This is a genomic window from Avibacterium sp. 20-126 (genome assembly GCF_044358625.1).
Classification (GTDB): Bacteria; Pseudomonadota; Gammaproteobacteria; order Enterobacterales; family Pasteurellaceae; genus Avibacterium.
Map to the genome: position 1 here is coordinate 842,399 of NZ_CP091457.1, position 57,671 is coordinate 900,069.

38 protein-coding genes, 2 pseudogenes and 1 riboswitch (2 of these 41 running past the window's edge) are annotated in these 57,671 nt (G+C 38.8%); of the genes and pseudogenes, 16 read left to right on the forward strand and 24 right to left on the reverse strand.

Features of this window, described 5'->3' with window-relative positions; genetic code table 11:
* On the reverse strand, nt 1-450 hold the 5' portion of the coding sequence (xthA, locus tag L4F91_RS03945; protein ID WP_250350514.1) for an exodeoxyribonuclease III. It extends 354 nt beyond the left edge of the window; the window shows 450 of its 804 coding nt (coding positions 1-450); its start codon is at nt 448-450; its stop codon lies beyond the left edge, outside the window.
* Nucleotides 451-638: 188 nt separating this feature from the next.
* Here xthA and L4F91_RS03950 point away from each other — a divergent pair, with 188 nt between their 5' ends.
* The 3 genes from L4F91_RS03950 (at nt 639) to torA (ending at nt 6,406) form a co-directional block, all read left to right on the forward strand.
* Nucleotides 639-2,339, forward strand: coding sequence for a LuxR C-terminal-related transcriptional regulator (locus L4F91_RS03950; RefSeq protein WP_250363183.1), 1,701 nt, complete (start codon nt 639-641; stop codon nt 2,337-2,339).
* Nucleotides 2,340-2,483: 144 nt separating this feature from the next.
* Nucleotides 2,484-3,608, forward strand: coding sequence for a NapC/NirT family cytochrome c (locus L4F91_RS03955; RefSeq protein WP_250363182.1), 1,125 nt, complete (start codon nt 2,484-2,486; stop codon nt 3,606-3,608).
* A gap of 105 nt (nt 3,609-3,713) precedes the next feature.
* Nucleotides 3,714-3,846, forward strand: a riboswitch (molybdenum cofactor riboswitch).
* Nucleotides 3,847-3,931: 85 nt separating this feature from the next.
* Nucleotides 3,932-6,406, forward strand: coding sequence for a trimethylamine-N-oxide reductase TorA (gene torA, locus L4F91_RS03960; protein ID WP_395897411.1), 2,475 nt, complete (start codon nt 3,932-3,934; stop codon nt 6,404-6,406).
* A 301-nt stretch (nt 6,407-6,707) separates the two neighbouring features.
* On the opposite strand, the gene L4F91_RS03965 is transcribed toward torA, so the two are convergent.
* Together L4F91_RS03965 and L4F91_RS03970 are read right to left on the reverse strand one after the other, a co-directional pair.
* A complete protein-coding gene (locus L4F91_RS03965; protein ID WP_250350510.1) occupies nt 6,708-6,983 on the reverse strand; it encodes a YcgL domain-containing protein in 276 nt (91 codons plus the stop codon).
* A 9-nt stretch (nt 6,984-6,992) separates the two neighbouring features.
* On the reverse strand, nt 6,993-7,604 hold the full coding sequence (locus L4F91_RS03970) for a DedA family protein (RefSeq protein ID WP_395897413.1): 612 nt from the start codon (nt 7,602-7,604) through the stop codon (nt 6,993-6,995).
* A 232-nt stretch (nt 7,605-7,836) separates the two neighbouring features.
* Between L4F91_RS03970 and rplY the strand changes: the two genes are divergently transcribed.
* A complete protein-coding gene (gene rplY, locus L4F91_RS03975) occupies nt 7,837-8,124 on the forward strand; it encodes a 50S ribosomal protein L25 (RefSeq protein WP_250363180.1) in 288 nt (95 codons plus the stop codon).
* A 55-nt stretch (nt 8,125-8,179) separates the two neighbouring features.
* Here the strand turns inward: rplY and L4F91_RS03980 are convergent, their stop codons facing one another.
* The 3 genes from L4F91_RS03980 to L4F91_RS03990 form a co-directional block, all read right to left on the reverse strand.
* Entirely contained in the window at nt 8,180-10,357 is a 2,178-nt protein-coding gene (locus L4F91_RS03980) for a TonB-dependent siderophore receptor (RefSeq protein WP_250350507.1), read from the reverse strand.
* A gap of 128 nt (nt 10,358-10,485) precedes the next feature.
* Nucleotides 10,486-11,532, reverse strand: a complete 1,047-nt coding sequence (locus L4F91_RS03985) for a Gfo/Idh/MocA family oxidoreductase (RefSeq protein WP_395897415.1) — start codon at nt 11,530-11,532, stop codon at nt 10,486-10,488.
* Between the two features lie 9 nt (nt 11,533-11,541).
* Complete coding sequence (locus tag L4F91_RS03990) at nt 11,542-12,936, reverse strand: MATE family efflux transporter (protein ID WP_395897417.1); 1,395 nt, start codon at nt 12,934-12,936, stop codon at nt 11,542-11,544.
* Nucleotides 12,937-13,016: 80 nt separating this feature from the next.
* Here L4F91_RS03990 and L4F91_RS03995 point away from each other — a divergent pair, with 80 nt between their 5' ends.
* Both L4F91_RS03995 and L4F91_RS04000 read left to right on the forward strand, forming a co-directional pair.
* Entirely contained in the window at nt 13,017-13,631 is a 615-nt protein-coding gene (locus L4F91_RS03995) for a riboflavin synthase subunit alpha (RefSeq protein ID WP_265778070.1), read from the forward strand.
* Between the two features lie 114 nt (nt 13,632-13,745).
* Nucleotides 13,746-14,705, forward strand: coding sequence for an AEC family transporter (locus L4F91_RS04000; protein ID WP_265778403.1), 960 nt, complete (start codon nt 13,746-13,748; stop codon nt 14,703-14,705).
* A gap of 82 nt (nt 14,706-14,787) precedes the next feature.
* Here the strand turns inward: L4F91_RS04000 and L4F91_RS04005 are convergent, their stop codons facing one another.
* From L4F91_RS04005 to L4F91_RS04045, 9 genes are all read right to left on the reverse strand, one after another.
* Nucleotides 14,788-15,606 (reverse strand): D-hexose-6-phosphate mutarotase, encoded by an 819-nt coding sequence (locus L4F91_RS04005; protein ID WP_395897420.1) that lies wholly within the window; start codon nt 15,604-15,606, stop codon nt 14,788-14,790.
* Between the two features lie 23 nt (nt 15,607-15,629).
* Nucleotides 15,630-16,298, reverse strand: coding sequence for an ABC transporter ATP-binding protein (locus L4F91_RS04010; RefSeq protein ID WP_395897422.1), 669 nt, complete (start codon nt 16,296-16,298; stop codon nt 15,630-15,632).
* Between the two features lies 1 nt (nt 16,299).
* Nucleotides 16,300-17,451, reverse strand: a complete 1,152-nt coding sequence (locus tag L4F91_RS04015) for an ABC transporter permease (protein WP_395897424.1) — start codon at nt 17,449-17,451, stop codon at nt 16,300-16,302.
* Nucleotides 17,438-18,760, reverse strand: coding sequence for an ABC transporter permease (locus L4F91_RS04020; protein ID WP_265778072.1), 1,323 nt, complete (start codon nt 18,758-18,760; stop codon nt 17,438-17,440). Before L4F91_RS04020 ends, L4F91_RS04015 begins: the two co-directional genes overlap by 14 nt.
* The gene (locus L4F91_RS04025; protein ID WP_395897431.1) at nt 18,760-20,157 is read right to left on the reverse strand and encodes a Fe-S-containing protein; all 1,398 of its coding nucleotides are present in this window, start codon (nt 20,155-20,157) and stop codon (nt 18,760-18,762) included. The genes L4F91_RS04020 and L4F91_RS04025 overlap by 1 nt, the downstream gene beginning before the upstream one ends.
* Before the next feature lie 42 nt (nt 20,158-20,199).
* Nucleotides 20,200-20,850 (reverse strand): IS1595 family transposase, encoded by a 651-nt coding sequence (locus L4F91_RS04030; protein WP_395895521.1) that lies wholly within the window; start codon nt 20,848-20,850, stop codon nt 20,200-20,202.
* 390 nt (nt 20,851-21,240) lie between these two features.
* Nucleotides 21,241-21,738, reverse strand: a complete 498-nt coding sequence (locus L4F91_RS04035; protein WP_250350498.1) for an REP-associated tyrosine transposase — start codon at nt 21,736-21,738, stop codon at nt 21,241-21,243.
* A gap of 359 nt (nt 21,739-22,097) precedes the next feature.
* Nucleotides 22,098-22,619, reverse strand: coding sequence for an iron transporter (locus L4F91_RS04040; RefSeq protein WP_017805905.1), 522 nt, complete (start codon nt 22,617-22,619; stop codon nt 22,098-22,100).
* A gap of 35 nt (nt 22,620-22,654) precedes the next feature.
* Nucleotides 22,655-24,565, reverse strand: a complete 1,911-nt coding sequence (locus tag L4F91_RS04045) for an FTR1 family protein (protein ID WP_395897434.1) — start codon at nt 24,563-24,565, stop codon at nt 22,655-22,657.
* Between the two features lie 344 nt (nt 24,566-24,909).
* Here L4F91_RS04045 and L4F91_RS04050 point away from each other — a divergent pair, with 344 nt between their 5' ends.
* A complete protein-coding gene (locus tag L4F91_RS04050; RefSeq protein ID WP_395897436.1) occupies nt 24,910-36,303 on the forward strand; it encodes a YadA-like family protein in 11,394 nt (3,797 codons plus the stop codon).
* A 958-nt stretch (nt 36,304-37,261) separates the two neighbouring features.
* Here the strand turns inward: L4F91_RS04050 and L4F91_RS04055 are convergent.
* The 3 genes from L4F91_RS04055 to L4F91_RS04065 all read right to left on the reverse strand — a co-directional run bounded on the left by L4F91_RS04055 (nt 37,262) and on the right by L4F91_RS04065 (nt 39,461).
* Nucleotides 37,262-37,993, reverse strand: coding sequence for a hypothetical protein (locus L4F91_RS04055; protein WP_395897438.1), 732 nt, complete (start codon nt 37,991-37,993; stop codon nt 37,262-37,264).
* 64 nt (nt 37,994-38,057) lie between these two features.
* Nucleotides 38,058-38,279: a hypothetical protein gene (locus L4F91_RS04060; protein WP_250350494.1), complete on the reverse strand. Its 222-nt coding sequence runs from the start codon at nt 38,277-38,279 to the stop codon at nt 38,058-38,060.
* A 318-nt stretch (nt 38,280-38,597) separates the two neighbouring features.
* Nucleotides 38,598-39,461: a fructosamine kinase family protein gene (locus L4F91_RS04065; protein ID WP_395897440.1), complete on the reverse strand. Its 864-nt coding sequence runs from the start codon at nt 39,459-39,461 to the stop codon at nt 38,598-38,600.
* Between the two features lie 151 nt (nt 39,462-39,612).
* Between L4F91_RS04065 and grxB the strand changes: the two genes are divergently transcribed.
* The gene (gene grxB, locus L4F91_RS04070; protein WP_395897442.1) at nt 39,613-40,263 is read left to right on the forward strand and encodes a glutaredoxin 2; all 651 of its coding nucleotides are present in this window, start codon (nt 39,613-39,615) and stop codon (nt 40,261-40,263) included.
* Between the two features lie 228 nt (nt 40,264-40,491).
* Complete coding sequence (gene thrS / locus L4F91_RS04075; RefSeq protein ID WP_250350491.1) at nt 40,492-42,426, forward strand: threonine--tRNA ligase; 1,935 nt, start codon at nt 40,492-40,494, stop codon at nt 42,424-42,426.
* A gap of 78 nt (nt 42,427-42,504) precedes the next feature.
* Here the strand turns inward: thrS and L4F91_RS04080 are convergent, their stop codons facing one another.
* The gene (locus tag L4F91_RS04080; RefSeq protein WP_395897444.1) at nt 42,505-42,843 is read right to left on the reverse strand and encodes a winged helix-turn-helix transcriptional regulator; all 339 of its coding nucleotides are present in this window, start codon (nt 42,841-42,843) and stop codon (nt 42,505-42,507) included.
* A gap of 150 nt (nt 42,844-42,993) precedes the next feature.
* Here L4F91_RS04080 and L4F91_RS04085 point away from each other — a divergent pair, with 150 nt between their 5' ends.
* A complete protein-coding gene (locus tag L4F91_RS04085; protein ID WP_395897446.1) occupies nt 42,994-43,620 on the forward strand; it encodes an SDR family oxidoreductase in 627 nt (208 codons plus the stop codon).
* Between the two features lie 208 nt (nt 43,621-43,828).
* Here the strand turns inward: L4F91_RS04085 and L4F91_RS04090 are convergent, their stop codons facing one another.
* Nucleotides 43,829-46,063 carry a nitric-oxide reductase large subunit gene (locus tag L4F91_RS04090; RefSeq protein WP_395897811.1) on the reverse strand — a complete coding sequence of 745 codons (2,235 nt, stop codon included), beginning with the start codon at nt 46,061-46,063 and terminating at the stop codon, nt 43,829-43,831.
* Nucleotides 46,064-46,426: 363 nt separating this feature from the next.
* Here L4F91_RS04090 and L4F91_RS04095 point away from each other — a divergent pair, with 363 nt between their 5' ends.
* Entirely contained in the window at nt 46,427-46,648 is a 222-nt protein-coding gene (locus L4F91_RS04095; protein WP_250350488.1) for a hypothetical protein, read from the forward strand.
* A gap of 325 nt (nt 46,649-46,973) precedes the next feature.
* Complete coding sequence (gene aqpZ / locus L4F91_RS04100; protein ID WP_250363162.1) at nt 46,974-47,663, forward strand: aquaporin Z; 690 nt, start codon at nt 46,974-46,976, stop codon at nt 47,661-47,663.
* An 86-nt stretch (nt 47,664-47,749) separates the two neighbouring features.
* On the opposite strand, the gene L4F91_RS04105 is transcribed toward aqpZ, so the two are convergent.
* The 3 genes from L4F91_RS04105 to L4F91_RS04115 form a co-directional block, all read right to left on the reverse strand.
* Complete coding sequence (locus L4F91_RS04105) at nt 47,750-49,408, reverse strand: bifunctional UDP-sugar hydrolase/5'-nucleotidase (RefSeq protein WP_250363161.1); 1,659 nt, start codon at nt 49,406-49,408, stop codon at nt 47,750-47,752.
* Nucleotides 49,409-49,596: 188 nt separating this feature from the next.
* Nucleotides 49,597-50,808, reverse strand: coding sequence for an aromatic amino acid transport family protein (locus L4F91_RS04110; protein WP_250350485.1), 1,212 nt, complete (start codon nt 50,806-50,808; stop codon nt 49,597-49,599).
* A gap of 287 nt (nt 50,809-51,095) precedes the next feature.
* A complete protein-coding gene (locus L4F91_RS04115; RefSeq protein ID WP_250350484.1) occupies nt 51,096-51,899 on the reverse strand; it encodes a gluconate 5-dehydrogenase in 804 nt (267 codons plus the stop codon).
* 275 nt (nt 51,900-52,174) lie between these two features.
* Between L4F91_RS04115 and L4F91_RS04120 the strand changes: the two are divergent.
* A pseudogene (locus L4F91_RS04120) lies at nt 52,175-53,156 on the forward strand (IS30 family transposase).
* A 65-nt stretch (nt 53,157-53,221) separates the two neighbouring features.
* Nucleotides 53,222-54,112 carry a hypothetical protein gene (locus tag L4F91_RS04125; RefSeq protein ID WP_395897450.1) on the forward strand — a complete coding sequence of 297 codons (891 nt, stop codon included), beginning with the start codon at nt 53,222-53,224 and terminating at the stop codon, nt 54,110-54,112.
* Between the two features lie 167 nt (nt 54,113-54,279).
* On the opposite strand, the pseudogene L4F91_RS04130 reads toward L4F91_RS04125, so the two are convergent.
* Nucleotides 54,280-55,220, reverse strand: a pseudogene (locus tag L4F91_RS04130) (IS30 family transposase).
* Nucleotides 55,221-55,593: 373 nt separating this feature from the next.
* Between L4F91_RS04130 and L4F91_RS04135 the strand changes: the two are divergent.
* Together L4F91_RS04135 and L4F91_RS04140 are read left to right on the forward strand one after the other, a co-directional pair.
* Nucleotides 55,594-57,036 carry an alanine/glycine:cation symporter family protein gene (locus L4F91_RS04135; RefSeq protein WP_395897452.1) on the forward strand — a complete coding sequence of 481 codons (1,443 nt, stop codon included), beginning with the start codon at nt 55,594-55,596 and terminating at the stop codon, nt 57,034-57,036.
* Nucleotides 57,037-57,060: 24 nt separating this feature from the next.
* Nucleotides 57,061-57,671, forward strand: the 5' portion of a protein-coding gene (locus L4F91_RS04140) for a protein kinase family protein (protein WP_395897454.1). The gene runs 118 nt beyond the window's last position; only the first 611 of its 729 coding nucleotides appear in the window; the start codon lies at nt 57,061-57,063; the stop codon falls past the right edge of the window.

Genomic DNA, 57,671 nt, shown 5'->3' on the forward strand with positions numbered 1-57,671 from the left:
TCCCATAATAATAATTGGATTTTCTTTATTATGATCTTGTTCTAAATAACGTTGTAAATCCGCATAGAATTTTTCTTTCGCGGGGAATTTTGTTTCGTGATTACGGCTTTCTCCTTGTGGAAAATAGCCATTGATCACGGTGAGCAAGCCAAATTTTGTTTCCATCTCCGCCATAATAATGCGTTTTTGGGCATCTGCTTCATCAGTAGGGAAGCCTTTGTGAATGGCTTTCGGTGCTTGTTTTAATAAAAAAGCCACACCATAATGTCCTTTTTGTCCGTGATGGTAAACGTGATAACCAAGGTGTTCGACTAAGGCATAAGGGAAATCCTCATCCGCCACTTTAATTTCCTGCAGGCCTAAAATATCAGGTTGATACTGTGCTATGATGGCTTCTAATTGGTGTGGTCTTGCACGTAGCCCATTGATATTAAAAGACATTACTTTCATTTCATTTATTCCTAGTTGTACATTTAAAAAATTAAGCTGGCATTATACTAAGGTTTAGCTCATTTAAAAAATGATAATATTTTTTACCGCACTTTACTTTGTTCGGCAATCTGTTGATTTATATCATTAAATATGGCGCGAAATTTCTTTATGATAGACACGTTTATTCGTCAATAACAGGGAAGCAAATGACAGTAGTATGGTCTTGTTTAGTCAATGAACAGAAAGAATTAATTGAATGGGAAAATCACCAAGGAAAGGCATATCTTGAAAATTACCCCCAACTTATTGATTATGCACAGGCGTTGCTGGCTTCCAAACGCGATAACGTGCATTTCTATTATCAAGCTGATCAGCAATGGCTTAATGTCAGTTTACAACGTTATAAGCAAAGGTTTACCTTACTTACTGCGCAACAAATGCCGTTGCCTTTTGAGCTGAGTAAACGAGAACTTGAAATTTTAACCTTGCTCAGTAGTGGGCTAAGCAATGCGGAAATTTCTCAACAGCTTTTTATTAGTGAGCGTACTGTTGCCAAACACGTTGAACATCTTTTTCAAAAAACGCAGATTGACAATCGGACGAGTTTAGCGGTGTTTGCTATCACAGAAAATCTGTGTTGTTTGCCAACCCCGGGGGATTTGCCCCAATCTCTTTTAGCAACCTATGAAATTGAAGAACTCGCTAAGGGTAAAAAACTGTCGAAAAAAACACCGCACTTTATTCATTCCGCCATTTCTCGTCCTATCACCATTGGCGTGCCTTATGTGGAGCAAGGTATTGGGCAATGGGATACGCAGGAATTATGCAACGGTTCACAGTTAGCGGTCGAAATGATCAACCAACAAGGGGGAATTCATGGGCGACAAGTGCGGTTAGAAACTGTCGGATTTCGTGTTGATGATCCCAAAAGTATCCAACAAGCTTACCAAACATTGTTTGATAAAGAAGTGGATGCGATTTCGGCAAGCTATGCTTGCTATTCCCCTGATTTACACGAATGGATTGCAAGCAAGGGAATTCCGTATATTCATCTTGCTACTCATAGTGATTTAGGAAAGTCGCAACATAGGCAAATTAAAAATATTTTTCAAGCCTGTGCAAGTGATATTAATTATGGCGCAGGTGTTGCGCGTTTTATTCAGGCTTATCAATATCATTATCCGCAAGTTGTGAAAAATAAAAGGATTTTAGTGGTTACAGTAACGTGGCAAAAAATTGATATTGGTATTGAAAATCTGATTATTCAACTGCGTAACGCACATTGGTATGTGGAAGTGCTAGCATTAGAAAAATCATCTGATGTTTTCAATGTGTTAATGAAACAGGTTCATCATATTGATCCCACTTTAATTGTGTTTGCCTCTTATTTTGCTGAAGATATTCTCGCTTTTTATCAATGTTTTATACAGAATCCAATTAATGCAATTATTTATAGTATTTATGCCCCCTCTGTATTTTTACCACAAGAAAAGCAATGTGAAGATGTGTTATGGGCAAGTACAACGGGATTAAGTATGAATTATGCGGGACAAAAATTCCGCCAACACTATCAGCAATTATTTCACCACCAACCGAGTTATTCACAAGCCAGCGTGGCTTATGATCAAATTCAAATTCTCGCGAATGTTTGGCGGCATAGCCCTTCCCCAAGAGCCTTTAGAGAAGTCATTAATGGCATTCGATCCTTAGCGTATACTGGGGTAAACGGTACTTATTATTTTGGTGGTGAAGTTCAAGCTGGGCTTACTTATCCTGATAATACAAAAGATCTTTCAATTAGCCAGCCTCATTTATTATTCCAAATTCAGCAAGGAAAAAGTACCGTAATTGCGCCCGATGTTTTTGCTGAATCGGTATTTAGATTGCCTCATTGGTTCCGTATTTAACGGTTCTTTTTTGCGTTATATCAAATTTTACTAATCCTTAAGAGGTAAATACGTAACTTTACGTATTGAGTACTTCGATGCCCACCTTATAATTTCTTTCATTATTCTACCTATTTTGATGTATCAATTTTATGTGGGGGGGCTATGGCAAAATTAAATAAAAAATTTGTATTAGGCAGTTTATTTGGCATATTGCTTGGTGTTGGCGTGTTTGCTGGATCGCAATACGCAATGAAAGCAACCAGTAGCACAGAATTTTGTGTGAGCTGCCATTCAATGGAAATTCCCAAACAAGAATGGGAAGGAAGTGTGCATTTTTCAAACCGCAAAGGCGTAAGAGCGGAATGTGCGAATTGTCATATTCCACAGGATTCCGCATTCCATTATGTAAAAACGAAAGTGATGGCATTAAAAGATGTGTGGAATACCTTTGTGGTGGATAAATTACCAGATCAAGACGCTTATGAAACCCATCGTTTAGCAATGGCAAAATCAGTTTGGGCAGAGATGAAAGCAAGCGATTCGGTTACGTGTAAAAGCTGCCATAATCAAGAGGCAATGGTGTTATCCGAACAATCTGAGGCAGCTCAGAAAATGCATAAAATTGCACAAGAAACCAACCAAACCTGTATTGATTGCCATAAAGGAATCGTTCATTTTATGCCTGAAATGGAAGTGGATAACAATGAAGCAAACAGTGAATTAGCAAAACACAGTGGGCAATTTTCGACTGAAGATAAAACCCTATATAGCTTAGCGATGGCAAATGCAACGTTGCAAGAGGGGGGAACGATTCGTTTAATGCCTTATGCTGAATTAACTGATTGGAATACGGCTGATGAACAAGTTAAAGCCACATTAAGCGGTTGGCAACAAGAAGGGGCAGAAAGTGTCGTATATATGGATTTAGGCAAACGTATTATGGTGGCATTATTAGAAAATGTTGCCCAAGAGAAGATTCAAGTGATTCGTTCTGTTTATGATGAAGTCACCGCAGCGAATTGGAAAGAAATTCGTTTACCTATTGTTGTACCAAAATCAAATTTAACCGCAGATTTAACCGCACTGAATCAGTTTGGTAAAAACTTAAATGAAACCTATTGTAGTGGTTGTCATGCGCCTATTTCTGCCGATCATTACACAGCAAATCAATGGATTGGTGTGGTCAATTCAATGAAAGATCGCACCTCGTTATCTGATGAGGATGTACGCACATTAACAATTTATTTGCAGCGTAATGGTAAAGATATGGCTAACTTATCGCATTAGTATCGTAATAGTGGATTAAAATCAGGCAAGCAAATACCCATTATTGTCGTTTTAATCCACCATAAATAGTTTCCTAATAGGAATAAATACTAACCACTTTTGTTAGTATTAGGCTGACTCCGAGCTTGTGAACCTAAGTCGAAAGATATGGAAGCAATGCCTGCAACCTGTTTGCACAATGGTATAGTTAGAAATGATTATGCCACTCGTTTTAGAAAGGTGTCGTAATTTTAATACCCACTATCTAATTACAAGTGCGGTAGAAATTGAAGTAATTTTTCTGAGTAAATAGATTTGTGGATCGTCATTACTAGGGTTAAAAAATGAAAAAACAAGACAATATTAATGCAAGTCGTCGCGATTTCATTAAACATTCTTCACTTGGCCTTGCAGGAACATCTTTAACGGGCGGTGTTGTTGGCTCTTTAGTTACCTCTCAGCCAGCCCTTGCAGCCGAACAAACAACGGTTGTTACAGCCGCTCACTGGGGGCCATTAGGCGTTGTGTTAGAAGACGGTAAAGTGGTTAAATCTGGGCCAGCCATTCCTTCTCCACTTGTTAATGAATTACAAACTGTTGTTGCGGATCAACTGTATAGTGAAACACGCGTAAAATATCCTATGGTGCGCAAAGGATACCTAGAAGGAAATAAAGATACGACATTACGTGGTAGAGATGAATGGGTACGAATTTCTTGGGATAAGGCATTTGAACTTGTCGCAAATGAAATGAAACGCGTGCGAGATAGTTATGGCCCAACTGGCATTTATGCGGGGTCTTATGGGTGGTATAGCTCTGGTGCGTTGCATGCAGCAAGAACATTATTACACCGTTATTTAAATGTAACGGGTGGCTTTGTTGGTTCAAAAGGGGATTATTCTACTGGGGCAGCACAAGTGATTATGCCACACGTTTTAGGCACGATAGAAGTTTATGAACAGCAAACAAGTTGGGATGTCATTTTAGAAAGTTCTGAAATTGTCGTATTATGGTCGGCAAACCCACTCACCACATTGCGTATTGCTTGGACCTCCACCGATCAGCAAGGTATTGAATACTTTAAGAAATTAAAAGAAAGCGGGAAACGTATTATTTGTATTGATCCTGTAAGAAGTGAAAGTTGTGAATTCTTAGGTGCGGAATGGATCCCAATTAATACCGCAACAGATGTGCCATTAATGTTAGGTATCGCCCATACATTGGTTAGCGAAAATAAACACGATAAAGCCTTTTTACAAAAATATACGGCAGGCTATGATAAATTTGAGGAATATTTGTTAGGCAAAGCCGATGGACAGCCAAAAGATGCCGCTTGGGCAAGCAAATTAACGGGTGTTCCTGTTGACGTCATTAAGCAATTAGCCACTGATTTCTCCACTAAGAGAACAATGCTGATGGGGGGATGGGGAATGCAACGCCAACGTCATGGTGAACAGAGCCATTGGATGATGGTTACCCTTGCCTCTATGCTCGGACAAATTGGCTTACCGGGTGGCGGCTTTGGTTTCAGTTATCATTATGCAAATGGTGGCGCGCCAACGGCAACAGGCGGTATTATTGGTTCGATTACCGCAAATCCATCTGTACAAGCTGGAGAAAAAACGTGGTTAGATGAAACATCAAAAATGTCTTTCCCAGTAGCACGTGTCGCTGATGCCTTATTAAATCCCGGAAAAACAATCCAATATAATGGTACAGAAATTACCTATCCTGATATTAAATTGGTTTATTGGGCAGGTGGAAACCCATTCGTACACCACCAAGATACTAACACATTGGTTAAGGCGTTTTATAAACCGGAAACCTTCATTGTTAATGAAGTCAATTGGACACCAACAGCACGTATGGCGGATATTGTATTGCCTGTTACCACAAGCTATGAGCGTAACGACTTAACAATGTCAGGCGACTATTCAATGATGAATATTTATCCGATGAAACAAGTTGTCCCTCCGCAATTTGAAGCGAAAAATGATTATGATATTTTTGCAGAATTAGCGAAACGTGCCGGTGTAGAAACACAATTTACCGAAAATAAATCGGAAATGGATTGGTTAAAAGGCTTCTACCAAACCGCATTTGATGCGGCACGCAAAAACCGTGTATTAATGCCTAAATTTGAAAAATTCTGGGAAGAAAATAAACCGATTACCTTTAAAGCAAGTGAAAAAGCGAAAAAATGGGTTCGTTATGAAAATTTCCGCAATGATCCCTTACTTAATCCACTTGGCACACCATCAGGTAAAATTGAAATTTATTCTGATGTGATCGCCAAAATGAATTATGATGATTGTAAAGGCCACCCAAGTTGGATGGAGCCAGCCGAATTTGCGGGTAACACCACGCCAGAAGCGCCCCTTGCTTTGGTTACACCACATCCATATTACCGTTTGCATAGCCAGCTTGCTCACACATCATTACGCCAAAAATATGCGGTGAATGATCGCGAACCCGTGCTAATTCATAAAGATGATGCGGCAGCACGCGGTATTGCTGATGGCGATATCGTTCGTATTTATAATCAACGCGGACAAGTGCTTGCTGGTGCTGTTGTTACTGATGGTATCATCAAAGGTACAGTCGCCTTACACGAAGGGGCTTGGTACGATCCAGCGGATCTTGGACAATCGGATAAACCATTATGTAAAAATGGTTGTCCAAATGTACTGACCCGAGATGAAGGCACATCAAAACTGGCACAGGGTAATTCACCAAATACCTGTATTGTACAAGTGGAAAAATTCACTGGTGAAGCCCCTGCGGTTACAGTCTTTAAACAACCAAAACAATCAGCTTAATCGCTAAGCAAAAATGAAAATCAGCCTCTAGGGGCTGATTTTTTTGCCATAATTTATTGCTGTTTAGTGTTGAAATAAGCCCACATTGGCTTGGCTTACTGTATTCTCTGTGTCAAGCCAGCCTATGTTATTGGAATTAAGTAGCTATAAAGTGCGGTCGTTTTTTTGCGAGTTTTACATAAATAGGTTTTAGGTTATGGGAGAATATTTCTCGTGGTTATAGGCTAAAAGCGTATTATTGCCTTTTTTCTCCCAAAGTTTCGCAAAACAAAACTCAGCAATAGGCTGAGTTTTATGGTGATTAATGAAGTGCGGTACTTTTTTTATGAATTTCCAACAAATTTTCTTCTTGCTTAGGCATTTGTAGATAGAAGCCTTGTTGTTGGATTTTTTCGAGAACTTCTTGATTATCTGCGTTGATTAAAGACTTGTCGCCTTTAAGATTAAATAACATCACAAAAATAGGTGTGCCGAAATTATTGCGTAGCGTTTCAGGAATGGCGGAAAACTCATCACGTTTCGCGATGTATAAATACATTCCTGCTTTTTTCTTACTTTTGTAAATCGCACAAATCATAAGTGTTTCCTAGTCTTCGGCTTGTTGTTTGTTTTGGCGGGATTGTTTCCATTTCCAAAAGACAATCAGCGCAACGACGGCAATAATCACATAAATAACAAATTGTCCTTTCTTGATTTGCTCATTGAGCCAATCTAAATTACTTGCCCCAAAATGACCTAAATAGACCCAAATTGGCACAGAAATAATCGCAGCAAAAAAATCAATCAGGACAAAGCGGATAAAACTAACGCGGCGGGTAATACCTGAAACCATATAAATTGGCGCTCTTAATCCGGGCAGAAAACGGGCGGTAAAGAGAACACGGTTGCCGTATTTATCAAATTGGGCGCGCACCATTTGTAAGCGTTTTAAGGTGAGTATTTTGCGAATTGGGCGGAAACGTAGGATTTTTACGCCATAAAGGCGTCCTAGCCAATACATTGTGCTGTCGCCAAGTAGCACACCCAATATACTGACTACCAGCATAATATGTGGATTGGTATAGCCTAAGCCAGAAATCACCCCGCCTGAAACAAGGGTGACGTCTTCAGGAATTGGCACACCAAAACCACAGATAATTAAAACAAACAGTACCGCGAAATAGCCATAGTCAGTAAAAAAGTTGATTAAAAATTCCATATCAAATCCGCATTTAATTTGCCACAATGGTGAAATTCAAGATGCTGATTATTGTAACTTTTTTTGTGAAAATAGCCATTAAAAATGTGGAAATAAGTGGATTTCTATTTGCCTTAAGGGCGGGCATTGATTATAATTTGCGACCTCAAAGATTCCTTTGAGCTTGATTTTATGAAATCGCTGGGTCGCCTGCGATTTTTTCGATTAACTTTTTATTAAAGAGAATACAATTATGTCATTCAAATTTAACGCTGAAGTGCGTACAGCGCAAGGTAAGGGTGCGAGCCGCCGCCTGCGTCATAATGGTCAAATTCCTGCAATCGTTTATGGTGGGAATGCAGAACCTGTTTCAATCATTTTAAGCCACGATGAATTAAACAATGCTCAAGTACACGATACTTTCTATTCAGACGTGATCACCTTAGTGATTGATGGTAAAGAAGTGGCAGTAAAAGTGCAAGCAATGCAACGCCACCCATTCAAACCGAAATTAGTTCATATCGACTTTAAACGCGTTTAATTCCGTATTGAATGAAAAAGCACCTTTTTTAAGGTGCTTTTTTGTTATCCCCGTTTTAGAATGTATATTCAATTTTTGCCCAATAAGTACGAGGCATTCCAAGCACGGCAAAACTGCGGTCATATTTTCCGCGCTGTACTTGCCAATAATGCTTATTGAACAGATTTTCTACTCCAGCTCGAAGGATAACCTCTTGGTTTTGGGACATTTTGAAACGATATTTTGCCCCAAGATCTATGGTGGCATAAGACGGAAATTTATAGGTTTTTGCGTAATCTTGGTAAGATTTTCCATAATATTGCACTGCACTACTTAATAACAGATTTGGTGCGAAACTTGGTTCCCATTCTATGGCTGATTTGGCAATAATGCGTGGGCTTGCCACTTGAACGCCGCTGATGATTTCCCCCGCATAGCTTGAGAAGTCAATGAGATCGCCTTTGTTGTAAGTGATGCCGAAACTTGGTCGTAAGCGACCTTTAAGTAAATTTGCGTAAAGGTTAAATTCAATTCCACGATTACGTTCTTTGCCCTGCTCCTCTCCGGAAGTGCGGTGATATTTTGTGGCAGATTTTGCACTGATGATACCAGGGCGTGTGATTTGGTAAAGGCTAAGGGTGGTGGTGAAGGTGTCCCCCCAGTTTTTTCTTGCTCCCAGCTCAATTTGACGGCTTACGCGTGGATTAGTCATTGTGCCATCTTCATCTACATAACCAGGTTCAAGATCTTCTAAATAATTTCCATAAAGGACAAAATTGGAATTAGGCACCCAAGCAAGGGTAAGCATTGGGCTAAAGCGGTGCGATTTGCCGTCTGTTTTTATGGATTTTTCTCCTGTTATTGTGTTGGTTTGATAGTTGGTTTGTTTAATCCATTGTAAGCGACCGCCTAAGGTTAAACGAATTTGATCGTCAAATAGCCCGAGCGTATCCGCTAAAGCAAGACTGTAAGATTTTAATTTTTGATCCGTATTGCCTTGGGCTAGAGGTTTGAAGTTATCCACTTGAGCAAAGTGAGGGGCGTAGAGATTGCCACCAGAAAATGCTTTAAGCACAGGGCTTTGATCAAAATCTCGTTCGCGTAGTACCGCATCAAAAGCTACATTCCAATTATGGCTTAATGTGCCAGTAAAATGATTCCCTTGTAATTTTAAATTTCCGCTGGTAGTGCGAGTGATAAAATCCATCGCACGCATTTGGCTGATTTTATAATCACCGTTAGGTTGAATATGGGTGGCAAGAATTTGTCCAAAATTGCCGTAATAATTTGATGTCATATGTCCAATGCCGCCAGATAAAGTCATCTCATAAGGTAAGTCATAAGAAGCAGTAAGCATAATGGTTTGATCCCGCGTGGTTTGTCCTGACCAAGTAGGGATTAAATTGATCTGACCATTTGGTGCGGTTGGTAAGGCATAAGTGAGATTTTGAATATCTTGCACCCTTGCGCGCCCACCCTGTGTGGCACGTTTGGCATAGAGATAATCCAAATCAACGCGTAATTTTTCACCACGATAATCGGCGGAAATGGCGAATTCTTTATTGCGTTCATAATAATGATCGCGCGCTGTATCGCCATCACGATAGAGTCCATTAATGCGAATGCCCCATTCTTTATTTGCCCCAAAACGGCGACCAAAATCAAAAGATTCTTGTAAACGGGAATTGCTAAACCAAGTAAAGCCAAGACGATTGATGTTTTTATCAGTAGCGTGTTTGGTTTCAATATTAATTGACGCGCCTGATGAACCTTCAGGATCCATTCCCACAGTGGCAGTAGAGGCACCTTTAATTAGCTGGGCTGAGCTGACAGCAGCGGTTGGGGAATTGTAAGTGGAATATAATCCTGCTAAGCCGTTTAAACTAAATTGACGGGCATCTAATTGTAAACCACGCACATAAACGCCTTGCAAGGTGTTAGTTTCACCACCAAAATTCATTACAGAAGCATCGGTTTTTGCGATTGCATCAACAATATTGCGAGGCTGGCTATCAGCTAGTGCCTGTTCATCATAATTTGCTACGGTGATAGGCGAGGTAAAGGCAAGTTGTTCGCCTAAAAGGCTTAAATTGACTTCTGATTTGAGCTTATTGGTGGCTTTGAATTTTTCTAATTCAGTAACCACATTGATTTCATCTAACGATTGGCTCGTTTCAGCTGAGGCGGAAAAAGAAACCCCAAAGAAAAGTGCGGTGTAAATTGTGCTTAATTTTACAGGAATGGAATATTGCATAAATTTCTCATTGATAATATGTTGGACTTGTAAATGAAAGAAAAAAGTTATTTCTTTGCATTTGCCTATAAAAACAGGGGGGATTATAGAGTAACTATATTGCTCTTATCAATGAGAATTATTCTTGTTTATAGGTGGATAGCCATTCGCATTCCTTTATCCGCACTTTCATAGACCAATGCAATCAATTTCAGTACGTCAATGGCTTGTTGCGCTATAACCTGCAATGGGGCTTGTTCGGTGAGAACGGCGTAAATGTTGTCGTAATAGGCTTGGTAGTTGCCACGTTCGCTCTCTATTGGGCTACGAATAACAATGCCGTTGATTTCGGTATGGAGTAAACCCCAGTTTGTTTCTGGTTCAGCATTCCAATCACCTTGCGGTTTTATGCCTTTGAGTAATAGGGCTTCTTGGTTATCCATTGTGGCTTTGATGTAACTGCCTTTGGTGCCTTGCAACATAATATAAGGTGCGGGTTCGCGTGCGCATTTGGTGGAAGAAAGTACCACTTTTTTATCAGCATAGTAGAAAATAATTTCAAAATTATCTTCAGATTTTGCCCCTGTGCGTTGTGCTTTCATATCCGCATAAAGTGCGGTGGGAATTCCGAATAAATCCACACAATGATCGATTAAATGAACGCCTAAATCATAAACTAATCCAGCGCCAAATTCGCCCGTTTCTTTCCACGCTTTACTATTTGGTTTTTGGCTAAAACGTTCATAACGCATTTCATAATGCACAATGTCACCCAATATTTTCTGGTCGAGTAGTTTTTTCACCGTTAAAGCACCGTTATCCCAACGGCGATTTTGGTAAACGGAAAGCATTACATTATGCTGTTTGGCAAGTTTATCTAGTTCTTCTGCTTGCGCAGGGTAAACCGCAAGGGGCTTTTCTACGATGACATTTTTTCCCGCTAAAATAGCTTGTTTAGCCATTTCATAATGCGTGAGATTAGGCGTGGTGATAATCACCAAGTCAATTTCAGGGCTGAGTAATTGTTCAAATTGATGTACCACTTGAATATAAGGATACGCGTGTTTTGCATTTTCACTGTTACGCTCAAACACTTTACGCACTTGAAAACGTGGATCGAGATCTAAAAAAGGCATATGAAAGGTTTTGGCAGACATTCCAAAGCCTGCAATGGCTACATTAATGATTTTTTCCATTTGATTTTCCTATTGAATTGCTTTTAATTTTTGCAAAATCGCCTGTTCGGGTAAGGCTTGAATTTTACGAATACGTTGAATAAGTAAGAATGCTGCCACGGTTAGGCTTACCACAAAACCTACCCAAAATCCTGCTGCACCGATGCTTGGCATTAGCCAATCGGTTCGCGATAACAGATAGCCCAGCGGCATTCCGATGCCCCAATAACAAAACATTGTGATGTATAAAATAGATTTGGTGTCTTTGTAGCCACGCAATGCCCCTGCGGTGATTACCTGAATGCTGTCGGAAAACTGGTATAACGCAGAAATCAACAATAAATGGCTAGCGATTAAAATCACGTCTTGATCTGAAACGTAAATTTTAGGAATTTGTTGATTAAATAAAACCATAATGAGTGCAGTAAAACAGGCGAGGCTCAGCCCCACAGCAAGCGCTGAATAGAATACTGCTTTTGCTTGTTGCAATAATCCTTCGCCCAAACGTTGCCCCACTAAAATGGTGGTTGCCATACCTAAGGACATTGGCAACATAAAAATAAAGGAACTGGTCGTCAGGGCAATTTGATGGCTAGCCACCACATCTGTTCCAAGGGGGGAGAGCAAAAGGGAAGAAAGGGCAAATAATGCCACTTCACAGAATAACGCAATACCAATAGGGAAGCCTAAGCCTAGCACTTTTTTTAATGTTGTCAGATTGGGTTTTTCGATCAATCCGTTAAACACGTTCAAATCACGCTGGCTTCTTGCGTGGCGAGAATAAGCAATCATCATTATACACATTGCCCAATTGACTATTGTCGTCGCGATCCCACAACCTACCGCACCGAAAGCAGGCACGCCAAATTTACCATAAATAAATAGGTAATTGAGCGGAATATTGAGCAATAACCCAGCAAAAGTAATCACCATTGCTGGTTTTGTTTTTGCAATGCCGTCATTCAGGCAGCGGAAATTTATCATCAGTAAATAGCCGGGTAAGCCCCATAGCATAATATGCAAGTAATCAATCGTGATATGGGCAAGTTTAGGATCCATTCCCATATGGCTGACAACATAATCGCTAAAATAAATGATAAGACCAATAGGAATGCAACTTAATGCCACCACCCATAAGCCTTGATGCACATAATGCGCAATGCGATGACGTTGCCCTGAACCATTAAGATAAGAAATAATTGGCGGTAAAGCGAGCAGTAAACCGTGTCCGAGCAAGACAAGTGGAAACCAAATTGAACCAGCGACAGAAATTGCTGCCATATCTGTGGCACTTACTCGCCCAGCCATAATGGTATCGACAATGCCCATTGAGTTTTGGGCAAATTGTGCCAGTAAAATAGGAAAAGCGATGGCGATTAACTTTTCCATTTCTTGGCGATGACGTTGAATGAAGTTAAATAACATAAAAATATCCGAATTTGTTATATACTATTGCAAGTTTTACCGAATTAGCGGTGATGATTATTAAGATAAGAGAGTTAATTATGTTTACAGGAATCGTGCAGGGTGTTGCCCAAATTCATTCTATTGATGAAAAACCACATTTTAGAACACAGGTGGTGAAAATGCCACAGGAATTAACGGAAAATTTGGAAATTGGTGCGTCTGTGGCAAATAATGGCGTATGCTTAACGGTCACCAAAATCGAAGGCGATTTAGTCAGCTTTGATTTGATGACCGAAACCCTACGCATTACCAATTTAGGCGAATTGCAACAAGGCGATTGGGTGAATATTGAGCGTGCGATGAAAATGGGGGACGAAATTGGCGGTCATATTTTATCTGGCCACGTTTACACCACTGCAAAGGTATCGCAACGCATTGTGTCAGAAAATAATTTACAAATTTGGTTTATGTTGCCTGATCCTAGCTTGATGAAATATATTCTCACCAAAGGATTTATCGCCATAGACGGGATAAGCCTGACGATTGGTGAAGTAAAAGGCGATGAATTTTGTGTGAATCTTATCCCTGAAACACTTCATCGCACCTTGATTGGCAAACGTGAAGTGGGGGATTTCGTGAATATTGAAATTGATCCGCAAACCCAAGCCATTGTAGATACCGTAGAACGCTATTTAGCCAGCCGAGGTGAATAAAACATAACAAACCTAAAGTGCGGTGGAAAATCGTGAAATTTTTCACCGCACTTTGATCGGCGGCATTATATGCTAGGATATGAGCGGCTTGCAGCGGCAATAGATGGGGGCAATATGCAAAACGATTTTTGGCATTCCGCGCTTTTTTCCATAAGCGTGACTTTACCGACACTATTATTGTTAATACTTGGTATCGGATTACGAAAACGCAAAGTCATTGACGATAAATTTAGCCAGCAAGCCACTAGCGTGGTATTCAAAATCACCTTGCCCGCCTTACTTTTTCTTAATGTATTTAAAAATCCCATTGCGCAGTTGAATGAACAGCTCGTTATGATTTTGGCGTGTGTGTTCGGAACCTTATTGCTATTCCTTTGTGCGGAGATTTTTGCGGCCAAATATGTGCCAGAAAAACGCGAACGTGGCACCTTTGTGCAAGGGGTCTATCGTGGAAATTGTAGCATTTTAGGGCTGGCGTTTTGCCTAAATGCTTATGGTGATGCAGCACTAGTGCCAGCCACCATTTATGCAGCGACTACCGCGATTATTTACAATGTGTTAGGTGTGATTACTTTAAGCCGCTCCCTTTCAGATGGGAAAGTGCATATTCCACGAATGATCTTAAACGTGGTAAAAAATCCCTTAATTATCAGCATATTATTAGGCTTTTTAGCCAGTTATTTAAAACTGGCTATTCCTAAATTTATGCTCACCACAATTCAATATCTCGCCACGATGACGTTACCGCTCGCGTTAATTTGTGCGGGGAGCAATATTGAATTAAAAGCCTTGTATAAAATTTCTGGGATTTCTTTATGGGCAAGCGTTGGGCGTGTGATTATTGCACCGATCTTTATGGTGTTACTGGGCAAATTATTTGGTTTTAGCGGGGTAAATTTAGGGGTGATTTTTTTGATGAATGCGACACCAATGGCGGCTGCGGCTTATGCAATGGTGCGTGGAATGGGCGGCAATGCTAACACGGCAGCCAATATTATTGGCATTACAACCTTTGCATCAATGTTTATTTCCGCCTTGGGCTTAACCATTCTGCACCAAATGGGCTGGGTGTAAGAATAAAGCGAGATAAAAAGCAAAATGAAAGCAAAAAGGGCGAAAATCTTCGCCCTAAAATTTATTAAAAAATCACCGCACTTTATGGATTAAGCGAAATCTTCACCGAACAACATTCCCCTTGTTGGAGCGGTTGGGCAATTCTTGCGGTTTCCAAGCAAACCATTGTTTTATAACCTATTTCACTAATGCCACTGGTGGATTTATGCCAAGGATTCCATAGCACGACATTACTTGCATTATGATGTGCAACATTAATGGTGCGTGCGTCCCCTTTATCTATAATTTGATGAGAAACAGGGGATTGCACTTTATAAATGCAATCAATGTGCTGATTAATTAAACGTGGAGAAGGCACATTTTCTTGTTGTTGGGTTAAGGTATTGAAACATTCGGTAGGCAAGTTTTGCACTTCCACATTAGCCACATCGCTCAAATTAAAATAATTGTGTAAGGCTAATTGAGCAGGTTGTTGAGCATAATGTTGGAAAATAATTTCACAATCTTGGCTGAAGATCATTGTGGTTTTTGCTTCGATCAAATGATCAGATGAAAATAAGCAAAATTCCAACCGCACTTTATTTTCCTCAATTTTATAATCGCTGAGTTGCCACAAACTGATACGGGCGTAACCGTGTGCAGGGGATTTTGCTCCGCCAAACCAAGGGTAGCAAATTGGCACGCCACCGCGAATCGCATTGCCTAAGGTAAAGGGTTCAATTTCACTGAGCCAAAGTACCTCTTTTGACGTTCCTTTCGGCTGCCAGCTAAACAAATGTGCGCCTTGCAAGGCAATTAACGCTTTTCCTACGCGGTGTTCTAAAGCGATCACAGGGATTTCATTATATTGTTGTAAACGTAATTCTGGGGTCAGTTGTTTAATAGTGGTTATTGTTGTCATTCAATGCTTCTCCTTTAATCAGTTTAATGGTTTACTTCTTCCCGTAAAAATTTCCCGTGTTGTAGGAAAAGGGTGCGGTGGGTGAGTTTACCCAGCTCAGGATTATGCGTAACCATAACGATAGTTCTACCTTGCTGATTGAGTTCTGTGAGCAAATTCAGCACCAGTTTTTCATTTTTCTCATCAAGGTTTCCAGTGGGTTCATCGGCAAAAATAACGGGGGGCTGATTCACCAATGCTCTGGCAATACATACCCGTTGTTGTTCACCGCCAGAAAGTTGGCTTGGGCGGTGATTCATACGGTGTGCTAAGCCCACTTGTGTTAAAACCGCTTTTGCTGCCTCTTCATCAATCACACTGTGATAATGTTGTGCGAGCATCACATTTTCTAAGGCGGTGAGATAGGGAATAAGGTGAAATTGTTGGAATACTAAACCTATCTTTTCCGCACGGAAGCGTTGACGCCCTATTTCGTCTAGTTCTGCGGCGTCTATACCATCAAGAATCACCTTGCCTTCTGTTGCCGTATCTAGCCCAGTAAGAATGTTCATTAACGTTGTTTTACCTGAGCCTGATGCGCCCATTATGGCGACAAATTCCCCTTGAGCAATATGAATATTAATGTCTTCAAGGGCGGTAACTTGCCCAAAGCGTTTATATAAATGTTGGGTTTCTATCACATATTTTTTCATTTTATTCGCCTTTTAAAACGTTGGCCGTTTGAATTTCTAAAGCTCGGCGTGTTGGCACAATCACGGCAATAAACGCCACCGTGAGTGAGAGCAAAATCGTGATCGGAATCACAGGCAAGCGTAAATCAATATAAGCTTTAAATACGGTGATACCAAGAATTTGGGCAAGCAAATAACCTAAGATTAGCCCTACCACGATGGCACAAAATGCAATGAGCAAAATTTCTGTGCCAATTTGTTTAATAATATCTTGCTGTCTTGCGCCTAAGGCTTTTTGTAGTGCAAATTCTTTTGCTCGTTCACCTACAATGGCGATTAAGGTAGTGTTCACGCAAAGGGTGGCGAGAATCAGAATGACCACAGAAATCAAGCCCATTAATCCTTTGATTTTATCTAAAATCTGTCCTTCTGAAGCGGATACTTTAAGAATAGGACGAATGGCAAGATCAGGATAGCGTTGTTGTAATTGGTGAGCAAATTGACTGACTTGTCCTTGATCGTTTTTCACATTTAGCAAGGCATTGGTGATCAAGCCTGTTTTATCCAGCCATTGTTGTGCAAATTCCAAGTTTACAATCAACATATTATCTGTGGCATCTCCACTTTCTACAATGGCTTTAATGGTGAACTGATGCTTTTCCGCCCCTTTATTTAAGGTAATTTTATCGCCAAGATTAAGGTTTAACCGTTGTGCAAGCGATTTACCGATCATCGCATTGCGATTATCAAAATTGACGCCAATGGCTGATCCTGTGATTTGCCAATAAGGCGAAAGCGTGTGCATTGCATCAAACCATACGCCCATTATTACCACTTTTTCTAAATCAGCCCGTGCCACACCATAAAGATAAGGGCTGGCTGCGGTAATTAACCCTTGCGGAGCTTGGCGGAGAATTTGATCAAGGTCTTTTTCGTTCATTAAGCCACTGCTGTTTGAACCAATGTAAAAATTCGCACCAAAGGTGCGTAATTCTTGGCTCATTTTGGTGTTGATGTCAAAATACACCGCTGCCATTGCCGTAACAATACTTGCGCCTACGGTGAGTGCCGCAAAAATGATCATCACCCGTTGTAAACGTAACCGCAGTGCATTGATAATTAAACGCCAAAACATGGTACGTTTATGGATTAAATGGGCATTATTGGCGACCATATAGCACCTCCACAGGATAGAGTTGCGCAATACGATGTGCAGGGAACCACGTACCAATTAGGGCAATAATAACGGACAGGACTAATACGCAAGGCACTACAATCCAAGCAAAGTCTAATGGTGCGCCAAATAGGGTGATACCGATAAATTTGGCTAACCCCCAACCTGCCACGCAACCTAATGCACCACCAAGCAGGGCGCTGATAATGGCTTCACAGTAAAACAGTAAGACAATTTGCCACTGGTAAGCCCCGAGTGCTTTCATTAAACCAATTTCTTTGCTACGTTCGATAATGGTGGTGGTCATTAGTGAGGCTATCCCCATTGCAGCAGCAACGAGTGCGGCGACCGTAACCACTGCAAGTAAGAGCTGGATTTTTTCAATGACCACGCCTTCTGAGGCGGCAACTTGCCAGATTGGGCGAACCACTGCGCCAGAAATGGCTTCTTCTAATTGATGCGAAATAGAAGAAACATAAGCGGTGCAATACCAGCGATCATATTCTTCCGCCGCTAACGCATCAGGGTTATCGCGTGCTTTACGTGAAAGTTTATTTTCAGGTACGGTCAGGGCGGAAACCTTAATGCCTTGTACCTTGCCAGATAAATTTAATAAATTTTGCACCGCACTTAGGGGTAACACGATTTGCTGTTCTTCCGCGCCACCTGTGGTTAAAATGCCGACAATATGAATGCTAAGGGTACGTTGGGTTTCACCTTCGTGATAACTTAGCTGAATTTGATCACCGATTTTCCATTTTGTGCTGTGCGCTAATTGATTTCCCAAAAGTGCGGGAATATTTTCAGCAAAATTATTCTGACTATCATCTACCCATTGTCCTTCAACTTTCCAATAAGGGCTAATAATGCGTTGCCCTGTGTGGTAATCTTCTTCATCAGGAATGGCGATTTGGTGGTCAAAAAAAGTGCCTAAAATGCCTATATTATGGGTATTGTTTTGCGTTAAATTGTTACCCTCAACTTCCGCACTGAGCAGAGGGGCAAAGCCCACAATATTATTACGCCAGAAAATATCTTTAACATTGGGCAATTCTTTCTCATCTAAAAAATCCTGTGTGGAAAGGCTATTGCCCCCATTAATTTCAGCCGAAAGCACCGCACTGCTGGCGGGTTCAATCAAAATATTTGCTCCATAAGATTTCAGCTCACGCGCCATCTTATCGCCAATATCAATAGATACCGCAAGCAATGCAGAAACAAGACCTGCGGCGAGAAAAATAGTCATAATAGCGAGCAGTTTACGTTTTAACCCGTGTCGCCAAGATTGTAATAACATTCGACTGAGCATTATGGATTTTCCTCTTTTGCCACATAATTTTCAGGGTGATCACGGAACGCATTGAGATTTTGCTCGTTAGCAAAGAAGTAAGTTTTGCCTGCGTAATTATACTTATGTTCCGCCGTGGTATTTTTCAATGTTGTGCCATCCACAGGATCTTTTACGTCTAATTCCACAATGGTAGAAAAATAGTTCAAGCCATCTTCAAGACTTTTTTTGCTGATGATGACGTCCGTATCCGTTTGTTGCCAATCTTCAATTGGCACAGGATTACACCCACCGGGCTTACCGATGGAAGGAATAAACATTCGTACGCCACAACCAACACAAACCACTTGATCGCCTTCCATTACATAGCCTTGATCGCCACACAAAATACAAGCATCAAACACTGCCGCCAAGCTGAGTGTTTTCGTTGAGCGATTGATAATGAAAAAACGTACCGCTTTACCATCGCTTGCAATCCACACGAAACGGTGCAGTTTTCCGTCTTTCACCTGTTCGATAGGAATATGAATCCTGTTTTGTTTATCCAGTGTTACCACTTTAGCTTCAGAAAGTTGCGGTGGGCGAGAGGCAATTTGATCCCAATAAAGTTGCGCAGATAACATCGTACATAAGGCAATGCCTCCCCATAACAAAGTGCGTTGGCTCGTTTGCAATATCGCCAATTTTTTACGTTTTTCAATAGGCTGATGCGTCTGTTTTACTACGGCTTTATTGGCAAAATGTATTTTAATGGTAAAGAAAATCAGGCTTAATGCGGTAAGTACCGCGATAAAATAATTGGTATAGCTGATTAAATTGCTGGATTTTGCTACAAAACTTAACCGCGCTTTGGTCAGATCAATCACTTGCAATTTCATTAAGCCAAGTAACACTTCGCCTGTTAAAGGCAAGAGTAAAAAGAGGGTAGTGAGAGAAATCAGCAAAAAGGGAAGTGCGGTGCATTTTTTCGCTGTTTTCGTTTGTTTTAATAAAAGGTAGAGCCAAAATGCAAATAAAAAACAAAAAATAAGGGCAAAAATCACCGCACTTAGATGTAGGATAAAATCCGTATTAATCACGTCTGTATTGGTAATCGCCGAAATATTGGGATCTCTTGCCCACAGCATTCCTGCGGCAAGACAAAGCATAAATTGGCAAAAATAAGCGAATTTACTTGAATGGAAAAAATGGACAAGATAGAACAGCACAAAGAGGATCATTAAGAAAAGGTTTAGTCCTAGCTTAATTTGTTGGTTAGTTGGTAATTGTAAATATCCCATTACACCACAAATTAATCCTAAAAGAGAAAGTCCTATGATGGATTTGAGTTTAATATTTTGATAGCTAAGCCAGTTTATCCCTAATAATAATGAAATTGGTAAAATGGCTTGTAGTAGAAAGACAATGTAATAGTTCATAGCTTTTTAGATTTATATTGTATTTGGGGCTGTCCTAGATAACTAGACTAAACTCCCTTTAACTAGTTGTTTTAAAATGGAAATTTGAGTTTTTATGTCACTGTAATTAAAACGCCATTCGCATTCCTTTAAATAAAGCTCAAAATGGGCTTTAGGAATACCATTAAATTTGCGTAAATGGCGTTTTGCTTGGCTCCAAAAATTCTCAATTCCATTAATGTGGTTATGATTTTCAGCAAAATGTGTGCTGTGGTTGATACGAAAATGGCTAAATTCACTCACATCAAGCACATCATAACTACGATAAGTATCGGTGTAAACAATACTATCAGGCTTTACTTTCTCTCGAATAATAGGTAACAAGGTGGCTGATTGAGTATTCGGAACCGCAACGGTATAAACCTTGCCATTGCGTTTAAGGAGCCCGAATACTGCGATTTTCCCTGCCGCGCCACGACCACGTTTACCTTTGCGGGTACCACCAAAATAACTTTCATCGGCTTCAATTTCACCTTCAAACATTTCTAAGTGTAGGCTATTTTGATAGATGAGCAGGCGTAAACGATGAAAGTAGTATGCTGCTGTTGTTTTGTTTACATTGACCAACTCCGCAGCAGTCCTTGCTGTAATCCCTGCGACAAATAGCTCAATGAGTTTATTTTGTTTATGCTGACTTAGACGACTTTTTCTCATTGGTTCATTCTAACCTAAATAGAGTTTTTAGTCGTTATCTAGGACAGCCCCTTGTATTTTAGTTATTTTAGGTGAATACATAGGTTCACCTCTACTGTTTTTGGATGTTTATTTATATCGTCGCGTTGTTTCTGGGTGGATATACAAGTCCGCCCTTACGGTTATGGAACTCTATTAATATTATTCCGTTGTTTTTGGGCGGACGCATAGGTTCACCACTACGGTTATGACTCTCTGTTAATATCATTTTGTTGTTTTTGGCGGGCATATCGGTCCGCTACTACTGTTTTGGGAGCTTCGTTAGAAATATTGTGTGATATTTTGTATTTACTATATTATTTTGTAAATTATTGTAGGGGTGGACCTATGTGTCCACCCATTACCTTACCATCAATTCTGAAATAAGCTATCATTATTCCAATTATATGGATTACATTCTATATATTCAGCAATTTCGAGATAGGATTTTTCATTCCTTATAATATGCTCATAATAGCTTCTTTGCCAAAGTTTTCCCTCAAATGGTTTCCAATGATTGTTTTTGACATTTTTTATATAATTGTTTGTTGTCATTGTTTTAAACCATTGCACAATGGTTGGAATACTGTATTTTTGTTGTTCTTTAATGTATAAAATAAAGTGAATATGATTTGGCATCACGATATATTCTAAACATTCTACATTAGGAAATTTCTTTCCAAGTTCTAAGTACCAATATTGGATCATTTTCCCAACATCATTCATTAGCATTTTATGATTTTCGATATTACCAAATAGGCATTCTTTATTGTGAGTACAGACCGTAATAAAGTAGAGTCCTATTTGTGAATAGTCATAATGTTGTAGCCGAATTACTTTTCGTTTTGGTTTTTCCGTTACATTAGTCATTTTTATTTTGAGATATGGGCGGACACATCGGTCCGCCCCTACGGGTTATGTAACTCAATTTGTATCATTCTGTTTTCCGGGAAGACATATAGGATCGCCCTTACGGTTATGGAACTCTATTAATATTGTTTTGTTGTTTTTGGGCGGACACATCGGTCTGCCTCTACGGTTATGGAACTTTATTAATATTATTCCGTTGTTTTGGGTGGACACATAGATCCGCCTCTATACGTTATGTAACATTCAAATATTCTAGGGAATGTTAATAAGATATTTCTAGCATTGTAGGGGCGGACCGATGTGTCCGCCCAAAGACTAGATATATTATTTTCTAATTTATCCGAGTGCTATGATATAAACTACTTCAATCCAGTAAATTTAAACTCATAGCTTACATCAAAAGGTTTCCACCAGCGACCTACTCCTGTTTCGCTGTCAGTATGGCGGTGCATACCTGCTTTTGATGGTGGATCGATATGATAGGTTACTTTGTAGTTACCCACGCCCATCATTTTCACGTTTGCGCCATAATGTGGGCCATCGCCGGCTACCATTGGCATAAATGTACCTTCTTGTTTTTCACCCGTATCAGTGTTTACAAGGGTGTATGCAATGGTTAAATATGGCATCCATTCACCTTCACCAAAGCCATTGTCGTTGCCTTTAGTGGCGTGAATATCCGCTTCAAGGTGAATATCTGAATCTTTAGCAGATAATCCCATTCCACGTGGTTCCATATCAATAGGTTGTAAATAAACGGCAGCAATTTCCATACCGTTCATTGTTACCGCTTCACCAATTGGGTATTCTTTGAAGGCAAGGGCGGAAGGTGCGGTTAAAATTCCCGCTAATAAAGTGGCTGCAACAAATGTTTTTTTCATAGGGACTCCTATCTGTTAAGGGGTTAAAATCAACATTAAGCCTGTTTTTTGCTTTGATATTTCATATAGAATAAAGCAAAAACGGCGGCGATAAGTAAAATAGCCTGAGGCGTTAGGGTTTCAACATAAGGATAAATGCCGAGCCACGAAATTTCTGGCACATTGGCAACCAGCGTTGGCTCAAACAGTTTTCCTTCAATCAGTTCTAGTACCGATTTTCCTGCGAAAATAAATGCCATTAAATACATAAAAGATCCCGTAAACATAAAGAACGGTTTAAGCGGTAATTTAACGACAGAATAACGCATAATGACATAGCAAATAGCAAGCACCACAATGCCTGCGACAATGCCTGCAAATAAATAGACATAGCTCATTGCGTTAGTGGCATCCCCCGCCAACGCATAATAAAACAATACGGTCTCCGCACCTTCGCGATAAACCGCAAGAAAACTGGTGATCCACAAACCGATAAGTGATCCCGTGGTGAGAGCGGCGGAGAGTTTCCCCTCTAAATAGCGTTTCCAATTTTGCGCTTCAACTTTGGAAAGTAGCCAATAACTCATCATAAATAGCATTATTACTGCAATCATCATCGTAAAGCCTTCAAGTAATTCTCGACTTGCACCCGAATTAGAAAAGACCAATTGGAAAATCGCAGCGGTGATGACACTTGCAGTTAAGGCAACGTAAACGGATTGTTTAATCACAGGCAATTTATCTTGATGATTATTTTTAACTAAATAAGCCACAATGGCCGCGACAATCAATAAGGCTTCTAAGCCCTCACGAAGCATAATCAAGAAACTGTAAAGAAACATTGTCCAATCGCTTTGCTGATTACCTTGCAACATTTCCACAGCTCTAGTTAAGTTTTGCGCTAAACCTTCTGCTTGTTGATGAAGCTGTTGTGCAGGCTGATTGGCTTTCATCAAGCTGACTAAACGGGTAAAATAGCCCTCAATTTCGGTTTTGAAATGACTATCACGAGAGCCTATTTTATTTTCCATTCCACTGTTTTCAAAAATATCAAAATAAGTGTCTTGCACAGCAAGAATGGCTTTTTTACTTTCTCCCTTTTCAAATAAGGCAATGGCATTGGTAATACCTTGATTAACTTGGCTTGCCACGTCTGCCCAATTTTGATTATCAGAAAGATCTTGCGAATTTTGCACCGCACTTTGATTTGTAGCTTGCGCTGTTTTTGTGATTGGAAGTTGAGGAAGTTGTTCTTCTATATCTTGTAATAAGGTGGTGATTTGGTAACCCAAAGCATTAATTTGTTCAGGCTGTTCACTTAATTTGATGAGATCGTAAAATTGCTGATTAATACTCGCAGAAATAGCAGCAGAACGATTTTTACGAATGGACATTTCCATTTCGCTGTTTTTATAGCCATCGTATTGGGCTTGCTGAATAAGTTTTTTCGCTTGGGCAAGATCACCTTTTTGGTACGTGCTGATGGCTTGTGCGAGCAGATCATCAATGGTTCTAAAACTTTCCTGCCAATAAGGATCAATCTCATTATGCTGATAAACATCGTGCTGATTAGAGGCGTTGAGCTGATGACCTTGTTCTAAAACAGGCAAGACGAATTGCAGATCTTGTTTTAGTTGGCTGATTTTATTCTGCACTTCAGACAAGGGTTTACCTTCACCGATCATTTTACGGATTTCACCAAAAGTGGCTTCCATTTGGTAACTTTTTTGCGCAGAAAAGTTAATGCGAATTGGCCCTTCTAAATTTTCAAACACTTCAAAATAAGCCATTTGCACTTCACTGCGCGCGTCATCAATTTGCTTTTCTTGGTAAAGCTGAGCGGTTTTATCAAGACGATTTTCGATGTCTTGAATCCATTGTTGATAGTTTTCAGATGCCGAGGAGAAAGAAGTGAAAAAGATCAAAGCTAAACATAATAGATAACGATAGTAACGCAAAAGCCCCATTTTTATCCTCTAATCTAAATAAAAGTTATTCTTATTTCTCTCTATTATCCTCACATTTAGGAATTTGGCAAGAAAAAGAGCAGGAATATTCTGAAACGAGTTTCTTTAGTTGATAGAGATCAAAGTTCATTTTCCCAGAATGATTAGGAATATCCTAAAAGGAATGTGTTTTTAAATTTACAAAAGATTACATAAAAAAATTTGAGAATTTTCTATTTAATTGATACTATTTAATCGATTTACTCTAGGCTAGGGTATCACTCTATTGTTGAGTTTTAAAGTAGTTAGCCAGTTAATCATGTTGGTTAATTTTTATTTTTTAATTTCCATTTAGGATTTTTAGTATGAACAAAATATTTCGTATCGTCTGGAATCAGTCCCTACAGACGTGGGTGGTTGTTTCCGAATTAGCCTCTCGTCATGGCAAACCGACAACAATCGTTGGTTCTGTTAAAAAGACATCAAAAACCTTAAAAAGTTTCTTTTTAAATTCTCTTTCTCTCAGTGTGCTTCTTGCATTGCCTACAGCCGCAAATGCGTATGTGGCATTTAACTATACAGATGAAGATGGCACAGTACATAATGTTGATACAGGTGTTATAGGCGGTGATTCATCTGGCACAACAGTTAGACGTAAGGCACAGGCAAGCGATGATCCTAAAATTCAGCCTTTAAATTATAGAACCCCTGGTAATATGACTTTTGCAACGCCAGATGATACTACTCTTTCTACTGCGGCTACAGGTTCAGGTGGATCTAAATTATATACTGAAAATACTGGTATGACTCAAAGTGGTATTGCGATTGGTAATTTTGCTAATACAATTAGTAAAGCTGGACAAAGCAGAACGAATGGTGGGGTTGCATCTTCAGGGATTGCAATTGGTAATTATGCAACTGCAGAAGGTGGTATGTCTATTGCCTTAGGCTCTTTTACTCATGCGAGTGATATCGGTGCGATTGCTTTAGGAACAGCAGCGCGTGCCGCAGCATTCAATTCTTTAGCGGTGATGCGCCAAGCTTCGGCAGCAGGGGACATGTCGATGGCAATTGGTACTGCAGCTTATGCTAAAGGAACTGGTGGCATCGCAATGGGACAATCAGCTACCGCAACAGGTAATCGTTCAGTTGCTATTGGTAGTGCAAATGCCGAAATTGAGATGGTTTCAGGCGGAAGTTCTGGTTATCAAGTCGGAATGACTACATATACAGATTCGACTAGTACAAAAGCTGATGGTGACTCCTCTGTGGCCGTGGGGTCTGTAGCTCGAGCGGGAGGAAATAAATCAATTGCGATTGGAGCTAATGCAAGAGTAGAAAAAAGCACTACCTCTCAACAAGATACGAATTTAAGTAATGCAATTGCTATTGGTTCTGACTCCATAAGCGATTATATAGGCAATATTGCTATTGGTAATAAAGCAAGCTCTAAAAGTAATGATCGTATTTTAGCTGGAATTAGAGGGCAGAATGGACATCCAGGGATTATGTCATCAGGCTCTCATACTGAAAATATGTATGGTGTCTCAGAAGGATTCGGTACTTTATCTGTTGGTGATCAGTCATCAGCGACCGAAGGTTCTGTTGCATTGGGCGGAGGTGCTATTGCTAATACAGTTTCTGTTGCTGTTGGTTTGCAGTCCAAGGCTAATTCTTCTGGGGTTGCAGTCGGTACAACAAGCTATGCTTCTAATTCCTCAGTTGCTGTAGGTCGCCAAGCTTATTCAGATAATTTAGGTGTTGCTATGGGTACAACAGCTGCAGCTAATGCTATTAGCACTGTTGCAGTTGGTTCTTCAGCTACCGCGAATGCAAAAGGTGCTATTGCGATTGGTGGACGTGATACCCCGACAAATACACTAAATAGTAATGGTGATGATTCTAATTATTCCTTAGAAAACGCAACAAAAGCAACGGGTGTATCTTCTATTTCTATTGGTACAAAAGCGAGTGCAAGTAAAGCCAACGCTATTGCCCAAGGTACCTTATCAAATGCGGCAGGAACGGGAAGTATTGCTATCGGTACAGAGGCTGTTGCGGGTAATACAAGTGAACAGTTAAATACTATTGCGATTGGTACTAAGTCTTTAGCAAATACCGTGGGAGGTATTGCGCTTGGTGGAGAAGCTAAATCTACAGGCAATGGCGCTACTGCGGTAGGTTCTTATGCAAATGCTTTGGCAACAGCATCTTCTGCGTTTGGTAATCATGCAAACGCTTCTGCAGAGGCTGCTACTGCGATTGGTCGTCAGTCTCTTGCTGGTAGAAATGCTTCTGCACTTGGTACAGCAGCTAAAGCGACAGGAGATAGCTCTATTGCTATTGGTGCTGGAGCCCAAGCACAAGGAGCTAATGCCATTTCTATTGGTACAGGAAACGTCGTAAGCGGAAATAACTCTGGTGCAATTGGTGATCCTACAACAATTAGTGGTGACGGTACTTATTCTTTAGGTAATAATAATGGCACTATCGCTGCTAGTAATTCTGGAGTCTTTGGTAATGATAATACTTTTGCAGAAGGCGCTAATGATAGTATCCGTGTGATTGGTAACCATAACACAATACAAACTTCCAATGTTCAGATTTTAGGTAATGATATTACTGCTGGGGTTGCTAACTCTGCTTATATCGGTTCAAGTAGCCGAGCAGCTGCTGGCAATACAGTAGGGTCTAAAAATAAGAAAAAAGATGGTTCAGATGGAAATACGACAACTGCAGGTGATGGCGGTACAGTAACTAATGCAACTGTTGGTGCAATCACTTATGGTGGTTTTGCCGGGGCTCAAGCTCACGGTGTAGTAACCGTTGGAGCAGCTGGAAATGAACGCCGTATCCAAAATGTTGCCGCAGGTGAAATTTCTGCAACTTCAACAGATGCAATCAATGGTTCACAGCTTTATGCAACAAATAATGTGGTTAATAATGTTGCGAATAGTGTTAAAAATGTTTTAGGTGGTAATGCAAATGTTGACAATGCAGGCAATATCACAATGTCTAATATTGGTGGTACAAATAAAAATACCATTGAAGAGGCAATCAAGCATGTGAACCAAGGTTGGAAAGCAACGGTATCTGCATCTACTGGTGGTGAGCAATCAGGAAAAATCGAAGATGCTATTCAACCTGGTGAAACGTTGACCTTTGACGCAGGTAAAAATATTAAGTTAACTCAATCTCAAGGCAAGATTAGTATTGCAACTAAAGATGATGTTAATTTAAATAGCGTAACTGCAAATACTGTAACAACGGGTAATACCTCAATGAATACCGATGGAGTTACGGTTACTAATAATGGTAAAACTACAAAAGTTGAAGGCGGTAAAGTTACAGGTTTAGAAGAACGCGATACAAATAGCGTTAACTATGGTACTGGTGAAAATGCTGGCCGTGCCGCAACTGAAAGTGCGGTGAAAGCTGTTGATGATAAAGCGACAACAAATGCAACTAATATTGCTAAAGGCACTAAATATGCTGGTGATGTTGCTGCAAATACTACAAATGAGTTTACTCGTCAGCTAGGTGATGTTACCAATGTTAAAGGTGGTGTAACCGATAAGAATAAGCTTTCTGATAACAATATTGGTGTTGTTTCAAATGGTACTGACACATTAACAGTTAAATTATCAAAAGAATTAACTGGTTTAACAAGTGCAGTATTTGGTAATACTACAATTAATAATGATGGCGTTACCGTTACAAATGGAAATCAAACAACGAAACTTGAAAGCGGAAAAGTTACGGGATTAGAAGCTCGTGATCCTAGTAGTGATAATTATGGTGTTGGTGATAATGCAAATCGTGCTGCGACAGAAGCTGCTGTAAAATCTGTTGATGATAAAGCAAATCAAAATGCAACAAATATTACAACTAATACTAACGATATTACCCAGTTGAAAAAAGGTTGGAAGGTTACAACTACCGCATCTGAAGGTGGTGAAGTTAGTGGTACAGAGGTTAAATCTGTATTAGCTGATGAAACAGTAACTGTTGATGCTGGTAAAAACATTAGTATTACTCAGAAGGGTAATACAATTTCTGTTGCTACTAAATCTAACGTAGTTTTCGATTCTGTAACCACAGGCAATACATCAATGAATACCGATGGGGTTACTGTTACCAATAATGGTAAAACTACAAAAGTTGAAGGCGGTAAAGTTACAGGTTTAGAGGAACGTAATACGAGCAGTACAGATTATGGTACAGGCGTAAATGCTGGGCGTGCCGCAACTGAAAGTGCGGTGAAATCTGTTGATGATAAATTGGCCGCTTCTACCTTTGGATTAAAAGCACAAGATAACAAAGAAGTTAAGAAAAACCTTAACAATACTATTGAAGTGGTTGGTGCTGATTCAAATATTTCAACTAAAGTAGCTGATGGCAAATTACAAATTGAATTAGCTAAACAATTAAATTTAACTGATAGTGGTAGTGTTACTACTGGGGCATCTACATTAAATAATAGTGGATTGACTGTCGGTGGTACAACTGTAACTAATGGAAAAGTTGCTGGTTTAGATGCTCGTAATCCTACCGCTAATAAAGCTGATTATGGTATTGGTGACAATGCAAATCGCGCAGCTACAGAGGCAGCAGTGAAATCTGTTGATGATAAAGCCAATACAAATACCAATGATATCACTCAGTTGAAAAAAGGTTGGAAACTGACTACTGCAGCTGATGGTGGCTCTGTAACTGGTTCTGTTGAAACAGCGGTACAAACAGATGATGTTGTAACTGTTAAAGCTGGTAAAAATATTGCAGTAACTCAAGATGGCCGCAATATTACGATTGCTACATCAATGACACCTGATTTTGATAAAGGTACTGTAACGAATAGTGATAGCACTGCGAAAGGTGGTGATGTTGAGTATGTTACGAAAGGCGGTACTCAGATTGTAAATGGCGGTGATGTTTATAATGCAATCCATACCACAAATAACCAATATCAAGGTGATAACTCAGATGTTACTGTATTACGTAACCCTGATCAGATTTTATCTGTGAAAGGTGGCGCTGATGCAAGTAAGCTCTCTGATAATAACATTGGTACAGTTGGTGCTGCAGATGGTTCTATTACCGTTAAATTAGCTAAAGAGCTTGCTGATCTTACTAATGCGACCTTTGGTGCATCCGATGCAGATAAAACAGTTATCAATAAAGATGGTGTAACTATCAACAAAGATAATGGTAGCGGTGTAAATGATCCTGCTAAGACGGTTAGCTTAACTGATAACGGCTTAAATAATGGTGGTAATCAGATCACTAATGTCGCAAGTGGTGGAGATATTAATACACCTGAAAATGAGACTAATGCTGCTAATATTGGTGATTTGAAAAATGTTTCAGATAATTTAACCACTAAAGGTTTTGCTTTATCTGATGATAAGGACAGTAAAGTTACTCAAGAATTAGGCAAACAAATCCAACTTAAGGGTACCGATGGAATAACTGTAACTGCGGATGCGGAGAATAAAGCCTTAAATATTGGTTTAGGTAACAATCTATCTGTAGGTGGTAAAGATGGGCAACCTGGTTCAATTGGCATTAAAGGCGCAGATGGACAAGATGCCGTTGCTATTAATGGCGCTGATGGTGGTTCGATTGTTGTTGGTGGCAAAGATGGAAAACCTGGTGTAGCCGTTAATGGTAAAGATGGTTCAATTGGTTTAACTGGAAAAGATGGTTCGAATGGTAGTGTTACAGTTAAGCAAGGACAGCCTGGTGTTAATGGTACCGATGGTAAGCCGCGTCTTATCGTAAATGATGAAGAAGTTGCGACTTTAAATGATGGTATTAAATATGCTGGTGACATTGGTAACGCTGCAATTACTTTAAATAAAGTAACGACAGTTGTTGGTGGGGTAACTGATGCTGATAACCTTTCAGATGATAATATTGGTGTAGTTGCTTTACAAGATGGTGATAATGCCAAATTAACAGTGAAGTTAGCTAAAAATTTAAGTAACCTGACTTCTGCGGAGTTTATTGATGTAAGTGGTAATAGTACAGAAGTTACAGGAGGAGCAATTACTTCAACTAATGATAATGGTAATGTTGCGCTAAGAACAGCAACTGAAACCAGTTTCATCGGTGGACCTAATGATACCGTTAAATTAAGCAATGAAGGCTTAGATAATGGTAATAATCAGATCACTAATGTTGCAAGTGGTTTAGGTGATACTGCTCTTGAAGATGCAACGGGTGATACATTAACTAATGCTGCAAATATTGCTGATGTGAAAAAAGCTAGAACGACAGTAACTTCTAGTGATAACTCTATTCTGGTAGGAGAAACAACCGAAAAAGATGGGCATACAAATTATGATTTAACTGTTGATAAACAAAAAATTGTAGAAGGTGCTCAATTACCAGTTGTTTATACAGATGCTGAAGGCAATAAATTATATAAACAAGCAGATGGTTCGTTTAATACTCAGGCAGATGGTCAGGGTAAACGTGTTGAAGCAGCTGATGTTATTGCTTCTATGAATAGTGGTGACGGTTCAACTTCTACACCAACTAAGTTAGCTAATGTTGGTTCAAGCATTGCAGATCAAAAAGGCGATACTTATCTTGATAAATTAGATGCTGCAAATACAGCAAATGCGAACAATGCTGTAAATGTAAGTGATTTGAAAAACACTGCTGATGCATTAACTAATAAAGGTTTTGGTTTAACCGCACAAGACGGTAACGCTGTAACCAAAAAACTTGGTGAAACAGTTGAAGTTGTTGGTGGGGCTGAAGATGCTGTAACTACTACCGCGAAAAATGTTCGTACTGTTGTGAATAACGGTAAAATTGAAGTTCAAGTAGCAGAAGCACCGGAGTTTAAAGAGGTTACTGTAACCAATGGTAAAGATGGTGCAGATGGTAAATCTGTTGTTGTGAAACCAGATGCAATCGTATTCAACGGTGTTGATGGTGTGGACGGCAAAGATGGTACCGATGGACAAAATGGTCAAGTAAGCGTAAAAGTAGAGAAAGGCGAGCCTGGACTTGCTGGCAATGATGGCAAAGATGGCGAAAGCAAAACTCGTATCGTTTACGAAAAACCAAATGGTGACAAAGAGACTGTTGCAACCTTAAATGATGGCTTAAAATTCAAAGGTAACGGTGACAAAGTTGTTGAGAAAAAACTTAACGAAACTTTAACTGTTAAAGGTGGATTAGCCGAAGATAAAGATGTAACGGATGCAAATACCCGAGTTGATGTTGATGATGAAGGTAATTTAGTTGTGAAAATGGCTAAAGAGCTGACAGATTTAACCAGCGCGGTGTTTGGTAATAATCCTGTTGATAATAAAGGTGTAGAAAATAAACCAGGTGTCAATGTAGATGGTTCAACAGGTGCAATTACCACACAAAATGCTGCAGGTAACCAGATTGTGATTAATAATCCTGCTGGTCAAATCACGGGCGTTGAGAGTGGTTTAGGTGATACTAAACTTGAAAACGCTAAAGGCGATACATTGAAAAATGTTGCTAATATTGGTGATTTGCAGAATGTTTCTAAAAACTTAACGGATACTGGTTGGAAGTTACAAACTAATGATGGTACTGAAAGCACAGTTAAATTAGGTGAAACTGTTCAAGTGGTTGATGGTGCAAATACCAAAGTTTCAACAGTCACTGATGCTAATGGCAAACACACATTCCACGTTGATGTAACAGGTTTACCAGTTGCTTATACCGATGCAGACGGAAAACCGTTAGTGAAAGTAGGTGATAAATTCTATAAAGCTAGTGATGTTACAGATGGTGTGGTTAACCAAGATGCACCAGAAGCGACACCAACAGGAACGACTTTAGTTTCTAAAGATGGTACTGCTACGCCTCAAACATTGGATAATGTGAAGAGTGTAATTGAAACTCCGACTGAGGATAAAGATTTCTCAACAGTATTAAACGAAGCTGTTGACAGCAAACCAAACAGTGCTGTCAATGTAAGTGATCTGAAAAATACTTCAGATGCTTTAACAGCTAAAGGATTTGGTTTAACTGATGATAGCGGTAATAAAGTTACTCAAGAATTAGGTAAACAAATCCAAATTAAAGGTGTTGATGGCGTAACAGTAACGGCTAAAGATGCAGAGCAAGACGGCCGCCGCCTAGAAGTTTCACTTTCTGGTGATGTTCGTGTAAGCGGTAAAGATGGCAAAGATGGAACTATCGGAGTCAAAGGTGCTGATGGTCGTGATGGTACAACAATCACTAAAGATGCAATTGTCTTTAATGGTGTTGATGGCGTAAACGGCAAAGATGGTGCTGACGGTAAAGATGGTCAAGCAAGCATTAAGGTCGAGAAAGGAGCAAAAGGCCTAGATGGTAATGACGGTAAAGATGGCGAAAGCAAAACTCGTATCGTTTATGAAAAACCAAATGGCGAAAAAGAAGAAGTTGCAACATTAAACGATGGTTTACGTTTTGAAGGTGATACTGGTGAAACCATTGATAAGAAACTAAATACCACGTTAAAACTATCTGGAAAAGCAAGTGAGAATGGTGGTTTAGAGTCCGATGCTGCAGTAACAGATAAAAATTTACGTGTAGATAGCATCAATGGTCAATTAGTAATTCAAATGGCGCAGGCATTAAGAGATTTAACTAGTGCAACATTTGGTAACCCAGAAAATCCAACATCAGATAATCCGGTTACGACGATTACTAATAATGGTATGACTATCAATAACGGTACGCCAGAAGAAACGGTAAGCTTGACGAAAGATGGCTTAAATAATGGTGGAAATCAAATCACAAATGTTGCGAGTGGTTTGGGAGATAAAGATATTTCTTTATTAGAAAATAATGATCCTACATTAACTAACGCAGCTAATATCGGTGATTTGAAAAATGTTTCTGATAATTTAACTAAGACAGGTTGGAAATTACAAACTAATAACGGTAATGCACAAACTGTTAAATTAGGTGAAACTGTTCAAGTTGTTGATGGTGCGAATACAAAAGTTTCTACTATTACAAGCAAGGATGGCGTTCATTCTTACCATATTGATGTAACAGGTTTACCAGTTGTTTATACTGATGAACAAGGTAATCCATTAGTGAAAGTAGGTGATACATTCTATAAAGCAAGCGATTTAGAAAATGGCTTGCCAAAAGAAGGTGCACAGCCAGCTACTCCAGCAGGTACATCATTAGTAGCACAAGATGGTTCAGCGACTCCACAAACTTTGGATAATGTGAAAAGTGTGATTGCTCCTCAAAATGGTGAAGATTTCACAAAAGCATTAGAAAAAGCAGCTGAAAGTAAGCCAAATAGCGCTGTAAATGTAAGTGACTTACATAATACGGCAAATGCACTAACTGAAAATTTAACGCAAAAAGGATTTGGTTTAACTGATGATAACGGTAATCCAGTTACCCAAGAATTAGGTGAACAAATTCAAATTAAAGGTAAAGATGGTGTTACTGTTACAGCCGATGCAAATGATAAATCATTAACCGTTGCTTTAGAAGGTGACGTTCGCGTTAGTGGTAAAGATGGCAAAGATGGAACTATCGGAGTCAAAGGTGCTGATGGTCGTGATGGCACAACAATCACTAAAGATGCAATTGTCTTTAATGGTGTTGATGGCGTAAACGGCAAAGATGGTGCTGACGGTAAAGATGGTCAAGCAAGCATTAAGGTCGAGAAAGGTGCAAAAGGCCTAGATGGTAATGACGGTAAAGATGGCGAAAGCAAAACTCGTATCGTTTATGAAAAACCAAATGGTGAAAAAGAAGAAGTTGCAACCTTGAATGATGGCTTAATCTTCCAGGGTAATGGTACCGACACTGTTGCGAAAAAACTAAATGAAACCTTACAAATTAAAGGTGGTTTAGATAATAATGCAAAAGCAACGGATGCGAATACCCGTGTTGATGTGGAAGATGGTGCTTTAGTTGTGAAAATGGCTAAAGATCTGACAGACCTAGATTCTGCTACATTCGGTAAGGATGGTGATAACACAGTCATTAATAAAGATGGCATTACTATTACTAATTCTAATCCAACTAAACCAAATGTAAGTTTAACTGAAAATGGTTTAAGCAATGGTGATAATAAAATTACCAATGTTGCGGAGGGGACAGATGATACTGATGCTGTTAATGTGAAGCAGTTAAAAGAAGCTGCTGCGGCAGCGACAACAACAGTTGAATCTTCTGATGGTACAATTGATGTAAGTCGTCCTCAGCCTCAACCAGAAGATGGTCATATTCACTATGACTTGAAAGTGAACTCTCAAAAAGTGGTTGAGAATGCACAATTACCAGTGGTTTATACCAATAAAGATGGTGATAAAGTGTATAAACAGGCAGATGGTTCATTTAATACTAAGCCAGATGGTAGTGGTACAAAAGTTGAAGCTGGTGATATTATTGCATCAATGAATAGTGGCGATGGTTCAACTACTTCTCCGACTAAATTAGCGAATGTAGGTACATCTATTGGAGACATTAGTCCAACTGTAGATGGTAAGGCTGTTCCTGCTGACAAAGCGAACTTCTTAGATCAACTTGCAGAAGCAGGTAAAGATGGAAGTAAAGTAGCTAATAATGCAGTTAATGTAAGTGATCTACACAACACAGCAGATGCATTAGTTAATAAAGGCTTTAACATTGCAGCAGATAAGGGTGGTGATGATAATGTAAGATTAGGAGAAACAGTTAAATTTACTGATCCTAATAAAAATATCATTACAACTGTAAAAGACAATGAGATCCAATTTGCCTTAAATAGTGAAGTATCTATTGGTGGTAAAGATGGTAAACCTGGCTCTATTGGTGTGAAAGGTGCTGATGGAAAAGATGCTGTAGCAATCAATGGCGCTGATGGCGGCTCAATTGTTGTTGGTGGCAAAGATGGTGTTCCAGGAAAAGATGGTGCTCCAGGTATTGCAATTAATGGCAAAGATGGTTCTATCGGTATTGCTGGTAAAGATGGTTCAAATGCTGGTGTAACTGTTGCACAAGGCGAAAAAGGACTGGCTGGTAATGATGGTAAAGATGGCGAGACCAAAACTCGTATTGTTTACACTAAACCAGATGGTAATACTGAACAAGTAGCTACCTTAAATGATGGCATCAAATACCAAGGCGATGTTGGTAATGCTCAAATGACATTAAATAACACAACTCAAATTGTGGGTGGTGTAACTAATGCAGAAGATCTTACTGATAACAACATTGGTGTTGTTGCAAAACAAGATGGTAAGAATGCTAAGCTAACAGTTAAACTTGCTAAGGATCTTAAAGGTCTAAATTCCGTCACTACGACAGATGCAGCTGGAAACTCTACAACTGTTCAAGGTAATGGTGTAACAATTAGCGGTCCAAATGCAGCTGGTAATAACAGTACAGTAAGTTTGACAACTAATGGCCTAAATAACGGCGGTAACCGTATTACTCATGTAGCAGATGGTAAAGATGATACTGATGCTGTAAATGTAAGACAGTTAAAAGGTGCTGTTGGTAACATTAACAATAACATCAATAAACTTAATAAAGACCTTCGTGCAGGTATTGCAGGAGCAACTGCGACAGCTGGTTTACCACAGGTTTATATGCCTGGTAAATCAATGGTAGCTGCAGCGGCAGGTACTTATAAAGGACAAGGTGCTATTGCTGTTGGTTACTCAAGAGCAAGTGATAATGGTAAAGTTATCTTGAAATTAACCGGTAATGCAAATACTCGCGGAGACTTTGGTGGCTCTGTAGGTGTTGGTTATCAATGGTAATTTTCTAAGATAATTATTTATCTCATAAGAATCCTTCCCTTTTAGGGAAGGATTTTTTTATAAGAATTATATGAAGATTAGTGATATAGGCGTTTGAAATGAAAATAAGGCAATGTGCAGCAACCGCTGTTTACAGCTAGCACATAAAGGTGTTGGTAAGAGCGTATTATTTTTAGTTTAGATGACTATAAAAATATTGCATTAGATGTATTATTAACGTTAGCTATATAGTTTTTTAAGTATGAAATGAGGTAGCCAGTTGTTAAATATAGTTGATTAAAGTTAAAAAATGAAAGAATTATCTAACTTTACTGGCAGATACTCAAGGAGTTACTAATACAGTATTATTCATTTACTTTATGTTTTATCTTATATGTATCAATTCTATTTGGTTGCACTGGTAATGAGAAAACAGAGGAAAAACATAAATTTGTTGCTGGTAGCAAGGGCTTAGAATTCTGGTTAAAACTCTAAAAGAAAGTAAGAACAATGCGTTTTACCCCAATTTACCTTATTGGTGTTCAAAGTATAAAGATAATTTAGAAGAACGTTCAGCTAAATCAGCTGACAAAGGTAATTTCCTTATAAACATAAAAAAGAGTAAGAGTGTGAATTATGCTAATCTTAAATATTACGAGAAATAAGCATTTATCTCTAAAGAGCATCTTGAATTAAATATTGAAAAGACAACAAATAGATTATAAGGATTATTTAATGAATTAAAGAGTGCGTTGATAAATTATAACTGATTGAAAAAATGTAATATTATGTTTATGAATGATTTTTTTAAACGAAATAGTCGCTAACAATCTAAAAAATAATTATTAGCAACTATTTGTCCGTTACACTGAAAAAGTACTTAGCATAGAATTCGTCAAATATTAAAAATATAATTGAATAGAAAGAAATTTTAGAAAGACTATTTTTTACTCTAAAAGATCATTTTATAAAATATCTATCATTTAATTACACTCAATTTTTCAACCTCAAATTTGCAAATAGTAATTGGTTTTTCTATACAAGGATAAGTAAAAAATATATTATTGTTAGTGCTAATATTTTTAGATAACACAAAAAAATTATTACTTTTGGCAAGAATATAGTACTTTTGATGTTCAATTTCTAGAGATGCATATTCGTGTTTAAAAGCTGGTCTGAAATATCCAATAGTAAATGCAGAAACAATAAAGTATAGGTATATAAAGAGCATAATATAAATTGGATTTAGCTTCTTTCTTTTGATCAGTCTATTAAGATTTTGTGGGCTTATACTTTGATATTTAAGCTTTACAAATAGTGGAATTGTAATTGCAATTAATGTATAACTGATTAGTAATACAGCACTGACATGTTGTATTAGTAAGATTGCTTGTAAAACAATAGGGGAAGAGAGTGCCGTGAAGATAATAAAAACACGTAAGCGGTTCATAAATCTATCAGAAAAATGATCTTTTGCTTTTCTAATAATATACAAACCAACAATATAGACAAAAGAAATAATTATAGAAATAAATAAGACATACCCTAAACTTCTTGCTATATTTGGAATGCCTACTTCCACAAGTTCCCAGGGAAATTGATAATAAAAAGATTGTGCCCAGCCATAGGAATAGGCTACAGACCAACCAATTCCGATTAGAAAAGTAACGATAATTGATGAACGAAGAATTTTTTCTAAGTAGTTATCCATATAACCTTTATTCAGAGAACAAAAAGCCTTGCTTTATAAGCAAGGCTAAAATTCTATTTTTTAATTATAAACCTTCAGAAGCCCATTTAGCAGCAACACAACGATTTGGGGCGGTAACAATTGTACCATCTTTTTTCTTATATGGAGTTGGGTCGTATTCTTTTGTACAACCAACACCATTATATTCACTTGGATCAACTGGAACTGGTTGGCCAGCTGAAGCGATAACCTGTGAAGATAATAGGGCTGCGATAGCACCTAACATTAATTTAGATTTAAGTTTCATAATGAACTCCTTTGTTATTATTTTTTTGGATTTATTGTTAAACATGAGTTAATAACAACCTAACTCGTTTGTTAGATTACTCTTTTATGTGGGAAAGTCAATACTTTATCTTGTCTGACCAGAAATAATAATTATTTTATTAACTTAAATAAATTCAATAGGTTATGCTTAATATTCTTATTAAGGTTATAGCCATATATATCCATGGATAAATAAAAGATTATTTTGTATGAATAGCATGTTTTCTAGAAAATAGAAAACAGTACACCTTAATGTTTTAGAGAGCTGATGAGCTGAGTATTTGCTCTTTTTCTTATTTTAATTGACGTATAATCGCTGGAGATATTGTTTCGTTAAATTTATGTAATGACCTGAAAAACGATGGCTAAAATTTAATAAATAATAAAGCTGATAAAGCGGTTTACGTTGTGCATAGCCCTCATCAATAGGTAAAGTGCGGTGATAATTTTGGTAGAATTTTTCTGGGAATGGTTGAAACAATTCGCTAAATGCGAGATCGCATTCGTGATCGCCCCAGTAGCAAGCTGGATCGTAAGTAAAAGGCTTGCCAGTTACTGTTGCACAATTTTCAATCCAAAGATTACCGTGTAATAGCGCAGGCTTTGGTTGATGTTTGGCTAAACGTTTGGCAACAAGGGCAACCAACTTATCAATATCTGCAAAGTCTAAGCCTTTTTCTTTACAGATCTGTAATTGCCAGCCAATACGCTGTTCGCTAAAAAAGGTTGCCCAATTATCTGACCACCCATTTGGTTGATACACTGGCCCAAGCCAAGTATCGAAATCAAATCCGTAATGCTCAACGTTTCCCCATTGGTGAAGTTGAGCTAATTGGGGCGCGAATTGTGCCATACTTTGTTCAGTAGGGGAGGTGAAAGGAAGGGCTTCTAACAGTAAAAAACTGTGGTTTGGCGAACAGCCTACACCGTAAACTTGCGGTACTTGAACACAGCCCGTTTTGGCTAGCAACGCCAATTGATCCGCTTCGGCGCGAAACATAGAGCGGTAGGATTTTGTATTGATTTTGACAAAAACGGGCTGGATGCCATCATCGATAATCCAAGCTTCGTGCATTTCGCCCGTATGCACTTTACGTTTTTGCTTGATAAAATAATACGCACCAAGATGTTCGGCTAAAACTTGAGAAATTGATTTCCACATAAGTCCCCCTATATTCAACTTGTACCACGTCTTGATCGTAAAGAAAATTGGCAAAATAATCTGTGATGAACATCAAGTTTTTTATTTGCGGATCAAAAAATTTGCGGTAAGGTAGCCTAGATTTACATAAATAATTTATTAAGGAGCAAAAATGAAGTTATACGTTTATGATCATTGTCCATTCTGCGTGCGTGCCAGAATGATTTTTGGCTTAAAGAATTTGCCCGTGGTAGAGCTAATGCTATTAAGTGATGATGAAGCAACGCCAGTTTCCTTGATTGGAAAGAAAATGGCGCCAATCTTGATTAAAGAAGATGGCACAGCAATGCCAGAAAGTTTAGATATTGTGCATTATGTGGATCAAAACTATGGCAATCGCTTGCTACTCGATGATGAGGTGCGTAGCGATCTGCAAGCGTGGATGAAAGCAGTCGGCAGTTATTATAATCATCTGCTATTGCCGCGTTTTGTGCAGTTAGGCTTGCCTGAATTTGCTACCCAAAGTGCGATGGATTATTTCGTGAAAAAGAAAACAGAAAGTATTGGTGATTTTGCTGAAAATCTTGCGAATTCTGCGCAATATATTGAAAAACTGCAACAAGATTTTACCGCTCTTGAACCATTGATTTTGTCAGAAAATGGGGTAAATAATCAGCTTTCGATGGAAGATATTTTGCTTTTCCCAATGTTACGCAACCTCACTTGTGTGAAAGGACTTGTTTTCCCGCCAAAAGTGAAAGCCTATGTGGAAACGATGGCTAGCTTATCACAAGTTGAATTATATTTCGATAAAGCCGTTTAGCGTTGTAAAACGCCGAGGAAAATCGGCGAGAAAGTTGGTTTTCAACGCAAAATAGCGTATGATCACTCGCTTAAATCGAAAGCTATACCAAAAGCGATTCGATAATAGAGAAAGCACAGTGCGGAAAATACATTGTAGGTATAACAAAGTGCGGTGCTTTTTTAGTTTATTTTTAATTTAATCAACAAGTTACCTCTCGTATGGGTAACCACTGTATAAGGATTTGATATGCCAATTATTACTTTACCCGATGGCTCACAACGCCAATTTGATAAACCCGTTACAGTGCTTGACGTTGCACAAGATATTGGTGCAGGTTTAGCCAAAGCGACTATCGCAGGGCGTGTGAACGGTGAACGCCGTGATGCGTGTGATCTGATTGATCAAGATGCCAAGTTAGAAATTATTACCGCCAAAGATGAAGATGGACTAGAAATTATTCGCCACTCTTGCGCGCATTTATTAGGACACGCGATTAAACAGCTTTTCCCTGATGTAAAAATGGCTATCGGGCCAACCATTGAAAACGGTTTTTATTATGATGTGGATTTAGACCGCTCTTTAACGCAAGAAGATCTTGACGCCATTGAAAAAAGAATGCTTGAACTAGCAAAAACCAATTATGATGTGGTGAAAAAACGCGTAACTTGGCAAGAGGCAAGAGATACTTTTGAACAACGTGGTGAGCCATATAAAATGGCGATTTTAGATGAAAATATCGAAAAAACAGCCACCCCAGCGCTATATCACCACGAAGAATATATTGATATGTGTCGTGGCCCACACGTACCAAATATGCGTTTCTGTCATCATTTCAAATTACAAAAAGTGGCAGGCGCATATTGGCGTGGCGATAGCAAAAACAAGATGTTACAGCGTATTTACGGCACAGCGTGGGCGGATAAAAAACAACTTGCCGCCTATTTGCAACGTTTAGAAGAAGCAGCAAAACGCGATCATCGTAAAATTGGTAAAGCGCTTGATCTTTATCATATGCAAGAAGAAGCACCGGGTATGGTGTTCTGGCATAATGACGGTTGGACGATTTTCCGTGAGCTTGAAACTTTCGTGCGTACTAAATTAAAAGAGTACGATTATCAAGAAGTGAAAGGACCATTTATGATGGATCGTGTTTTATGGGAAAAAACAGGGCATTGGCAAAACTATGGTGATTTAATGTTCACCACCTCATCAGAAAACCGTGAATATGCCATTAAACCAATGAACTGTCCCGGACACGTGCAAATCTTCAATCAAGGCTTAAAATCTTACCGTGATCTGCCAATTCGTATGGCGGAATTTGGTTCTTGTCATCGTAACGAACCGTCAGGTTCATTGCACGGATTAATGCGTGTGCGTGGTTTTACCCAAGATGATGCACATATTTTCTGTACGGAAGATCAAATTGAAAGCGAAGTAACCAGTTGTATCCGTATGGTTTATGATATTTACAGTACGTTTGGTTTCAATAATATCCAAGTGAAACTTTCTACGCGTCCAGAGAAACGCATTGGTTCTGATGAAATGTGGGATCAAGCAGAGCAAGGTCTAGCAAATGCCTTAAAACACAATGGCTTAGAATACGAAATTCAAGAAGGTGAGGGCGCATTTTACGGGCCTAAAATTGAATTTGCTCTGCGTGATAGCCTTGATCGTGAATGGCAATGTGGCACAATCCAGCTTGATTTTGCTTTACCGGGTCGTTTAAATGCGTCTTATGTTGCGGAAGACAATGATCGCCGAACTCCAGTAATGATTCACCGTGCGATTCTAGGTTCGTTAGAGCGTTTTATCGGCATTATCACCGAAGATTACGCGGGTTTCTTCCCACCTTGGCTTGCTCCAACTCAGGCTGTGGTGATGAATATTACCGATAGCCAAGCGGATTATGTAAAAGAGGTGGTGAAAGCCCTTTCTGATGCGGGCTTGCGTGCTAAAGCAGATTTACGCAACGAGAAAATTGGCTTTAAAATCCGTGAACATACCTTAAAACGCGTACCTTATATGTTAGTTTGTGGCGATAAAGAAATTGCCGAAGGCAAAATCGCCGTGCGTACTCGTAAAGGGGCTGATTTAGGTACATTCACCATCGCAGAATTTACTGAAATGCTGAAACATCAAGTGAAAAACCGAGAATTGAAATTGCTTGGTGAGCAAGAGTAGAAAACCGCACTAAACATTACAGCAAAAATCACCGCACCTTTAAGTATTTTACTTAGTGCGGTGGTTTTTTTTGAGATTTTATCTATTTTGATATTTTTGCCGATAACTCTCTCCCCACATAGCCATTGCATCAAGCACGCTTTTTAGGCTTATTCCGTCTTCTGTAAGAGTATATTCCACCCGTGGTGGCACTTCCGCATAGACTTTTCGCGTTAATAACCCTTGGCTTTCCATTGCCCTTAAATTAGCAGTTAGCACTTTTTGTGAGATGCCGTTTAAGGTTTTTTTCAATTCACCAAAACGCTTTGTGCCAGATAATAATTCACGAATAATCAATACACGCCAACGTTCACTCATCATCATTAATGTGATTTCCACTTCACAATCGGGTAATTTTTTATCTGTTTCTTTCAACATTTTTCCTTATTTTTCAATATGAGTTTCTTTTAAGTAACTACCGCACTTTTGGGTGCTTACTTTCTTTTTATTTTCTAAAGAGATATTATCACGCTCAACAAAAACGTAACAGAACTATTTTTAGTTATCATTAAACAAGGAGAAAGAAAAATGAAACTGGCAGTAATTGGCGCAAATGGTAAAGCAGGGCGTTTGATTGTCGCAGAAGCGGTAGCACGCGGTTTTGATGTAACTGCGGTGGTTCGCAATGAAAATCACAGCAGCGCACAAAATATACTGAAAAAAGATTTGTTTGATTTAACCAACGCAGATCTTGCAGGATTTGATGTGGTTATTGATGCTTTTGCCGCGTGGACACCTGAAACATTGCCACAGCATAGCAGCTCTTTAGCCCATTTATGTGATATTTTGGCAGGAACAAATGTTCGCTTGCTCGTTGTGGGTGGCGCAGGTAGCCTTTATATTGATGATAGCTTAACGGTGCAACTTGTGGATACGCCAGATTTCCCCGTTGAATATAAATCGTTAGCCCAAGCAATGGCAAAAGCGTTAATGGAATTGCGTAAACGTGATGATGTGAAATGGACATACATTAGCCCAGCGGCGGTTTTCGATCCTGAAGGCAAGAAAATGGGGCATTATCGTTTAGCGGGTGAAATTTTTACGCTAAATGAACAAGGTGAAAGCTATGTGAGCTATGCTGATTATGCCATTGCGATGATTGATGAAGCAGTAAAAGGGGAGCATATCCGTCAGCGTATTTCTATTTTTTCGTAACTTATAAGTCAATCATTTTGTCATTTGAGTTTAGAATAAGATAACAGCGCCGTTATAAAAAGCAGTGCAGGAGATAGCCTTTTAGCATCAGACGATGGCATATAATGAAAGTGCGGTCAAAAAAATGAAAATTTTTGACCGCACTTGATTTTTGATGAAGTCTCATCATTCCTCTTTATAAGCAGAGGAACAGCAAGAGGTTAGCGACTTATTTTTGTTTTGCAAACACCATTTTCACCATTTGCCAGAAGAAAGCTAATGCCCCTAAGCCGAAGATAACATCGCCTACCATACGCACCCAGCGTAAGGTAACAAAAAGTTCTTGTTGCATAAAGGCTTCGCCACGCGCATACCATAACCCGTGTACCATATTAGCGTGAGCTTGAATAACACCAATTGGTAGTAGACTTGAGATAATCATTACAACTAAACCCAGATTTAAACTCCAGAAACCAAATTTCATCAATTTATCATCAAATTGGTGGGTTGGGCGTAAGTAACGTACGATTAAGAATACAAATCCTAAGGCAAGGAAACCATAAACACCAAATAAGGCGGCGTGTGCGTGTACTGCTGTGGTGTTTAACCCTTGAACATAGTAAAGCGAGATAGGTGGGTTGATTAAGAAGCCAAACACACCCGCCCCTAACATATTCCAGAATGCAACAGCTACGAAGCAATAGATTGGCCATTTTAAACGTTCCATCCAAGGGGCTTTTTGTTGCATAGACCAATGTTCCCAAGCCTCATAACCGAGTAAAACTAAGGGAACAACTTCTAATGCAGAGAATGAAGCACCTACCGCAATAATAGGGGTGGTTGCTCCAGCAAAGTAAAGATGATGGAAGGTGCCGGGGATACCACCAATAAGGAAAATCGAGGCAGAAGCAATCGTGGAAACGGTTGCTGTGCGGCGTGAAACAAGCCCTAAACTGACAAAAATAAAGGATAGTGCGGCAACCGAGAATACTTCAAAGAACCCTTCCACCCAAAGATGCACAACCCACCAACGCCAATATTCCATTACAGATAAGTGAGTATGTTCTCCGTAAAAGAGGGCTGGCCCATAGAATAGCCCGATTGCAATGACAGAAGCAAAGAACAACGCGAGTAAATTTTTATCTCCCGGCTGTTTAAACGCATTGATTGTGCCACGTAGCATTAGCACTAGCCAGAACAAAATACCGGCATATTTTATCGCTTGCCAGAAACGTCCTAGGTCAATAAATTCGTACCCTTGATGACCGAACATAAAGCTTAATTCTTTTGGAATTTGATGTGCAATGGCTAAATAACTTCCGGTAAAGGAACCGACAACCAATACGACTAATGCCCAAAAGAGGATATCTACGCCTAATTTTTGATATTTTGGATCTTTACCGCCATTGATAATTGGGGCTAGGAATAATCCGCCCGCTAAAAATGCCATAGCAATCCAGAACAACGCACTTTGTACGTGCCAAGTACGAATGAGGGAATAGGGAAGGTAATCTGATAATGGAATACCATAAAAATCCTGACCTTCAACCGTATAGTGTGCGACGATAGTCCCAAACGTAACCTGTGCAATAAATAACGCCACAACCGTAAATAAATATTTACCAAGCGCTTTTTGTGAAGGGGTGAGTTGAATTTTAGTTAGCGGATCAACAGCATCAGGAATTGGATCTTTCTCATCTTCTTTTTTCTTAAATGCCCACACCCAAACCATCATACCAATGCCTAAAATCAGGAAGACAACACTGGCAATAGACCACATAATATTTTCTGCGGTTGGCACATTATTAATGAGTGGTTCGTGTGGCCAGTTATTGGTATAAGTTGCCTCTGTATTTGGACGATTCGCCGAGGCAGTCCAAGCTGTCCAGAAGAAAAATTTTGTTAAATCTTGACGATCTGCTAATACGGGCAAGGTGTTATCTTTCATCGCAAAATGATCGCGAGTGAGTTTGAACTGCGGATCATCACCATATAGCGAAATATAATATTGTGCTGTTTTTTCAATGGCTTGCTGACGTGTATCAGATAATTGTACAACACCATTTTCGACTTTGCTGCCTCGATATTCACGAGTAAGACGCGCTTGTAAAATGGCTTTTTGATCGTCATTTAATTGATCAAAATTTTTACCAAATTCTTTTTGTGCTGTAATATCTAACCAGTTGGTCAATTCACGATGTAACCAGTCAGCCGTCCAATCAGGCGCTTGATATGCACCGTGTCCCCAGATTGAGCCAAGTTGCATTCCCCCAGTCGTTTGCCAAGCAGTTTGACCTTGCAAAATATCATTTTTAGTAATCAGGGTCTCACCATTTTCATTGATGTATTTTTCAGGAATAGGCGGTGCTTCCCGATAAATATCTACCCCAAAATAACCCAGAATAGAAAATGCCCCGATAAGCACAACGATCAACGTGTACCAGAGCTTTTTATATTGCCCCATAATCAATTCTCCATACATAAAAATAGAATAAACCATAGCAATCGCATTGCTATTGTGTGCTAAGGATAAATGGTTATTTCTTTACAAAAAATAACACTCAACCTTAAATATCGTATTAATACCCGACTAATTTTATCAACTATTTTATGTGTGCGTGATCTAAATGCGATTTTCTTGTCTTAGATCAAAATTTATTAGCCACTTTTTGACAGCAGGCTTCCATTATGGCAAGTTTGACATTTATTGAGATAAGAAAGATTTTGCATCGCATTTTTTCAGAATAGTGCTAAAATTTTCTGTGTTACAGCAATCTTTAGGCTAGTACACCATTATTTTGATATTGATTTATAGAAGGAAAAGTTTATGAGTACATTAACGATTACATTTACAACAACCCGCATTTTCGCTCACGATTTAGTTTCTGAACTATTAAATATCGGTGCGGTATCGGCAGAAGAAACGAAACAAAAAGGCGAAGATGTAGCAGAAGTTGTTGCCGTTTTCGGTGAGAATGTTGAGGCACAAGATGTTATCGCGGCTTTAGCAGAATCAGGCATCACCAACATTCCTTATGTGGTGAGCTAAGAATAAAAAACCTGTTTATGCAAGTAAGCAGGTTTTTTTAGTTTTGTTATAGAATCTAATGAAGCGTGAATTTACTCTCCACTAATTTGGTTTATGGTGGAAGCCTCCTAGAAGATTGTCGGCTTGCGTTTCCTGTATTTATATAAAGTTTAACCTCTTCATTTTTACCCTTTAAAAAATATTATATGTCAATAAATTTTAATTTATTGTAAAGCCCTTTTTTACATAAGTTTACGCAACCTTTTATTTTTCTTTATGACTAATCCAATGTTAGGCGATATGCCTACTTATTTTATTATTTAATTTAACTTATAGGACTCAAAAAATGAAAAAACTGTTTGCTGAATTTTTCGGAACATTTTGGCTTGTGTTAGGAGGCTGTGGCTCAGCTGTGTTGGCGGCGGCATTTCCTGAACTTGGGATTGGTTTTGCAGGTGTTGCATTGGCATTTGGTCTCACCGTTTTAACAATGGCATTTGCGGTGGGGCATATTTCAGGTGGACATTTTAATCCAGCTGTTACATTAGGCTTAGTGGCGGGTGGACGTTTCCACGCTAAAGAGGCATTTGGCTATATTATTGCTCAAGTTATCGGCGGGCTTTGTGCTGGTGCGGTACTTTATGGGATAGCTTCAGGTAAAGCTGGGTTTGATGTCACAGCAAGTGGCTTTGCTTCAAATGGTTTTGGAGAACATTCACCCGGTGGTTATTCTTTAACGGCAGTTATTCTTGCGGAAATCGTTTTAACCGCATTTTTCTTAATTGTGATTCACGGCGCAACAGATAAACGTGCTTCAGCGGGGTTTGCACCTATTGCAATTGGCTTAGCCCTCACAATTATCCACTTGGTTTGTATTCCTGTGTCCAACACATCGGTAAATCCTGCGCGTTCTACTGCAGTAGCGTTATTCCAAGGCACTTGGGCTATTGAGCAGCTATGGGTATTCTGGCTTGCGCCTATCGTAGGTGGAATTATTGGTGGTGTAATTTATCGTACATTATTAGAACAAGAGTAACTCACAAACTTAGGCGGCTAGAATTGGCCGCCTTTTATTTTTACTCAAAAGTTGGAAAATTTTAACCGCACTTTATATTTTGTATTTTAGTCTAATCCAATAATTTTCCAACGATTGTGGCTTTTTCCTTCAATTTTTCCTTGTTTCACTTCGCGGATATAATTCATCATCATATTTTGAATTGTGCCATTTTCCTGTCCTAATGCCACTTTAGATTCCCATAATAATGGAATTTGTTGTCCTTCAAAAATTCCGCCTTTTTTGATTAATTGTCCAAAACGATAAGAATTCATTCCCACTTTAAGTTTCATTTCATCAGTCACTGGACGACCATCAGCCAAACGAAGGTTTACAATTTTATGACCTTGCTGGTTACGCAAATCAATTTGATAATTTACGCCACCAAATAAATCAAAAGTAACGTATTTAGATTTAGCTCGTTTGGTATTATAGCGATAGATTTTATCACCCGGTTCAAGGGTATCAAAATAATCTGCAGACCATTCCATATATTGTTTGAGTTGTTTTCCTGTCATCTCATAAACGCTAACATCGCCGCCAGCATAGCGATAATTGTAAATAATGTCTTTTTTCTTAATATCTCCTTTTTCTAGGCGAACTTTCTGATGATCAAAAGCAAAGGAAACAACATCCGCTTGGCTATAATATTGTTCTACATCGTGGATAAAAGAAGATAACCCCGTATCTTGAGAAAAAGCAAAAGAGACGCCATAATTTTCACCTTGAGGTACCATGGTATTTTCTGTTTGACCAATAATCACATTATTTAAACGGCGTAATTCATCGTGGTAAGGTTGATAAATTTTAATAATATTTTCATCAGCTTGGAAATCTTTTACTGGCACTGTTTTTGCTGTTTTATTTATCAGCTTTACGTGAGCGTTCTTAATGTCAAAGGTAAGATCTACTTCTGAAACGACAGTGCCATAACGATGAGGTTCTGTAATCAATGTATCCTTAATAGTTACGTGAGGAATATTTTTATGCATATGTCCTGCAATAATCACATCAATGCCATCTACTGCATTGACAAGATCAGCAACTCCCGTATCTGGAATGTTATTTTCATTTTCAATGCCCATATGAGCTAAAACCACAATCGCATCAACCCCTTTCTGTTTTAATTGGGTAATTTGTTTTTTGGTTTCTTCAATTGGGGAAGTAAAAATCATTTGATCGAGATAGCCTGTGTCTAGCTCAAAAGTGGCAGACATTGGCGTAGTCAATCCAATTACACCTATTTTTACCCCATCTTTTTCAATTATCGTCGTTGGTGTAAGATAACGGCGACCATTTTTATAGTAAAAATTTGCCGTTAGCTTTTGCGCCCTTATATCTTTTAGGATTTCATCTAATGCGGTCATACCAAAATTGAATTCGTGATTGCCTAGAATGAAAATATCATATTTCATTTGATTAAGTATTTTAGGAATAGGATGATTTTTATAATACTCAGGTGTTTTTGCGAATACTTCTACTTGATTATCTTGAATCGCATCACCAATATCTACCAGAACAACATTAGGATTTTTTTTGCGGACTTCATTTACATAAGTGGAAATTTGAGCATAAGAACCTGAATAGTCGGCAATATCTGCGCCATAACTCCAAGGTACAACTCTACCATGTACGTCTGAAGTACCTAAAATTTTGATATTTACCTCTTTCGCAACAGCAATACTTATAGAAGAAAGAGTAAGAATAGTGGTGAGAAGTTTTTTCATCGTGTCTCCTAGTAATATGAATAAAAGCTGACTAAATTTTGGCAAAAACATAGAAGATTATCAATAGGTTAAATATTTTATTAGTTGGTAAGGACAAAGTTTGGAGGGGATTGCTCGTGTGAAAGTCAGTCGCTACTTTTAAGGAAAAGCCGATCTTATGATCGGCTTAGATAAAATTTTCGGTTAAATTAACCAATCACTTTCGGTAAATAACCCGCTTGGATTAAAAATGGGACATTCATAATTAATAATCCTAATAACAAGGCAATAAATAAGCTTATATTTCCACCTAGTACACGGTATGGCATATCAGGATAGCGTTTCCGTGCTTGCCAAGCCATTCCAACGGGCAACACTAAACCATAGAAAGTAAACATTTGTCCTGCATAACCTAAGGCAGCAATAAAGCCATCTGGATAGAATAAAGCAAAAGCAAGTGGTGGAATAAAAGTTAGTAAACCAAGTTGGATGCGATTTGCTTTGATGTTTACACGTTTTAATAAATCGTCTAAGCAGTCAAACAGTGATAATGCCACGCCAAGGAAAGAGGTAACTAATGCAAGGGTTGAGAATGTTCTTACCGCACCGCTAATTAATGAACTCCCTGTCGCTTGGAAGGTAGCATTGATTAACCCATTTAGTGTGGGATCATTATTTACAATTTGCACAAATTCAGATTGTGGGAAAACGCCGTGCGTTGCCATTTGCCATAAAATATAAGCCACTAATGGGATTGCTGTCCCTCCAATAATGGCAATACGTAAACGGCGAATATCACCATCTAAGTATTTGTTTATGCTTGGAATAATCACGTGGAAACCAAATGAGGTGAAAAATACAGGGCTTGCAGAAATGATTAAGAAATCTTTTAATGGCATTGCAAGCAAGTTATCCGTTGTAACTAGCGGTAACATCATACCTAATACAAGTAAAAATGCCGCAAGTTTAATTAAGAAGAGTAAGCGTGTTAGCGCATCAACTGCGCCTGTACTAATCACGATAAAGACACCTAATACCAGCGTAAATAAAACGATGGATACAGAAGTGGCGTTATCCCCTAAAAATGGCATTAGCCCAGCAAGTAATGAACCACCGCCTGTAACATAAGCGGAAAGAATAGCATACATAAAAATAACAAGGGAAAGGGTAGCAAGTACACGCCCAGCGATACCGAAATATTGCTCAGCTAGTGTCGCAATCCCTGCATCTTTGCGTTCCGCTTTTTGATACACTTCAACAAATAATAATGCGCTGTAAGAAAGTAAAATCCAAAGTGCGAATAATAATGCAAGGGTATAACTAAAGCCCATCTCTGCCGAGGTGAGAGGCATTGCTAGCATTCCTGCACCTATTGTCGTTCCTGCGACAAGTAAGGCACTGCCAAATGTCTTATTTTTCATAATATTTTCCTGATTAAGTTTAGTAAAAGTGCAGTAGATTTTATCGTATTTTTATTGAAATGTAATTATATTTTTACATAGTGTTTTTATTTCTTTACAAGTGAGTTGTGAGGGAATTGCTAATGTAATATTGAGAAGAGGTAGGAAAATATCTTTCCGTGTCAAATTGTTTTTTCTTTGTATTTAACAATGGGGGCTTACTGAATGCGTTATTTTCTTTTGTTACTTATAAAATGTAGAAGATCACTTCCGATCTTCTACATTCAACCAAAACTAAGCAGCAAGTTTTACGGCTGTTTACCAATATATGCCAAGATACCGCCATCAACGTATAAAATATGACCATTGATGAAGTTTGAGGCATCAGAAGACAAGAATACTGCCGCACCTGCGAGATCTTCTGGCGTACCCCAACGCGCTGCAGGTGTTTTAGCGATGATGAATTGATCGAATGGGTGGCGAGAGCCGTCAGGTTGTCTTTCGCGTAATGGTGCTGTTTGTGGTGTGGCGATATAACCTGGGCCGATCCCGTTACATTGAATATTTGCTTCACCAAATTCTGAACAGATGTTTTTGGTGAGCATTTTTAATCCACCTTTGGCGGAGGCATAACCCACCACAGTTTCACGGCCTAATTCACTCATCATTGAGCAGATATTGATGATTTTACCGTGTCCTTTTTTAATCATTGAAGGTAATACGGCTTTTGACATAATGAATGGGCCAGTCAGATCGATGTCGATAATTTTACGGTAGTCTGCGGCGGTGGTTTCTAGCATTGGGATACGTTGGATAATCCCCGCATTGTTTACTAAAATATCAATCACGCCCACTTCGTTTTCAATTTTAGCGACGTGTTCTTTTACCGCATTTTCGTCTGTTACGTCAAATAAATAACCCTGTGCATCAATGCCTGCTTCTTTATAGGCAGCGAGACCTTTTTTGAGGTTTTCTTCGTTTACATCATTGAATACAATTTTTGCGCCTGCCTGACTGAGTGCTGACGCGATAGCAAAGCCGATACCGTATGATGCCCCTGTAACTAAGGCTATTTTACCTTTTAATGAGAATTGTTCTAAAATATTTGACATAGTTGCTCCTTAAACTCCTTAAAATGAGGTTGTCATTGAAACTTATTGTTGGGTTTTTGATTTTAAAATTATTAAACCATTATTTCAATTTTATTATAGCGGATTATGAGAAATAGAATGTGATGTAGTTCACATTTTTGTGAATTGCACCGAATTTTTATGCCTTATGAGATTTTTGATCTTGAATTTAAAATCTAACTGCAACAAATAAAAAAGTGTTCATAAGGAAATCAACAATAATTTGTTTAGCACAACAAAATTACTAATGAGAACTTATGAACACCTACAAACATCTTACAGTTTGTGAACGCGAAAAGATAATGGTTTTTCACGCATTAGACAAAACGATTACACAAATTGCCCAGCGATTACAGCGACATAAATCGACTATTTCACGAGAATTGAAGCGCTGTCAGGGCGAATATGCGACATTATCGGCTCAAGAACACTATCAACAACAACGGGTAGAATGTAAACCCAAGCGAAAGTTAGCCGACCCGAGATTGTTTAATTTTGTTAAGCAAAAGTTCTTACAAGAGAATTGGTCGCCAGAGCAGATTGCCGCCCGTTTGAAATACGAACAAAGCGCGCTTTCTATTAGCTTTGTCAGCATTTACCGAGGGATTTATGCCGGGTGGTTTGATGAGAAAGGGCTATCGCACGGGGCAAGAGGGGCGATTCGGAAACTCCGTCATCGCGGGAAAAAGCGGCATACCAATGACTATGTGGAAAAACGCGGAAAAATCCCAATTAGTCATCATTTAACCGAACGACCAAGCGAAGCCGAAGCACGAAGCCGTTTAGGTGATTGGGAAGCAGATACAGTGTTGGGCGCAGCAGGCAAAGCCTGTTTATTGACTTTGACAGATAGAAAAAGCCGTTTTTCCCTCGTCAGAAAACTGCCTGCAAAGCGAGCAGAAAGCGTTTGCTAAGGCAATGAGTGAAGCCTTGCACAATCAGCCTTTAGAGAGCATTACCCCAGATAGAGGGAAAGAATTTGCAAAACATCAGCAGGTAACGGAACGACTTCAGGTTGAATTTTACTTTCCATTGCCCCACCAACCTTGGCAAAGAGGAACAAATGAAAACACGAACGGTTTACTGAGGGGGTATTTTCCGAAAGGTCAAGACATTACACCCTTTTCAGAAGCACAAATACAAACCGTGGTCGATAAATTAAATCACCGACCACGCAAATGTTTAAACTGGAAAACGCCTTATGAAGTTTATTTTGATAAAGTGTTGCAGTTAGTTTGACAATCCAAGCTTCATCAGATTAAATATTAAGAATAAAATTTAACTCTACACAATAAGGATGAAGTATGAATAGTACATCAGAAACCAATGAGGCAGCAAGTCTTGTTGACTCTTTAGAAAAAGAAATACAAGAAGCCAAAAACGATGGTAAAACATATCTAGAAGTACCAATAGAAAATTTAATATATATTTTTGAGAATTTAAATGAAGAAACTAAAAATAATATTTTTAGATTACAATATCACTATATAGAATTTATGTTAAAATTATCTTTTTTTAATTATATTAATAATCAACCAATACTACAACTAGAAACTTCTAGTTATCAAAATCCTAAAGAAAAATATAGCTTTTATTCTTTCTTAAGAATTAATATTAGCAATATTGTATACAGATACTATGATAAAAATTTCTTAACAAATGTAAATAAATTGGACGCAATACTAAAAGAACATAAAGAACAAGAAACAAAAAATATGAAAGCTGCTACGGATGAAACACTAAAAAATTTAGAAAATTTATCTAAAAGAGAAAACTGTACCTATTTCATAACATTAATTTTTCTAGTATTATACATGCTGGGGATCGTAGTAGTATTAGCTAAATTCAATTACCTTTTCAAAGATATTAATTTATTGATTTTATACCCTATGATAATTATATCATTTACATTCTTTATATACCTAATTAAATTACATTCTGCTGCAAATAGAATTAGATATGACTATAAATTTAAATATGATACATTTAAAATTTTTTTATATAGTCATAATTGGATTGGTAATAAGATAAACAAAGAGGAAGATAAAAATCAAGCTAGAAAAACGATAATTACAAATTTAATGAAAACACTATCTGATAATCCTATAAGATTAATATCTAACCAAAATAATGAATTACCAGTAGAACAAATAATATCTGCAGTAAAAGATACAATAAATGGAAAATCTAAATAGGCTTTAATATTGTATCCACTACCAATTGAATTAAGATACAACCACTTTCAAGCCGTTTCTAACGGCTTTTTTATATCTAAAACTTGAGGTAATTATAAAACGTAATTGGGATTTAATTAGAAAAATCCTTATCTATCTAGAAGAAAAAGATTTTGATACTTGGATTGTCAAACTAACTGCAACACTTTATCAAAATAAACTTCATAAGGCGTTTTCCAGTTTAAGCATTTGCGTGGTCGGTGATTTAATTTATCGACCACGGCTTGTATTTGTGCTTCCGAAAAGGGGGTAATGTCTCGACCTTTCGGAAAATACTCCCTTAGTAAACCGTTCGTGTTTTCATTTGTTCCTCTTTGCCAAGGTTGGTGAGGCAATGGAAAGTAAAATTCAACTTGAAGTCGTTCCGTTACCTGCTGATGTTTTGCAAATTCTTTCCCTCTATCTGGAGTAATGCTCTCTAAAGGCTGATTGTGCAAGGCTTCACTCATTGCCTTAGCAACGCTTTCTGCTCGCTTTGCAGGCAATTTTCTGACGAGGGAAAAACGGCTTTTTCTATCCGTCAAGGTCAATAAACAGGCTTTTCCTGCTGCGCCCAATACCGTATCCGCTTCCCAATCGCCTAAACGGCTTCGCGCCTCGGCTTCGCTTGGTCGTTCGGTTAAATGATGACTAATAGGGATTTTCCCGCATTTTCCATATAGTCATTGGTATGCCGCCTTTTCCCACGATGGCGGAGTTTCCGAATAGCCCCTCTTGCCTCGTGTGATAATCCTTTCTCATCAAACCACCCTGCATAAATCCCTCGATAAATACTGACAAAGCTAATAGAAAGCTCGCTTTGTTCGTATTTCAAACGAGCGGCAATCTGCTCTGGCGACCAATTCTCTTGTAAGAACTTTTGCTTGATGAAATCAAACAATCTCGGGTCGGCCTTTCGCTTGGGTTTACATTCTACCCGTTGTTGTTGATAGTGTTGATAGTGTTCTTGAGCTGATAATGCCGCATATTCGCCCTGACAGCGCTTCAATTCTCGTGAAATGGTCGATTTATGTCGTTGTAATCGCTGAGCAATCTGGGTGATTGTTTTGCCTAATGCGTGAAAAACCATTATCTTTTCGCGTTCACAAAGTGTAAGATGTTTGTAGGTATTTATAAGTTCTCATCAGTGATTTTGTTGGGCTAAACAAATTATCGTTGATTTCCTTATGAACACTTTTTTATTTGTTGCAGTTAGATTGTAAATTCAAGATAAAAAATTGAGTAAATAATCAGCGATTTTATTTTTGAACTCTACTTTTTGTTTAATCTCTCCTCACTCTTTTTTGTCAGTGAATTAAATGTTGAATAATAAAGTGCGGTAATTTTTTTAAAAGTTTTTAAAAATAGAAGATTTTTTAATTTTTTATTCTCTTTTTTATCCTAATTGTTCTCTCTTTATATAAAATCTATTAGAATGCAGTCTTTCATTATGAGGAGAAATTATGATTGAGCAAATTATCAGCAACGTGGAACACGCCTTAACGTGGTTTGTCGAAACATTTGATGGCCCTCTTTGGGATATTACCGTAATTACCCTTTTAGGTGTCGGCATTTTCTTTACCGTGACAACGGGGTTAGTGCAGTTACGTTTATTTCCACAAAGTTTACGTGAAATGTGGTTTGGGCGCGCTTCTACGGGGGATTCTTTAACACCCTTTCAAGCCTTTGCAACAGGGCTTGCGAGCCGTGTGGGCGTAGGGAATATTGGTGGTGTTGCCACAGCAATTGCGATTGGTGGTGAAGGCGCGGTGTTCTGGATGTGGGTAACGGCGTTGATCGGTATGTCTAGCGCAGTGGCAGAGTCGTCTCTTGCTCAATTATATAAATTAAAAGATAAAGATGGAGTGAGCCGCGGTGGACCTGCTTATTATATTGTGCAAGGCTTAAAATCTCGCTGGCTGGCGGCGTGCTTTGCCATTGCGTTAATCTTTACCTTTGGTTTTGCCTTTAATGCGGTGCAGTCTAATGCCATTGTTGAAGCAACAGGTAATGCGTGGAAATGGAATCCAAATTACGTAGGAATTGGCTTGGTGATTTTAACTGCTTTAATTATTTTTGGTGGGGTGAAACGTATTGGTAAAGTATCGGCTCGTATTGTACCGATAATGGCACTGTTCTATTTAATTATGGCGGTAATCATTATGGGAATGCATATTGAAATGATCCCAGCTGTGATTGCTAACATTGTGCATAGTGCCTTCTCTTTTGATGCAATGGCTGGCGGTATGTTTGGGGCGATTTTCTCTAAAGCAATGCTAATGGGAATTAAACGTGGTTTATTTTCTAACGAAGCAGGTATGGGATCGGCGCCAAATGCGGCGGCCACTGCGGATGTTAAGCACCCTGTGAGCCAAGGGTTAATTCAAATGCTTGGCGTGTTTGTTGATACCATTATTGTGTGTTCTTGTACGGCTATCATCATTTTGCTATCAGACAATTACGGTGGTGAAACGCTGAAAAGTATTTCTCTTACGCAAAACGCTTTACAATATCACGTGGGTGAATTTGGTTTGCATTTCCTTGCTTTTATCTTATTGCTATTTGCATTTTCTTCTATTATTGGTAACTATGCCTATGCAGAAAGTAATATCCGTTTCCTCAAAAATCGCCCTGTAGTGGTGTTTCTTTTCCGCTTAGTGGTGCTATTTTTCGTGTACTTTGGCGCAGTGAATTCAGGGAATGTGGTATGGAGCTTCGCTGATACGGTAATGGCCGTGATGGCATTAATTAACTTGGTGTCTATCGTGTTGCTTTCCCCGATTGTTTGGACGTTATTAAAAGATTATCAACGCCAAATTAAAGCAGGCATTCGTGAGCCAGAATTTAAAATTAAAGAGCATCCAGAGCTTCTTAAACGTGGCGTAAATCCAGATGTTTGGAAATAATTATTGATGTAAGTATGAGGTTGTTTGATGTCAGCACAACACATTGAATTTCAAGAAAAGGTGCAAGCCTTGCTAAAACAGCATAAAGGTGAGCGAATTATTAGCTTTGAATATGAAAATCAGCGCTACTGGCTCAAACAACCTGAACAACTTAAAGGTGTTTGGCGTTTACTTAAACCGCAACCCAAAAAAGCTTTTCAAAATGAATTGAACACCTTGCAGTTTTTAGCCGAAAAAAAAGCACCCGTGCCACAATTAATGGCATTTGGCGAAGATTTTTTAGTGCTAAAAGATGCGGGTAAGACTATCAGCTATTGGGTGGATAAACCTGATCTCAGTTCAATACAGAAGCTGGCTATTTTGGAAGATGGGGTAAAAGCCTTAACGGATTTGCATAAGAAAGGTTTGGTTCACGGTCGCCCAGCGCTACGTGATATGGCGTGGCACGAAGGCAAGGTACAGTTTATTGATTTTGAATCCCGTTCTAATCAGACGAATTTAAATTGGCAAAAAGTACGAGATAGCCTTATTTTTATTCATAGTCTTGGGCGTTCAGATAGCATTTCTGATGAGCAAATGCGTTTAACCATTGAGAAATATCAACAATATTGTGAACCTGATATTTGGCAACGAAC

Excerpts from the sequence above, each read along its gene's own strand:
- L4F91_RS03970 (WP_395897413.1), bottom strand. The coding sequence starts at position 7,604 with ATGGAATTTTTAATCAACTTTTTTACTGACTATGGCTATTTCGCGGTA.
- L4F91_RS04040 (WP_017805905.1), bottom strand. The coding sequence starts at position 22,619 with ATGAAAAAAACATTTGTTGCAGCCACTTTATTAGCGGGAATTTTAACC.
- L4F91_RS04115 (WP_250350484.1), bottom strand. The coding sequence starts at position 51,899 with ATGTCAAATATTTTAGAACAATTCTCATTAAAAGGTAAAATAGCCTTA.
- L4F91_RS04135 (WP_395897452.1), top strand. The coding sequence starts at position 55,594 with ATGATTGAGCAAATTATCAGCAACGTGGAACACGCCTTAACGTGGTTT.
- L4F91_RS04030 (WP_395895521.1), bottom strand. The coding sequence starts at position 20,850 with ATGAGAAAAAGTCGTCTAAGTCAGCATAAACAAAATAAACTCATTGAG.
- L4F91_RS03980 (WP_250350507.1), bottom strand. The coding sequence starts at position 10,357 with ATGCAATATTCCATTCCTGTAAAATTAAGCACAATTTACACCGCACTT.
- L4F91_RS03995 (WP_265778070.1), top strand. The coding sequence starts at position 13,017 with ATGTTTACAGGAATCGTGCAGGGTGTTGCCCAAATTCATTCTATTGAT.
- L4F91_RS04085 (WP_395897446.1), top strand. The coding sequence starts at position 42,994 with ATGAAACTGGCAGTAATTGGCGCAAATGGTAAAGCAGGGCGTTTGATT.
- L4F91_RS04035 (WP_250350498.1), bottom strand. The coding sequence starts at position 21,738 with ATGACTAATGTAACGGAAAAACCAAAACGAAAAGTAATTCGGCTACAA.
- L4F91_RS04090 (WP_395897811.1), bottom strand. The coding sequence starts at position 46,063 with ATGGGGCAATATAAAAAGCTCTGGTACACGTTGATCGTTGTGCTTATC.
- L4F91_RS04125 (WP_395897450.1), top strand. The coding sequence starts at position 53,222 with ATGAATAGTACATCAGAAACCAATGAGGCAGCAAGTCTTGTTGACTCT.
- L4F91_RS03985 (WP_395897415.1), bottom strand. The coding sequence starts at position 11,532 with ATGGAAAAAATCATTAATGTAGCCATTGCAGGCTTTGGAATGTCTGCC.
- L4F91_RS04050 (WP_395897436.1), top strand. The coding sequence starts at position 24,910 with ATGAACAAAATATTTCGTATCGTCTGGAATCAGTCCCTACAGACGTGG.
- L4F91_RS04060 (WP_250350494.1), bottom strand. The coding sequence starts at position 38,279 with ATGAAACTTAAATCTAAATTAATGTTAGGTGCTATCGCAGCCCTATTA.
- L4F91_RS04045 (WP_395897434.1), bottom strand. The coding sequence starts at position 24,565 with ATGGGGCTTTTGCGTTACTATCGTTATCTATTATGTTTAGCTTTGATC.
- L4F91_RS04095 (WP_250350488.1), top strand. The coding sequence starts at position 46,427 with ATGAGTACATTAACGATTACATTTACAACAACCCGCATTTTCGCTCAC.
- thrS (WP_250350491.1), top strand. The coding sequence starts at position 40,492 with ATGCCAATTATTACTTTACCCGATGGCTCACAACGCCAATTTGATAAA.
- L4F91_RS04015 (WP_395897424.1), bottom strand. The coding sequence starts at position 17,451 with ATGGTCGCCAATAATGCCCATTTAATCCATAAACGTACCATGTTTTGG.
- L4F91_RS03950 (WP_250363183.1), top strand. The coding sequence starts at position 639 with ATGACAGTAGTATGGTCTTGTTTAGTCAATGAACAGAAAGAATTAATT.
- aqpZ (WP_250363162.1), top strand. The coding sequence starts at position 46,974 with ATGAAAAAACTGTTTGCTGAATTTTTCGGAACATTTTGGCTTGTGTTA.
- L4F91_RS04025 (WP_395897431.1), bottom strand. The coding sequence starts at position 20,157 with ATGAACTATTACATTGTCTTTCTACTACAAGCCATTTTACCAATTTCA.
- L4F91_RS04080 (WP_395897444.1), bottom strand. The coding sequence starts at position 42,843 with ATGTTGAAAGAAACAGATAAAAAATTACCCGATTGTGAAGTGGAAATC.
- L4F91_RS04065 (WP_395897440.1), bottom strand. The coding sequence starts at position 39,461 with ATGTGGAAATCAATTTCTCAAGTTTTAGCCGAACATCTTGGTGCGTAT.
- L4F91_RS03955 (WP_250363182.1), top strand. The coding sequence starts at position 2,484 with ATGGCAAAATTAAATAAAAAATTTGTATTAGGCAGTTTATTTGGCATA.
- torA (WP_395897411.1), top strand. The coding sequence starts at position 3,932 with ATGAAAAAACAAGACAATATTAATGCAAGTCGTCGCGATTTCATTAAA.
- L4F91_RS04110 (WP_250350485.1), bottom strand. The coding sequence starts at position 50,808 with ATGAAAAATAAGACATTTGGCAGTGCCTTACTTGTCGCAGGAACGACA.
- rplY (WP_250363180.1), top strand. The coding sequence starts at position 7,837 with ATGTCATTCAAATTTAACGCTGAAGTGCGTACAGCGCAAGGTAAGGGT.
- L4F91_RS04055 (WP_395897438.1), bottom strand. The coding sequence starts at position 37,993 with ATGGATAACTACTTAGAAAAAATTCTTCGTTCATCAATTATCGTTACT.
- L4F91_RS03965 (WP_250350510.1), bottom strand. The coding sequence starts at position 6,983 with ATGATTTGTGCGATTTACAAAAGTAAGAAAAAAGCAGGAATGTATTTA.
- L4F91_RS04020 (WP_265778072.1), bottom strand. The coding sequence starts at position 18,760 with ATGCTCAGTCGAATGTTATTACAATCTTGGCGACACGGGTTAAAACGT.
- L4F91_RS04000 (WP_265778403.1), top strand. The coding sequence starts at position 13,746 with ATGCAAAACGATTTTTGGCATTCCGCGCTTTTTTCCATAAGCGTGACT.
- L4F91_RS04010 (WP_395897422.1), bottom strand. The coding sequence starts at position 16,298 with ATGAAAAAATATGTGATAGAAACCCAACATTTATATAAACGCTTTGGG.
- L4F91_RS04005 (WP_395897420.1), bottom strand. The coding sequence starts at position 15,606 with ATGACAACAATAACCACTATTAAACAACTGACCCCAGAATTACGTTTA.
- grxB (WP_395897442.1), top strand. The coding sequence starts at position 39,613 with ATGAAGTTATACGTTTATGATCATTGTCCATTCTGCGTGCGTGCCAGA.
- L4F91_RS04105 (WP_250363161.1), bottom strand. The coding sequence starts at position 49,408 with ATGAAAAAACTTCTCACCACTATTCTTACTCTTTCTTCTATAAGTATT.
- L4F91_RS03990 (WP_395897417.1), bottom strand. The coding sequence starts at position 12,936 with ATGTTATTTAACTTCATTCAACGTCATCGCCAAGAAATGGAAAAGTTA.